Source organism: Mesorhizobium sp. M1D.F.Ca.ET.231.01.1.1, assembly GCF_003999155.2.
Lineage (GTDB): Bacteria > Pseudomonadota > Alphaproteobacteria > Rhizobiales > Rhizobiaceae > Mesorhizobium.
Genome location: NZ_RZOZ02000001.1, coordinates 376,494 through 431,449, shown reverse-complemented (window position 1 = coordinate 431,449; position 54,956 = coordinate 376,494). Strand labels below are relative to the sequence as shown.

The following is a 54,956-nucleotide window of genomic DNA, read 5'->3' as shown; positions in this document are numbered from 1 at the left end:
TTCGACGGCGTCGGCCAGGTGCGCCAGGGCAAGGTCTTCGACATCGAGCTTGACGGCACCGACAAGGCCAAGGCGGAAGCCGACCTCAAGGCCATGTGCGACAAGCTCCTGGCGAACACGGTGATCGAGAATTACGCGGTGGAGATCGCCTGACAATGAAATCAGCCGTCGTCCTTCTGCCTGGCCTCAACCGCGACCGCGACATGATCGCGGCGCTGACCAAGATTTCCGGACAGGCGCCGGCGACCGTCTGGCAGACCGACACGGAAATCCCCGATGTCGACCTGATCGCCATTCCCGGTGGCTTTTCCTTCGGCGACTATCTGCGCTGCGGCGCGATCGCGGCGCGCATGCCCGTCATGCGGGCTGTGGCGGAAAAGGCGGCCAAGGGCGTCATGGTCATCGGCGTCTGCAACGGCTTCCAGATCCTGGTCGAGGCGGGCCTGCTGCCCGGCGCCCTGATGCGCAATTCCTCGCTCAAATTCGTCTGCCGGCAGGTGAAGCTCGAGATCGCCAACGCCAACACCATGTTCACCCGCCGCTACCAGCCCGGACAGATCATCCGTTCGCCGGTCGCGCACCATGACGGCAACTATTTCGCCGATCCCGACACGCTTGCCCGCCTCGAGGGCGAAGGCCAGGTAGTGTTCCGCTACGCCGAAGGCACCAATCCCAACGGCTCGATCAACGACATCGCCGGCATTGTCAGCGAAAAGGGCAATGTGCTCGGCCTGATGCCGCATCCCGAGAACCTGATCGAGGCGGCGCATGGCGGCAGCGACGGCCGGGCGCTGTTCGAAGGCGCGCTCGGCATCGCCGCTTGATCCATTTCTAGACATTTCCTTTCAAAACGCGGGGCGGACTGTATGAGACTGACGATTGCTCGCCTTGCTCTCGTGGCTGCCGCCGGGCTTGCACTGACATCCTGCCAGTCCGGCTCGAAGACCACATCGGTGCCCGCAGGCAAGAGCGCCTCGCTGCTTGCCATGGAGCAAGTGGCGATCGCGGCGCATAAATGCTGGATCGCCAGCAAGGACCCGGCCTTCAAAGCCTACCAGATGGCGAACGAGCTCAACTCCTACAGCGGCACGCCGCGTTTCCTGCTGGTGCCGGCCAAGCACTATGGCGGCAAGCCGCTGCTGGTCGTGCAGGCGCAAGGCAATTCCAGCAAGGTGGACGTGTTCGGGCCGCTAATGGCCGAACCGCTCGGCGCGCGCATCGGCTCCGACATCGCCCGCTGGCAGGCCGGCAATCCGTCCTGCACCGCTGCCGCTTGAGCCTTTGATGGGCCGGTTCCTGCAAATCGCGGGACTGGTTGCCGGGCTGATAGGGCTCGTTTCTGCAGTTCGCGATCACCATCCCGGCGTCGATGGCGGCAGGCCGCGGCCTACTCGGCTCGATCGTGTTCTATTTCAGCTTCTTCACCATCCTGACCAACGTCGCAGCGGTACTGGTGCACGCATCGCTGGTCTCGCCCGCCGGCTACGCCTGGTTCCCGGCCTTTGCCGGGAAGCGCTTGCGGGCGGGAGTCGCGGTCGCCATGACGTTGGTCTTCATCGTGTATGCAACGGTGCTCGCGCGCCGTTGGGCGCCGGAAGGGCTGTTCTTCATCTGCGACGTGCTGTTGCACTATGTGGCGCCGCTGATCTTCGTGCTGTGGTGGCTGATCGCAAGCGTTGATGGCAGCACGCGCTGGCGCGACATTTCCTGGTGGATGATCTACCCGCTCGCCTATCTCGCCTATGCGCTGATACGGGCGCCATTCGCCGGCGAAGTGCCCTACCCGTTCCTCGACGTGGCGAAGAACGGCGCGGCCGGTGTCGCCGTTTCGGCGCTGGCCATCACCGCATTGTTTCTCGGCCTCTGCGTGCTCGCCGTGTTTGCCGACCACGGCATCGGCCGTCTGCGGAAGTAGCCCACATACCCCGATACAGCTAACCTGGATCGCACAGGAAAGGCTCAGTCCCAGAACGGCCTGATGCCTTCGCGATGGGCGTCGCAGCGCGAGATGCCGATGTCCTTGAGCTGCTCGTCGGTCATCTCCAAGAGCGCAAGGCGGCCACGCCGACGCTGCAGAATGCGGTCGATCTGCTTGGCGACGGAACGGATCACAAGCACCAGCCGACCCACGAAGCCACCACGGACCACAGAACCGGCCTGCGAGCGAAATTCCGGGCCGGCATAGCGAATTGCCTCAATTGTATCCATTTTCGTCCTACCTTGTTTCGATTGTACCTTAGCAATCGCGAGATCGATATGGATTGACTCATCGCGCGGTGCAATATAAAAAATTGTCACCATGACAAATTGGCTCCCCGATCTCTCCTCCGGCTCTGGACCCCTCTATCAGCGCCTTGCTGACAGCATTGAGTCAGATATCGACAACGGCGTCATCGATGCCGGTTCAAAACTGCCGCCGCAGCGCGATCTCGCCTACGACATCGGCACCACTGTCGGCACGATCGGCCGCGCCTATCAGCTCCTGCGTGAACGCGGTCTGGTGAGCGGCGAGGTCGGGCGCGGTACCTATGTGCTGGCGCAGCGCGCAGAGACCCCGAAAGCCGAAATAGAGCCCGCTGTCCAGGGAACGCGTCCCATCGACGTCCCGACGGGCAAGCTGCGCTTCGACAGCACCGCCGCGCCCGATGTCGGCCAGGGTGCCGTCATCGTGGACTTGCTGGCGCGCACCGCGCAGGAACATCCGCACGACATTTCGAGCTACACTCGCGATTTCCCCGAACGCTGGTACGAAGCCGGCAGCCGCTGGCTGTCGCGCAACTCCTTCCGTCCCTCATCCGATTCCATCGTGCCGACGCTGGGCACCCATGCGGCCGTCATAGCGGCGATCGCGGCGCTGACGACCCCCGGCGACTACGTCGTTTTCGAGCACCTCACTTATTCGCAGATTTCGCGCAGCGCCGGCCTGATCGGGCGTCGCACAGCGCTGGTCTCGTCGGACGATGAGGGCATCGACCCGGAGGATTTCGAGCGCGTCTGCGCGCAGAAGCACCCGAAGATGATGTTCGTGATGCCGACGGCGAAGAATCCGACTTTGGTGACCATGCCAGAGGCGCGGCGACAGGCGATCGCGCGCATCGCGCGCGAGTACAATGTCGTGCTGATCGAGGACGATCTTTACGGCGACCTGACGGACGACCCGACGCCGCTGCTTGCCGAATACGCGCCCGAAAGAACCATCGTCGCCGGCGGCCTGTCAAAGTCTGTCGCGGCGGGCGTGCGCGGCGGCTGGCTCGCCTGCCCGCCGGCCTATCGCCATCGTATCCGCGTCGCGCACAGGATGACAACCGGGGGTCTGCCCTTCTTGCTGGCGGAGGTCGGCACCAGGCTGGTGATGTCCGGTCAGGCCGGCGAAATCCGCAAGCGCTGCATCGCCGAAATCCAGGCGCGCACCGCCATAGTGCGGGATATGCTGGCGGGCTTCAACTTCAGGGCAAGGGACAATGTCCCCTTTGTCTGGCTGACCTTGCCGGATCCCTGGCTCTCCGGCACCTTCAAGAACGCCTGCCTCGAACACGGCGTGCTCATCGACGACGAGGACGAGTTCAAGGCCGGGCGTTCCGAGCAGGTCTTCCACGGCGTACGCTTCGGCGTGTCGCAGCCCAGGCAAAGCGAGGAGGTGGCCAGCGGCGTCGCGGTCATCCGCCGCCTACTCGACGAGGGCCGCGCCGGTTACGACAGTTTTTCCTGACCGCCCGGCTCGCCGCCGGCCGAGCAGGCGCCGCCACGGCAGTTTTCCGGCGCTTTTCGTCATCCGATGGGGTGTATCGCGCGAAAGCTTGCGATAAGAGGAGACTCGAAAAATCCCCTCTCCCACGGACACAAATCGCCGCTCATGACCATTTCCAATTCCGTGCCGATCACCCCCGAGCTCGTCGCCGCGCATGGGCTGAAGCCCGACGAATATCAGCGCATCCTCGACCTGGTCGGGCGCGAGCCGAGCTTCACCGAACTCGGCATCTTCTCGGCGATGTGGAACGAGCACTGCTCCTACAAGTCTTCCAAGAAATGGCTGCGCACGCTGCCCACCAGCGGCCCGCAGGTTATCCAGGGACCGGGCGAGAATGCCGGCGTGGTCGATATCGGTGACGGCGACTGCGTGGTCTTCAAGATGGAGAGCCACAACCACCCGTCCTACATCGAACCCTATCAGGGAGCCGCGACCGGCGTCGGCGGCATCCTGCGCGACGTCTTCACCATGGGCGCGCGGCCGGTCGCGGCGATGAACGCGCTCCGCTTCGGCGAGCCGGACCATCCGAAAACCCGGCATCTCGTCGCCGGCGTCGTTTCGGGCATCGGCGGCTACGGCAATTCCTTCGGCGTGCCGACCGTCGGCGGCGAGGTCAATTTCGATCCGCGTTACAACGGCAATATCCTTGTCAACGCCTTCGCGGCCGGCCTTGCCAAGACCAACGCCATCTTCCTGTCGCAGGCCAAGGGCGTCGGCCTGCCGGTCGTCTATCTCGGCGCCAAGACTGGGCGCGACGGCGTCGGCGGCGCCACCATGGCCTCGGCCGAATTCGACGACAAGATCGAGGAGAAGCGGCCGACCGTGCAGGTCGGCGATCCCTTCACCGAAAAATGCCTGCTGGAGGCCTGCCTCGAGCTCATGGCCTCGGGCGCCGTCATCGCCATCCAGGATATGGGCGCCGCCGGCCTCACCTGCTCGGCGGTCGAGATGGGCGCCAAGGGCGATCTCGGCATCGAGCTCGACCTCGACAGGGTGCCGGTGCGCGAGGAGCGCATGAGCGCCTATGAGATGATGCTGTCGGAAAGCCAGGAGCGCATGCTGATGGTGCTGCGCCCCGAGAAGGAGGAGGAGGCCGAGGCGATCTTCCGCAAATGGGGCCTCGACTTCGCCATCGTCGGCAAGACCACCGACGATCTGCGCTTCCGCGTCCTGCACCAGGGCGACGAGGTCGCCAATTTGCCGATCAAGGAACTCGGCGACCAGGCGCCGGAATATGACCGTCCGTGGGTCGAGGCGAAGAAGCCGGCGCCGCTCGCGCCCAGCCCGAAGGCCGATGTCGCGGATGCGCTGCTGAAGATGCTCGGCGGCCCGGACCTCTCCTCGCGCCGCTGGGTCTGGGAGCAGTACGACACGCTGATCCAGTCCAATTCGCTGCAGCTTCCGGGCGGCGATGCCGGCGTGGTGCGCATCGATGGCCATCCGACCAAGGCGCTCGCCTTCTCCTCCGACGTCACGCCGCGCTATTGCGAGGCCGACCCGTATGAGGGCGGCAAGCAGGCAGTGGCCGAATGCTGGCGCAACCTGACGGCGACGGGCGCCTTGCCGCTTGCCGCCACCGACAACCTCAATTTCGGCAATCCGGAACGGCCGGAAATCATGGGCCAATTTGTCGGTGCCGTAAAAGGCATCGGCGACGCCTGCCGTGCGCTCGGCTTCCCGATCGTCTCCGGCAACGTCTCGCTCTATAACGAAACCAACGGCCGCGGCATCCTGCCGACGCCGACCATCGGCGGCGTCGGCCTGATCGCCGACTGGTCGAAAATGGCCCGCATCGGCTTCGCCGCCGAGGGCCAGATGATCGTGCTGGTCGGCGCGCCGCCTAGCTGGGGCAGCCATCTCGGCCAGTCGATCTATATGCGCGACATCCATGGCCGCGCCGACGGCCCGCCGCCGCCCGTCGACCTCGACCATGAAAAGCGCGTCGGCGACCATGTGCGCTCGCTGATCGCTTCCGGCATCGTGACATCCGCGCATGACGTCTCCGACGGCGGTCTTGCCGTGGCGCTGGCCGAAATGGCGATGGCATCCGGCATCGGCGCCACCATTCCCGGCCTTACCGGCACCGATGCGATCCCGGTCTGGTTCGGCGAGGACCAGGGCCGCTACCTGCTGACGCTCTCGATCGATCCGCAAAGCGGCGAGTGGGACAGGATCCGCGAGGAGCAGGGCAGGCTCGGCATCTTCGCGCCGTGGATCGGCACCACCGGCGGCAATGCGCTGAAACTCGGCGAGACGAGGGCCATAGCGGTCAGTGAATTGACGGCAGCCCATGAGGGCTGGTTCCCGCGTTTCATGGATCAGGCCGTTTGACCAGGCTGGCGGTCCGGGCACTGCTCGCAGCTGTCTTCTGGCCATCGCTGTTCTTCTTCTGGTTTCTCGGGCCGTTCATCTTTCTGCTGCTGTCGACGACCTCGAGCGAGCTCTGTCCGCGGCTCGAAACACGGGGCGAATTCCTTGCCGCGGCCAACGCCGCCCTTCCGATGCTGGCCGCCCAGAGCGTCGTCTACGCGGTTCCGATCCTGTGCCTGGTCCTCTGGGAGCGGCTTTTGCCGGACCCGGCCCGGGCAAGGCGTATCGTCACCTGCGCCAAGCTCTTTGCCGTGACCATTGTCCTCGGAGCGCTGTGGGCTTATGGCTCCTCGCTTGTCTGCGACGGCTACGGCCAGTCGTTTTTCTCGCCGGCCTGGCAGATGACCAGCTATCTTCCCCTCATCAGTTTCGTGATCAACGTCCCGCTCTATGCGCTGACCTTCAGCCTCGGCCGCGCCTACTCGACGCGCGAGGACGCCGACGATGCGGTTCATCCGGATCAGAATGCCCCATGAGCCTTCGGCCAATGGACGGAACCGCTTCAATCCGCAGCGGAAAGGCACTACCCTTATCCCGACTCTCATCGCACGGGCTGCACCGCTCCCCCGCTCGAAACAGGATTTTTGTCATGGCAATGGACGCGCGCGAAATCGAACGGCTGATCAAGGAAGGCATTCCGGACGCCAAGGTGACGATTCGCGATCTGGCCGGCGACGGCGACCACTACGCGGCCGAAGTGGTGGCCGAGAGCTTCCGCGGCAAAAGCCGGGTGCAGCAGCACCAGATGGTCTACGACGCCCTGAAGGGCAATATGGGCGGCGTGCTGCATGCGCTTGCCCTGCAGACCAGCGTTCCGGACTGAGCCCTATCGCCACTCAGGCTTGGCCCAAAACGCACCATTCCTTGCGCCATCACGATGACGCCATGGCTAACGTCTTGTTTCAGCCAACCTATGGGTTTATTTGATGGACATGCTTCGAGCCTGACTCCCACAGGCGTGAAAGGATTCCCCATGAGTGGCATCAACGACTACATCGACAGCGAAGTGAAGAGCAACGACGTGGTGCTCTTCATGAAGGGCACGCCCGGTTTCCCGCAATGCGGGTTTTCCGGCCAGGTGGTGCAGATCCTCGACTATGTAGGGGTCGACTACAAAGGCGTGAACGTGCTGACCTCTGCCGAACTGCGCCAGGGCATCAAGGATTATTCCAACTGGCCGACCATCCCGCAGCTCTACGTCAAGGGCGAGTTCGTCGGCGGGTGCGACATCGTGCGTGAGATGTTCCAAGCTGGTGAGTTGCAGGATTTCCTGGTCGAAAAGGGCGTCAGCGTCAAAGGCGCCGCCTGATTTGAGTTCGCGCCGGCCGGTCCCGCCGGCTGCGCTATGAAATCCGGGGCCGCCCCCACCTCGGCATTTTGGTTCTCGAACTTGAGAACGGGACGAAGCGATGCGCCGGTCGGACCGGCGCATGTTCGTTTTGAATGATCGGATTTTTGCCGTGGACAAGCAGGTAGTGGCGCAGCAATCGGCAAAGAGCTTGCCTATTCCGCGCTGGGAATTCATTGCGCTCTGCGCGGCGCTGATGGCGCTCAATTCGCTCGCCATCGACATCATGCTGCCGGCGCTGCAGCAGATCGGCGCCTCGCTCGGCGTCGAGAGCGAAAACCATCGCCAGTACGTCATCACCGCCTACATTCTCGGCTTCGGCACCGGCCAGCTCTTCTTCGGGCCAGTCTCCGATCGTTTCGGCCGTCGTGCGCCGCTGGTCGTCGGCCTGATCATCTATGTCGCGGCAGTGGCTGCCGCTGCCGTGGCTCCAACCTTCGCAATCCTGCTCGCCTGCCGCGTCGTTCAAGGCATTGGCGCGGCGGCAACGCGAGTCATCGCCGTTTCGATCGTGCGCGACACCTTCGAGGGCCGCCGCATGGCCGAGGTTATGTCGCTGATCTTCATGGTGTTCATGGCGATCCCGGTCGTCGCGCCCGGCATCGGTCAGTTCATCATGCTGTTCGCGACCTGGCACTGGATCTTCGTCACCATGGCCGTCGGTGCGCTGATCGTGTCGACATGGTCGCTGCTGCGGCTGCCGGAAACGCTGCATCCGGAACACCGCCGGCCACTGACGGTCAACGCGGTCGTCGGCGGCTTCCGCATCGTGCTCACCAACCGCATCGCGCTTTGCTACGCTTTCGCCAGCACCTTCATCTTCGGCGCGATGTTCGGCTTCATCAATTCGGCGCAACAGATCTATCTCGAAGTCTTCCACGTCGGCGAGCTGTTCCCGCTGATCTTCGCCGGCGTCGCCGGCGTGCTCGCCTTCTCGAACTTCCTCAACGCGCGGCTCGTCGGCAAGATCGGCATGCGTCGCCTGTCGCAAAGCGCGCTGCTCCTGTTCCTCGGCATCAGCCTGATCTGGCTCGTCGTCTCACTCGAAATGCAGATGCCGCTCTGGCTGTTCATCGCCTTCTTCGCCGGCGCCATGGTGCCGTTCGGCTGCCTCGGCGCGAATTTCAACGCGCTCGCGATGGAGCCGCTGGGCGAGCTTGCCGGCACGGCGTCCTCCATACTCGGCTTCATGCAGACCTTTCTCGGCGGCCTCCTCGGCACGCTGATAGGCCAAGCCTACAATGGCACGGTCACGCCATTGGCCGCCGGCTTCTGCGGCGTCTCGGTCGCGGCCCTGCTGATGATCCTGATCGCCGAGCGCGGACGCCTGTTCCAACCGCACAATCCGCCTGTCTGACGCAAGGAAGGCCGGTCTACTCCGCCCAGAGTTCTCGCCGCAGCTCGTCCCAGCTGTTCTTGTCCGGCGCTACGAGCAGCCCGCCATCGACATGCGACGGCAGATAGGGATCGCCGTCGATGCGGGCGGCGTGGCCGCCGGGCTTCCTGATGGATCAGCACACCCGCGAGGTGATCCCACGGCATCAGCTTGTTGTAGACGACGAAATGCGCATGGCCATTGGCCAGGAGCCGGTATTCGTGCGCCGCGCAGCGGTAGCCGAACTGCGACAGCGCCTTGGTCTGGTTGCGCGCGAGCCGCGAGCGCTCCGGCTCCTTTAGATATTGCCACGAGACCGCGCCGGTCATCTCAGAGATCGGTACCGGCTCGGCGACCCGCACCTTCTCCAGCGCGCCATGCGCATGGCGGATATGGCTGCCGGCCCCTTTGGCGCCGATCAGCCAGTCCTTGCCGACCGGATCGTGGATGATGCCGGCAACCGTCTCGCCTTCGACGACGACGCCCAGCATGACGCCGAAGAGCGGCACGCCGGAAGCGAAGTTGAAGGTGCCGTCGACTGGATCGATGACGAAGGCGAGCTCGGCATCGCCGAGGCCGCCAAGCAGCGCCGGGTTGTCGGAGCAGGCCTCCTCGCCGACGATCATCGCCGAAGCGTAACGCTCGCGCAGCCTGGCGGTGATCAGTCTTTCGGCATTGACGTCCGCCTCGGTCACCAGATCGGCAGCGGAAGTCTTCTGGCGGACGTCGCCTTCGCCCAGCCGGCGGAAGCGCGGCATGATTTCGGCCCTGGCTGCATCAGCGAGAAGGTCGGCCAGCCAGTCGATCGCGCGGTCGTCAAATGTCATCGGAAATGTCTTGCCCTGAGGTGAGGCGCGCATCGAGCGCGGCGAAGTCGAACAGTTTTCGGTCAAGCAGATGCGAGGGCCGCACATTGGTCATGGCGCGGATCATCGTGTCCTTGCGGCCCGGCATGCGCTTCTCGATGTCGTCGAGCATCGCCTTCATGGCGTTGCGCTGCAGCCCTTCCTGGCTGCCGCAGAGGTCGCAGGGGATGATCGGAAACTTCATGGCGCCGGCGAACTTCTCGAGATCCACCTCGGCGCAATAGGCAAGCGGGCGCAGCACCATGACGTCGCCCTCGTCGTTGATCAGCTTGGGCGGCATGGCCGCGAGACGCCCGCCATGGAAGAGGTTCATGAAGAAGGTTTCGAGTATGTCCTCGCGGTGGTGGCCGAGCACCAGCGCCGAGCACCCCTCCTCGCGCGCGATGCGGTAGAGATGGCCGCGCCTCAGCCGCGAGCAGAGCGAGCAATAGGTGCTGCCCTCGGGCAGCTTTTCGGTGACCACCGAATAGGTGTCCTGGTATTCGATGCGGTGCGCAATGCCGTTGGCGCTGAGATAGTCAGGCAGGATATGCTTTGGAAAATTCGGCTGGCCCTGGTCGAGGTTGCAGGCGAGCAGGTCGACCGGCAGCAGCCCACGCCATTTGAGGTCAAGCAGCAAGGCGAGGAGGCCGTAGGAATCCTTGCCGCCAGAGAGCGCCACCAGCCAGCGCTCGCCGGGCTTCAGCATGGTGAAATCCTCGATCGCCTGGCGGGTGAGCCTCAAAAGCCGCTTGCGCAGCTTGTTGAACTCGACCGAGGACGGCACATCGCGAAACAGCGGATGAAACCCGCCCTCTTCTTCGTCGGCGATCGGTTCAGGCGATTTGACACCAAGTGATTTGGTATCTGGCAGCATATTCATGGCGCTGGCGCCCCACAGTCTCTGATGCCGTCCGGATTAGCGGACATGGGCAGCAAAGAAAAGGCCGCCTCGAGAGGCGGCCTTGACTGGTGTCGCCGATCGGCTTCGATCAGCGCGAATAGAATTCGACGACCAGGTTCGGTTCCATCTGGACGGCGAACGGCACGTCCGCCAGGCCGGGAACGCGGCTGTAGGTCGCGGTCATCTTGTTGTGATCGGCCTCGATGTAGTCCGGCACGTCGCGCTCGGCCAGACCAACCGATTCCAGCACGATGACGAGCTGCTTCGACTTCTCGCGCACCTCGATGACGTCGCCCGGCTTGCAGCGGTACGAGCCGATATTTGTGCGCTTGCCGTTGACGTTGACGTGGCCGTGGTTGACGAACTGGCGGGCCGCGAAGATGGTCGGCACGAACTTGGCGCGATAGACGATCGCGTCGAGGCGCGACTCCAGCAGGCCGATCAGGTTCTCGGAAGTGTCGCCCTTGCGGCGGTTGGCCTCTTCATAGACCTTGCGGAACTGCTTTTCCGAAACGTCGCCATAGTGGCCCTTCAGCTTCTGCTTGGCGCGCAGCTGCAAGCCGAAGTCGGAAAGCTTGCCCTTGCGGCGCTGGCCGTGCTGGCCCGGGCCGTATTCACGCTTGTTGACCGGGGACTTCGGGCGGCCCCAGATGTTTTCGCCAAGACGGCGGTCGATCTTGTATTTCGCGGATTCGCGCTTGCTCATCGCATTCCCTTTCAAAACGATATACCCGAAACCCCATGGCTCCGGGTGAAGGAAACGCGCCCTCCTCTGGCCTCCGTTTTCGAGGCCTGACAGGGTTTTCCACGCAACGCGACGGAAAACCCACGGGACACGTCAGTTCGAACAAGACCGCCGACAGACTGGCTTCCGGTGAGGTCTCGCCCATGCAAAAGAAACCACCGGGCGTCGCCACCCGGTGTTGGAGCGCCTGTTAAAGAGAGATTTAACCGGTGTCAAGCTTGGACTGGCGACGCACCGGGCGACTCTATACCATCCTGCGTTGCATGCGGTGCCGGATGTGGCGGACGCCGACGGCATCAGGGCGGGGTGCAACCAGTTTGGACGTGAGCTTGCCCTGACATTTGATGAAGGGACTGGAGCAGAGGAGTCCGAATTCCCATGAAGAAGTTCTTCCTTGACCGGAGCCGCGCTGTTGGCCGGGTCGATGGCGGTCATGACGCCGGAGCCGGCCATGGCGAGGCACTGGCACGGCCATACACAGCTCTGCCGCGTCGTGGTGAAGAAAAGTCGTCTGGCGGCACGGCCACCGGCACGTCATCCGTTACAAGGTGCGGCACTGCTGGTGGCGCCGGTAAGTCGGTTGATTGAGCCAAAAATGGCGAAGCCCGCGGTCAACCCGCGGGCTTTTTGTATCCGGTGCCGGCCCGCCCTGGCGCTCATGACTTCTTGTTGGGCAGGCCCTTGCGCTTGGTTTCGGCGAATTCCTCGAGTTGCGCCTCGCTCATCGATTCATACATTTCGCGCGATGCGCCCTTGAGTTCGCTTTTCTTGATCTCCCCGCGCTTGGCCGCAAGTGCCGCGCCTGCGGCCTTTTGCTGGGCTTGCGATGTGGCAGGCATGGTGGTTCCTCCTTTGCTCAAAGGAGAAACGCGGCTCTGGCGCGGGCAGTTCCAAGACTAGCCTGCGGTCAAGCCGAAGCCCTGAATAAGCCGCCGCGTGGCGAAATCCGCCTTGCCGGAGGTGAAGACGGCGATGTCTGGCTCGCTTTCGCCGCACGGCGCGCCGACAGGTTCGAGCAGCGACATCGCCCGGCGCGCAATCGCTTCCGCCGGATCGATCCAGTCGACCGGCCAAGGCGCCGTCTTGCGCATGCGGTTGGCCAGGAACGGATAGTGCGTGCAGGCAAGCACCACGATGTCGGTGCGCTGGCCGTCGCGCTCGATGAAGCAGGGCGCGATCTCGGCGCGCACGGCCTCCTCGTCGACGAAGCCCTCGCGCATGTAGATCTCGGCCAGTCCGGCAAGCCTGTCGCTGCCGACCAGGCGGACATGGCATTTCTGCGCCCATTTGCTGATCAGGTCGCGCGTGTACTGGCGCTTGACCGTGCCCGGCGTCGCCAGCACCGACACAAGGCCGGAACGTGTGCGCTCCGCCGCCGGTTTGATCGCCGGCACGGTGCCGACGAAGGGATGTCCGGGGAACTTTTCGCGCAGCGCATCGATCACCAGGGTCGAGGCGGTGTTGCAGGCGATCACCGAAATCGCCGGCTGGAGGCGGTCGAGCAATTTGCCGAACAAGGCCAGTATATGGTCGTTGAGCGCCGGTTCCTCCCAAGCGCCATAGGGGAAGGCCGCGTCGTCCGCGACATAGACGAAGCGGCGGTCGGGCATCAGCACGCGCGCCTCGCGCAGCACGGTCAGGCCGCCGACGCCGGAATCGAACATCAGGATCGGGCGCTGGCTTGATCGATCGTTCATTGTCATGCGACCACAGGAAGAAGCTGAGCCATGATTTGGCCAACGGCGCTTCTATCCTGAACGATCATGGTCTTGAAGTGGCAAACGCCAGCAGCTTTTGCGCAAGTCAGCTCAGAGCCCGCGCTTGCCGAAGCCGGCGGGCCGCGGCCGGCCAAACGGCTGTGGCGCCGGCCGCACGGCTGGCGCGGCGCTGCGAGGAGCCGATGCGCCTGCGGCGGTCCGATCAGCGCGCGTTGGCATCGGCGCCGGCAATGAACCTTCAAAGTCGAAAACCTCGGTCAACTCATTGATATTGCTGCCCGCGACAGGCTTCGCCCACAGGATCGTGCACCACAGGCCGAATATGGCAAGACCGAGCAGGTTCAGACCGCCGGGCGCGCTCTCGGGATTGCCGAAATCGATCACCAAAAGCGTGCCGGCCTGCAGGAAGCCATAGATGCCGGAAAAGACGATGTAGGACCAAAGGATCCAGCGCGAACCATTGGCGTCGCGGCTGCGGCGCCAGGCGATGTTGCCGCGCAGCGCGACTAAAATGAGCGACACAATAAGCGCGGCGCCGACCAGACCTTGCCGTGAAGGCCCCGGCATCGAATTGATCAATCCCGCGAAGCCGATCGTTGCGGCAATGCAGAGCACGATCGCCACCGCCTCCGCTATGAACAGTCCTAGCGAATAGAAGAAGAAACGCAGACGGCCAATATTGGACGTGAACATTTTCTACCCCACCGTTTCAATAACGATGGATCAAAATCGCATAATATTCGGTTACTTTGGAGGATCGGGTCTTACAGATTTCAACTTTCTTTGTCCGCCGGTCGTCCGCGCGCGGCCGGCGCCCGCCTTGGATCGTCTCCCGGTGAGCCATCGCCTCGCGGCATTGCCGGAGAAAACCTGTCGAGCGACGAGATGATGCCGCGCAGCACCTTGAGCTCCGGCTCGGCAAAACCCGCCCGCGTCAGCACGGCGCGCAGATTGTCGACCATCTTCGGCTTCTTCTCTTCCGGACGGAAATAGCCGCGCGCCTCGAGCGCCCCTTCGAGGTAGATGAACAGGCTGTGCAACTGTTCCTTGGTCGCCGGAACGAGCTCCGGTCCGGAAAAGTTGGTCGCGGTTTCTTCGGCGAGGCCCGACTTCATCCATTCATAGGACATCAACAGCACGGCCTGCGCGATGTTGAGCGAGGAGAAGCTGGGATCGACCGGAAAAGTGACGATCTCGTCGGCGAGGCCGACCTCTTCATTGTAGAGGCCGAAACGCTCGCGGCCGAAAAGAATCCCCGTGCGCAGCCCCGCCTCAACGCGGGCCCGGAGCGCCCTGCCCGCCTCCACCGGGCCGCGCACCGGCTTGAAGCCGTCGCGCTCGCGCGCCGTGGTGGCGAAGACGAAATTGAGGTCGGCGACCGCAGAAGGCAGGTCGTCGAACACCCTTGTCGCATCGATGACATGGTCGGCGCGGCTGGCGGCCGCGCGCGCCTTCTCGCTCGGCCAGCCGTCGCGCGGATTGACAAGGCGCAGCTGTGAAAGGCCGAAATTCGCCATGGCGCGCGCGACCATGCCGATATTCTCGCCGAGCTGTGGCTCGACGAGGATGATCGCAGGTCCGGCGGGATTGGCGGGTTCGTTTGCGGTTGGCATGAGTTCTCGGTAAGCTGGGTTTGCGGCGTTTCGGCGTCCCCTGCCACATCCGGCCCGGAAAATGAAGCATTCACAGGCACAGCACCTGTCCGCGATGCGCCTATCGCGGTTTGCGCGCTCAAAAAGGCTTTGATATACGCTGCCCAACCCCGGCCGAAACCATGCGGGCAAGGCCGTATAGATCCCCAGCAACGAGGCATTCTTTCCATGGCGAAGATCAAGGTGGCGAACCCGGTCGTCGAGCTCGACGGCGACGAGATGACCCGCATCATCTGGCAGTTCATCAAGGACAAGCTGATCCATCCTTATCTCGACATCAAGCTGGACTATTTCGACCTCGGCATCGAGAACCGCGACGCCACCAACGACCAGGTGACCATCGACTCGGCCAACGCCATCAAGAAGTACGGCGTCGGCGTGAAATGCGCGACGATCACGCCCGACGAGCAGCGCGTCGAGGAATTCAAGCTGAAGAAGATGTGGAAGTCGCCGAACGGCACCATCCGCAACATCCTCGGCGGCACCATCTTTCGCGAGCCGATTATCATGAAGAACGTGCCGCGCCTGGTGCCGGGCTGGACCAAGCCGATCATCGTCGGCCGTCACGCCTTCGGCGATCAATACCGCGCCACCGATTTCCGCTTCCCCGGCAAGGGCAAGCTGACGATCAAGTTCGTCGGCGAGGACGGCCAGGTCATCGAGCACGACGTGTTCGACGCGCCCTCCTCCGGCGTCGCCATGGCCATGTACAATCTGGATGAATCGATCCGCGAATTCGCCCGCGCCTCGCTGAACTACGGCCTGCTGCGCAACTATCCGGTCTACCTGTCGACCAAGAACACCATCCTCAAGGCCTATGACGGCCGCTTCAAGGACATCTTCCAGGAGGTCTACGAGAAGGAGTTCGAGGCCGAGTTCAAGGCAAAGAAACTCTGGTACGAGCACCGCCTGATCGACGACATGGTGGCCTCCAGCCTGAAGTGGTCGGGCGGTTACGTCTGGGCCTGCAAGAACTATGACGGCGACGTGCAGTCCGACACGGTGGCGCAAGGCTTCGGCTCGCTCGGCCTGATGACCTCGGTGCTGATGACGCCGGACGGCAAGACGGTGGAAGCGGAAGCCGCGCACGGCACCGTCACCCGCCACTACCGCCAGCACCAGAAGGGCGAGGAAACCTCGACCAACTCGATCGCCTCGATCTTCGCCTGGACGCGCGGCCTCGCCCACCGCGCCAAGCTCGACGACAATGCCGAGCTCAAGCGCTTCGCCGAAACGCTGGAAAGGGTCTGCATCCAGACCGTCGAGGCCGGCTTCATGACCAAGGACCTGTCGCTGCTGATCGGTCCCGACCAGCCCTGGCTGTCGACCACCGGCTTCCTCGACAAGATCGACGAGAACCTGCAGAAGGCGATGGGGTGAGGAGCGGTGCGCGAAGCGCATGAAAAGCCCCCAAATGGGCTTTTCAAGCGACGAACGCCCGGAGCCATAGCGGAGGGCCGGGCCCGATGACGAAGCCGATCCTCTACGGCGCCGACTACAGCGTCTATGTCCGCATCGCCCGGATGACGCTGGAGGAAAAGGGCGTCGACTACGAGCTCGCCCCTGTCGACATATTCGCCGCCGACGGCATTCCGGCCTGGTATCTCGAGCGCCACCCGTTCGGCCGCATCCCGGCCTTCGAGCATGACGGTTTTCGGCTGTTCGAGACCAGCGCCATCGCGCGCTATGTCGACGAAGCTTTCGACGGTCCGCCCCTGCAGCCTACCGATCCGTGCGGCCGCGCCAGGATGGGGCAGATTGCCGGCATGCTCGACGCCTATGGCTACCGCGCCATGGTCTGGGACGTTGCCGTGGAGCGGCTGGAGAAAGAAGCGCCCGACGAGGCGCTGATCGCCGGCGGCCTAAGCCAGGCTGAGACCGTGCTCAAGGTGCTGGCGTCGCTCAAGGCAAACGGCCCCTGGCTGCTCGGCGACCAGCTGACGCTGGCCGACCTGCACGCGGCGCCGGTCATCGCCTATTTCGTCAAGGTCGCGGAAGGGCGCGATACGCTGGCACGGTTTGCGGACATCGAGAGCTGGTATTCGCGCATCGCCGCACGCCCGAGCTTTGCCCGGACGAAGAAGGCAGGCTGAAGCACCCCACGGCAACCTGCAGCGGGACCGCCGGCTCTAAAACCCGATTTCGGGGCGAGTCACCATCAGCCAGAGGATCGCAAGCACTGCGCCGAAGGCCGGAAAGCCGAAGGCGAACCAGACGCGAGAGAGGCGCTTCTCCTCTTCCGGCAGAGGGGCGTCTTTCAATACGGCTTGCCGCGCCAGATCGCGCAGGCGCATCTGGATCCAGACCACCGGCAGCCAGAAGGCGCCGGCAACCGCATAAAGCAGCAACGAAAGCACGATCCAGCCTTGGCTGAGCGGCCATCCCATCTCGCGCGCCAGCAGCGCGCCGGTGATCGGCTGAAACACGACAGCCGTTGCCGTGAAGATGGCGTCGGCAATCACGACCGTACCGGCGACATGAGCGACGATCTCGGGCTTGCCGGTCCGCTGCGCCATCAGCATGAAGAACGCTATGCCGGCGCCGGTGCCGAACAGCACAGTGGCGCCGATCACGTGCAGCCACCGCAATATGTCCGCCCAAAGGCTCATCGCTCTTCCAAAATCGCCAGAGCCGCCAGGACGAGGCAAAGTACGGGCACGGCCTTGACGATGGCCCCGAGCGGATCGAGCCACAGATCGGGAGCAAGCGCAGCCGCGGCGGCAAGGTAGAGCAAGGTGATGGCTATCATCGCCATCAGCGCCGATCGTGCGAAGGGCCGTGCGACAACCGCGACGCCGACGACGATGTCGGCGATACTTCCGGCAACAACCATCCCGAACGCCAGCGTTCCTGGCAGGCCGCGCGAGATGAGAATGTCGGCGGCCGCATCATGCCGGACAAGCCCGACAACGCCCGAGAACAGCCAGAACAAGGACAAGACGGCCAACACCACAGGCTTCAGCAGCCACAGGCGCGCGAACCACCGCTCCTGAGCATGCGCCGGCATGGCTGCCAGCGTTGCTTCCAGAGCTTGCGGTGGGCGATCCGCGATATCGGCCCAGGGTTTCGAGTTGCCGGTGACGCCCTCCTCCAGCGCGGCAAGGGCCGCACTGCGCAAGGGAGATCGCCATCCGAGAAGGCCGAGCCCATCGGCGACCATGCCGGCGAGCCGCCCGACAATTGCCGGCACCGTCACGACCCGCGCCTTGGGCAGGCCGAGCCAGGCTCGAAATTCAAGCAGGACCGCGCCAAGCGGTCTGGCCCGTTCCTCGACGAGGTCGATGATCTGCCCACGCGCCAGACGGCCCCCGACGGCACGCGATACCGCCTCCGCGACTTCCGCAACAGGTACTGTTTGGATCGGCCGGTCCGCAAGGACGGCTGGCACGAACCATGGAAACGCGGCCAGCGCGCGCAACAAAGCTGTCCCGCCATAAGCGCCCGGCGCGATGACCAGGCCGGGCCGCAGGATCGTCCATTCCAGCGAGGATGACGCCACCGCGCGGTCGCCTTCGGCCTTGGTTCGAAAGAACGCGTTGTCGGAAGCGGGATCTGCGCCGATCGCGGAGACCTGAACCAGCCGGCGTACACCGGCCTGTTCGCAAGCAGTGACGAGAGCGGCGATCGACAGCCGGTGTATCGCGTCCAGATGGTCGCGCGGGCCATCCTGCAAAGCGCCAGCGGCGTTCACCACGGCCCCCACGCCGGCAAGCAAGGGCATCCAATCTGCCGCCGCGAGCAGTCGCGACATATCCGCCGCGATCCATCGTACGCCCGGTTTGCGGCGCCGCGCATCGTGGACGTCACGACCGAGCCCGACAAGGTCGTGACCGTCCTCGACCAAGCGTCCGAGGACGGCTTCTCCGATGAGTCCATAGCCGCCAAGGACAAGGACCTTCATCCGCTCGCTCAGGCGGCTTCGAGCGCCGCCCGCACCGCCGCGATCGCGTCGTCGGCTCTGGAGGCATCGGGGCCGCCGGCTTGCGCCATGTCGGGACGCCCGCCGCCGCCCTGCCCGCCAAGCGCGGCGGACGCGACGCGCACCAGATCGATGGCGCTGAAACGGCCGGTGAGGTCTTCGGTGACGCCGACCACCACGCTCGCCTTGTTGTCCTCGCCGGCGCCGACGAAGACGACCACGCCGGAGCCGAGCGTCTTCTTGCCGGCATCGGCCAGCGGCTTCAGATCCTTCGGCGCCACACCGCTCACCGCCTTGCCGAGGAAGCCGACGCCGGCGACGGTCTCGTTGGCGGCCGGAGCATCGGAGACGGCGGTGCCGGCGCCCAGCGCCAGTTTCTTGCGCGCTTCGCTCAATTCCTTTTCGAGCTTCTTGCGCTCATCGAGCAGCGCCTCGACGCGCGCCGGCACATCGCCCGGCGAGATCTTCAACGCCACCGCCGCTGCCTTCAGGCGCTTGTCCTGTTCGTCGAGGTGCCTGCGCGCCGCCTCGCCGGTCAGCGCCTCGATGCGGCGCACGCCGGCCGCGACCGCGCTGTCCGACAGGATGCGCACCAGCCCGATATCGCCGGTCGACCTGACATGCGTGCCGCCGCAAAGCTCGACCGAATAGGGACGGTTGGCCTTTGCGCCATGCAGGCCCGTGCCCATCGACACGACGCGCACCTCGTCGCCATACTTCTCGCCGAACAGCGCCATGGCGCCCTCGGCGATGGCATCGTCGACCGACATCAGCCGCGTCGTCACCGGGCTGTTCTGCACCACGATCTCGTTCGCCATGCGCTCGACATCCTCGAGATCGTCCGGCGAGATCGGCTTGTTGTGCGAAATGTCGAAGCGCAGCCGGTCGGGCGCGACCAGCGAGCCCTTCTGCGCGACATGGGTGCCAAGCACCTCGCGCAGCGCCTCGTGGATGAGATGCGTCGCGGAATGGTTGGCGCGCAGCTTCGAGCGGCGCGCATGGTCGACCTTGAGCTCGACGGTAGCACCTGTTTTGACGGTGCCGCTCGTCACCTTGCCCAGATGCACGAACAGCCCGTCGGCCTTCTTCTGCGTGTCGGAGATCTCGACCGAGAAGCCCTCGCCGGAAATCACGCCGGTGTCGCCCATCTGGCCGCCGGATTCGCCATAGAACGGCGTCTGGTTGACGACCACGGCCACCGCGTCGCCCTGGCTTGCGCTGTCGATGGTCTTGCCGTCCTTGACCAGCGCCTGGATCAGGCCTTCCGCCTCCTCCGTTTCGTAGCCGAGGAAGTCGGTCGCGCCCACCGTCTCGCGGATAGGGAACCAGACCGTCTCGGTCGCGGCCTCGCCGGAGCCCGCCCAATGCGCCCGCGCCTCCGCCTTCTGCCGCTCCATCGCATCGGTGAAGCCGGCAAGATCGACCGAGATGCTGCGCTGGCGCAGCGCATCCTGCGTCAGGTCGAGCGGGAAGCCATAGGTGTCGTAGAGCCTGAAGGCCGTCTCGCCGTCCAGCATGTCGCCCGCGTGGAGTTGTTCCGTCGCTTCGGAAAGCAGGCCGAGGCCCCGCACCAGCGTCTTGCGGAAACGCGTCTCCTCGAGCTTCAGCGTCTCGGTGATCAGCGCTTCGCCGCGCGCCAGTTCCGGATAGGCCTGACCCATCTCGCGCACCAGCGCCGGCACCAGCTGCCACATCAGCGGCTCTTTCGCGCCGAGCAGCTGCGCATGACGCATGCCGCGGCGCATGATGCGGCGCAGCACATAGCCGCGGCCCTCGTTGGACGGCAGCACACCATCAGCCACCAGGAAGGAACATGAACGCAGGTGGTCCGCGATCACGCGGTAGGACGCGACGTTCTCCTGATTGGGACCCTGCCCGAGCGCGGAGGACGCGGCGTCGATGAGATGCTTGAACAGGTCCGTCTCGAAGACGCTCTCCACCCCTTGCAGGATGGACGCCATACGCTCCAGGCCCATGCCGGTGTCGATCGACGGCCGCGGCAGGTCGATACGCTCGTCCTTCGTCACCTGCTCATACTGCATGAACACCAGGTTCCAGAATTCGAGGAACCGGTCGCCATCCTCTTCCGGGCTGCCGGGCGGGCCGCCCCAGATATGCTCGCCGCGGTCGATGAAGATTTCCGAGCACGGTCCGCAAGGTCCGGTGTCGCCCATCGCCCAGAAATTGTCCGACGTCGGGATGCGGATGATGCGATCGTCGGAGAAGCCGGCGATCTTCTTCCAGTAGCCGGCCGCCTCGTCATCGGTGTGATAGACGGTGACCAGGAGCTTGTCCTTCGGCAGGCCGAATTCCCTGGTGATCAGGTTCCAGGCAAGCTCAATCGCGCGTTCCTTGAAATAGTCGCCGAACGAGAAATTGCCGAGCATCTCGAAGAAGGTCAGATGGCGCGCGGTATAGCCGACATTGTCGAGGTCGTTGTGCTTGCCGCCGGCGCGCACGCTCTTCTGCGCTGTCGAGGCGCGCGAATAGGGCCGCTTCTCCAGGCCGGTAAAGACGTTCTTGAACTGCACCATGCCGGCGTTGGTGAACATCAGCGTCGGATCGTTGCGCGGCACCAGCGGGCTGGAGGCGACGATCTCGTGACCCTCCTTGCGGAAGTAGTCGAGGAATGTCGACCGGATGTCGTTCACGCCACTCATGGATACTGCCTTTTCGTAGGAACCGCCGGCTTGGCCGGCGGCAAAATGGGCTTCGTGTTTCAGAAGGTAGATTGGCCTTTTAGCCGTAGCTCTTGACCCTGTCCAGAAACACGGAATTGGACCAATCCGCCGGCTGGACAGGGTGTGTATCCCCGCCCCAAACGCAAACCGCCGGCACGAAGGCCGGCGGTTCGGGACGCATTACCAAGAACTCGATTACATAAGCATATGCAAATATAACAGGATTATGGCCAAACTCCGGCCGATCCAGCCGCTCTACGCAATTCCGGACGGAAAACCGCTGCGCAGTTTTCCCGGAATTGCCTGGCTTCACATCGCGCCGGCTTCGCCCTCAAAACCGTCGTCGCCGCCTTCAGAGCCGCCATTCTCGAGGAATTTTTCCGCGATAAGCCCGGCATTCTGCCTGAGCGCCAGCTCGATCTCGCGCGCCGTATCGGGATTGTCGCGCAGGAACAGCTTGGCGTTCTCGCGGCCCTGGCCGAGACGCTGCGAATTGTAGGAGAACCAGGCGCCCGACTTTTCGACCACACCGGCCTTGACCCCGAGATCGACGAGCTCGCCGGTCTTCGACACGCCCTCGCCATACATGATGTCGAACTCAACCACCTTGAAGGGCGGGGCCAGCTTGTTCTTCACCACCTTGACGCGGGTCTGGTTGCCGACCACCTCGTCGCGGTCCTTGACCGAGCCGATGCGGCGGATGTCGAGACGCACCGAGGCGTAGAATTTCAGCGCGTTGCCGCCGGTGGTGGTTTCCGGCGAGCCGAACATGACGCCGATCTTCATGCGGATCTGGTTGATGAAGATGACCATGGTGTTGGAGCGCGAGATCGAGGCGGTGAGCTTGCGCAGCGCCTGGCTCATCAGGCGGGCCTGCAGGCCGGGAAGCGCATCGCCCATCTCGCCCTCGATTTCGGCGCGCGGCGTCAGCGCCGCGACCGAATCGACCACCAGCACGTCGATGGCGCCGGAACGCACCAGCGTGTCGCAGATCTCCAGCGCCTGCTCGCCGGTGTCGGGCTGCGAGATCAGGAGGTTTTCGAGATCGACGCCGAGCTTGCGGGCATAGACCGGATCGAGCGCGTGCTCGGCATCGACGAAGGCGCAGATGCCGCCCTTCTTCTGGGCTTCCGCAACCGTGTGCAGCGCCAGCGTCGTCTTGCCCGAGCTTTCCGGCCCGTAGATTTCGATGATGCGGCCGCGCGGCAGGCCGCCGACGCCGAGCGCGATGTCGAGGCCCAGCGATCCCGTCGGCACGGTTTCGATCTCGACCACCTGCTCGTTGGCGCCGAGCCGCATGATCGAGCCCTTGCCGAAAGCGCGCTCGATTTGCGACAGCGCCGCATCCAGAGCCTTTGATTTGTCCACTGCCTTATCCTCTACAAGCCGCAAAGAATTCTGAGCCATGATACATCACCCCTTGGTCGTCAATGAAGGCCGGACAATCCGTGATCCCTGCCGTTTTGTACCTTTTTTGTTCTCATTTGGCAAGGGTCAACAAATGACTGAAAAACAATCAATATCTCGATTTGTTCTAGTTTTGTCTCACTAGAACTAGAGCGGATCAGCGCCGCTGGTCCAAAAGAGACTTCGCTCTCCAGCCGGCGCGAATCGCGCTCCCGGATTGCGGGGCGATGCGCGCAAACCTAGTGTGCGCACGCGAACAATCAACGAAAGTCATCTCATCCGCATGCCGACTTCCCCCAAAATTCTGGCCCTAGGCGGCGCCCATATCGACCGGCGCGGTCAGGTCTCCGGCACCTATGTGCCCGCAGCCTCCAACCCCGGCATCATGCGTGAGGACGTCGGCGGCGGCGTCTTCAACGCGCTGCGCAGCCTGGTGAAGCGCGGCGTGTCGGCCTCGCTGCTTTCGGTGCGCGGCGGCGATGCGGCGGCTGAGACGGTCGCAGCGGCGATCGCCGGCGCCGGCATCGACGATCTTTCGGTGGTGTTCCTCGACCGCACGACGCCGAGCTACACGGCACTGATCGACGGCGAGGGCGAGCTGATCGTCGGCTTTGCCGATATGGGCCTCTACGACCTCGCCTTCCCCAAGCAGCTCCGCCGCGCCAAGGTGCGCGAGGCGATCGCCGGAGTTGACGCGATCCTTTGCGACGCGAACCTGCCGACGGCGGCGCTCGAGCGTCTCGTCGCGCAGGCCGGCGGCATGCCGGTCTTCGCCATCGCCATCTCGCCGGCCAAGGTCGTGCGGCTGGCGCCGCTGCTCGGCGATCTATCGCTGCTGTTCATGAACCGCCGCGAGGCGGCAGCGCTCGCCGGCGCCGACATGTCCGGCCGGGATCTTGTCGACGCGCTGAAGCGATTGGGGCTGGCGGCGGGAGTGATAACCGCCGGCAGCGCGCCGGTGCTGGGCTTCGACCAATCCGGCGTCTTTGCCATCGATCCGCCGGCGCCGCGACAGGTCGCCGACGTGACCGGCGCAGGCGATGCCCTGACCGGGGCCACGGTTGCCGCGCTGCTGCGCGGCCTGCCCTTGCGGGCAGCGCTGCGCGAAGGTGTTGCCGCGGCGATGCTCGCCATCGAGAGCGCGGAGGCGGTCCCGTCCTTCACGGCCGCCAGTTTCGCGCAGGCGCTTGCCCTTGTGCCGGAGGCACGGGAGGTGGCATAGCGCCACCAAACCATCTTGCCGGAGTGTTTTCTCCGGATTGGAGAACAGCCATGACGCCGGAAACCGCCCGTCCCTTCATCGACATCCACCTGCCGGTGGCGGAGGCGCTTGCCGCCGGGCGGCCGGTGGTGGCGCTGGAAAGCACCATCATCACCCATGGCATGCCCTACCCCGACAATGGCGCGATGGCGGCCAAGGTCGAGCAGATCATCGTTGAGGGCGGCGCGGTGCCGGCGACGATCGCCGTGATCGATGGCCGCATCAAGATCGGCCTTTCCGACGGCGAGCGCGAATCGCTCGCCATGACCGGCGACGCCATGAAGCTGTCGCGCGCCGATATCGGCTTTGCCGTCGCTCAAAGGCGCACCGGCGGCACCACAGTTGCGGCCACCATGATCGCCGCGCATATGGCCGGGATAAAGGTTTTCGCCACCGGCGGCATCGGCGGCGTCCACAAGGGCGCGGAAAAGAGCTTCGATATCTCGGCCGACCTCGACGAACTGGCGCGCACCCCGGTCATCGTCGTCTCAGCCGGCGCCAAGGCGATCCTCGACATCGAGAAGACACTGGAAGTACTGGAAACGCGCGGCGTGCCGGTCATCGGCCATGGCTGCGAGACCATGCCCGCCTTCTGGTCGAGGCAATCGCCCTTCCGCGCGCCGCTGACGCTGAATGCGCCGCAGGACATCGCGCATTTCTACCATACGCGGCAAGCGCTCGGCCTTGGCGGCGGCATTCTGGTCGCCAATCCGGTGCCGCGGAATGACGAGATCCCCGCCGCCGAGATGGACGGCTATATCCAGGCCGCGCAGAAGGCCGCCGAGGCGCAGAACGTCACCGGCAAGGCGGTGACGCCGTTCCTGCTGTCGAAGATCCTGGAACTCACCGGCGGCCGCAGCCTCAAGACCAACATCGCGCTGGTCGAGAACAATGCGCGGCTGGCAGCGGAGATCGCGAAGGCGCTGTAGACCTTATCTGCCCGCCCTTCGCCCGGCCTCGTACGCCCGCCGCGCCCAGATCGCCATTTCGTCGGGATCGTCGAAGGCGTCATCGGGAACGCTCCAATAGGGCATCGCCACCTCCTTGCCATGGCGCGAGCCGGTATAGGTCCACCGGCTGCAGCCGGCGGCCTCGAACTCTGGAATGCTCTCCTGGTCGGCCTTCAGCATCAGCTCGCCGCGCACGACGACCGCGACGATGACGCCGTCGCAATAGATGCCCTTGCCGCCGAACATCTTTCGGATGCTGATCGGCCCCAGGCTTTCGAACAGTTCTTCAAGGCGCGCATTATCCATGCCGGATCATCTCATCCGGCATGGGCCTTGTCATCGCCGCAACCAAAGGCATGCTGACAGGTTGAGACACGAAAACGGAGCTCCCGCCATGCCTGTCCTGCTCAAAGGCTCCTGCCGCTGCGGCGCCGTCGCCTTCGAGGTCGAAAGCCACACGCCGGTGCCGTTCATGCTCTGCTACTGCTCGATCTGCCGCAAGCAGCAGGGCGGCGGCGGTTTTGCCATCAATCTCGGCGCCGACTACGAGACTATGAACATCAGAGGCAAGCGCAGCCTCGGCGTCTATCGCGCCGAGATCGAGGACGACGAGCATCCGCATTGCGAGGTCTCAACCGGGGAGCGCAATTTCTGCAGGAAGTGCGGCGCCGCGCTCTGGCTCTACGATCCGACCTGGCCGGACCTCGTCCACCCCTTCGCGTCGGCGATCGACAGCGACCTGCCGAAACCGCCGGAAAAGGTGCATCTGATGCTGAAATACAAGGCGAACTGGGTCGAGCCGGTAATCGGACCCAAAGACAAGGTGTTCGACGTCTATCCGGAGGAATCGATCGCCGACTGGCACAAGCGCACGGGCATGTGGGTGGATTAATCTAGGCTTCAGGGCGATGCGTAAGCGCAACCCAGCGCTCGATCTGCGTCACATCCACCCCTTCGCGCTGCGCTGCAACCAACGGATGGTCTGCATCATGCAGAAACACCCTCGGGCGCTGATTGCCAGGCTGAAACACGACATTGGCATGCAGGTGCATCGAGCTTGGATACTCGGGAATGTCGTGCATCAAATAACCGAAGCAGAGTTCATCCTCATATTGGCCGCTGTCATATCCGTCCCGATAGACATTCCAGCTTCTTTCCGAGACCGACATCCAAACGCCGAAGCAGAACTCGTCGGACAACTGAGGCACGGGCAAAGCCAGCAGGCACCGAATGAACCGGTCTGTTTGCCCTGTTGCGTAGCTCACCATGCAAAAATCGTCGTTCTTGCGGAAGGTCGACCGAGCCACATCGTCAAGCGCATCGGGATTCACCGGCGTGCTGAAGGCCATGTCAGTGGGAAGCCCGGTATGCTCCTGATCACAGCAGGCACATCGCCAGCGATATGCCTCAGCGCTCACCTAAGCGGCGCTTGAGGAGCGTGCCTCGGCAAGCGCCTTGAGATCGGCGGGCTTCAGCTCGACGGATTCGCCGCAGCCGCAAGCCGAGCTCTGGTTCGGATTTCTGAAGGTGAAGCCGGTGCGCAGCGTCGTCTGCTCGAAATCCATCTCGGTGCCGAGCAGGAACAGCGCCGCTTCGGGCGCGACATAGACATGCGCGCCGTCGCGCTCGACATGATCGTCCTTCGAGTTCGGCTCGGTGACCAGGTCGATCGTATATTCCATGCCGGCGCAGCCGCCCTTCCGGATGCCGAGGCGGATGCCGTGCGCGTTGTCGCGCGTGGCGACGATCTCGCGCACGCGGTCGGCGGCCCTGTCGGTCATCGTGATGACGGCGAAGCGTCCCATTTCATTCTCCACGTTCGCGCGGGTTCAAGGCCCGCGGAATGAGTCTGCCCTTAAAATGGTGAAGTTTCACCTTTGCTGCAAGTCAGCCAATCATGTCGGGCAGTTGGTCAATACCACCCGACCGCGACCTGCGCCTCTTCCGACATGCGGTCCGGGGTCCACGGCGGGTCGAACACCATGTTGACCTCGACGCCGGAAACGCCTTCGACGGCGCCGACCGCGTTCTCGACCCAGCCGGGCATCTCGCCGGCCACCGGGCAGCCCGGCGCGGTCAGCGTCATGTCGATCTTGACGGTGCGGTCGTCCTCGATGTCGATCCTGTAGACCAGGCCAAGCTCGTAGATGTCGGCCGGGATTTCCGGGTCGTAGACCGTCTTCAGCGCCGAGACGATGTCGTCGGTCAGCCGCGCCAACTCCTCGGCGGGGATCGCCGAGGCCGAGACGATACCGTTCGCGGCCTGGGCAGTCTCAGCGGTGGTGCTCACATCGTCCATGGTCTCACCCGAAGAACTTTCGCGCCTTTTCCAGCGCATCGGCCAAAGCGTCGACTTCGGCCCTGGTATTATACATGCCGAATGATGCCCTGCATGTGGAGGTCACGCCGAAGCGTTTCAACAGTGGCTGGGCGCAATGGGTGCCCGCGCGGACAGCCACGCCTTGCCGATCAATCACCATCGACACGTCATGGGCATGGATGCCCTGCAATTCGAACGAGATGATGGCGCCCTTGCCCGGCGCGTCGCCGAAGATGCGCAGCGAGTTGATGGCCCTGAGCCGCTCATGCGCATAGTCCTTGAGGTCCGCCTCATGTGCGGCAATGCGCTCGCGGCCAACCTTTTCCATGTACTCCAACGCCGCGCCCAGCCCGATCGCCTGCACAATCGGCGGCGTGCCGGCCTCGAAACGGTGCGGCGGCTCGTTGTAGGTGACGATCTCCTCCGTCACCTCCTCGATCATCTCGCCGCCGCCCATGAAGGGGCGCATCTCTTCCAGCATCTGCTTCTTGCCATAGAGCACGCCGATGCCGGATGGGCCATAGACCTTGTGACCGGTGAAGACGAAGAAATCGCAATCGAGGTCCTGCACATCGATCGGCATATGCACCGCGCTCTGGCTGCCGTCGACCAGCACCGGAATGCCGCGCGAATGGGCGATGCGCACGATCTCCTTGATCGGCGTCAAGGTGCCCAGCGCGTTGGACATCTGGGTGATGGCGACGAGCCTGGTGCGGCTGGTCAGGCGCTTCTCGAATTCCTCGATGTGGAAGGCGCCGAGGTCGTCGACCGGCACCCAGACGAGCTTGGCGCCCTGCCGCTCGCGGATGAAATGCCAGGGCACGATGTTGGAGTGGTGCTCCATGATCGAGAGCACGATCTCGTCGCCCTCGCCGATCCTCGGCATGCCCCAGCCATAGGCGACCGTGTTGATCGCCGAAGTGGTGTTGGAGGTGAAAACGATGTTGTCGGTGCTGGGCGCATTGAGGAAGCGGCGCACCGTCTCACGCGCCTTCTCGTAGGCATCCGTCGCGGCGTTCGACAGGAAATGCAGGCCGCGATGGACGTTGGCATATTCTTGACTGTAAGCGTGCTGGATGGTGTCGAGCACCACCTGCGGCTTTTGCGCCGAAGCGCCGTTGTCGAGATAGACCAGCGGCTTGCCATAGACCTGGCGCGACAGGATCGGGAAGTCGCGGCGGATCGCCTCGACGTCATAAGGAGCGGTTTCGATCTTCTGATCCATCACAAGCTCTTCCGAGGCACCGCCTCACTCCGTCGAGCACCCCTCATCCGTCTTGGCGCTTCGCGCCAATCCACCTTCTCCCGCAAGGGGAGAAGGGAAAGCGCTACCCGTGCGTCAAAAACCAGCCGTCGAGCCGCGCTTCCAGCGCCTCGACGATGCTCTCGTCGTCCAGTTCCTCGATCACTTCGGCCACGAAAGCCTTCACCAGCAGGCCCCGCGCGGTCTTCTCGTCGATGCCGCGCGCCATCAGGTAGAACAGATGGTCGTGATCGATCTCGGTGACGGTAGCGCCATGACCGCAGACGACGTCGTCTGCGAAGATCTCCAGCTCCGGCTTGGTCGAGAACTCGCCGTCGTCCGACAACAGCAGCGTGTTGCAGGCCATCTTGGCGTTGGTCTTCTGCGCGTATTGATGCACGTTGATGCGCCCCTGGAAGACGCCGCGCGCCTTGCCGGTCACCACGTTGCGCATCACTTCGGTCGAGGTCGTGTGCGGCACGGCGTGGTCGAGCACCATGGTGGTGTCGGTATGCGTGTCGCCGGCCAGAAGGTTGATGCCGCGCAGCTTGAAGTCGGCGCCCTCACCCGTTGTCCTGACCACCACTTCCTGGCGCACCAGCCTGCCGCCGGCGTTCATGACGAACAGCGTCAGCTTCGCATCCTTGCCGATATGCGCCTTGAACTGGGCGAGATGGGTGGCCGTGGCCGACTGCTCCTGCACGATCAGCCAGGTCACTTCGGAGCCATCGCCGACCACGAGCTGGCTCACCGAGCTGACCAGAGCATCGCTGCCCTCGCCCGCCTGGCGCTCGACGATGACCGCCTTGACGCCAGCGCCGACGCGCGTCAGCAGCCGCACATGCGTCTGGCCGCCGGACTGCAGGTTCTGCAATTCGATCGGCTTTTCCAGTTCAGCGCCGTCGGCGATATCGACGAAATAGCCGTCGGCGACGAAGGCGGTGTTCAGCGCGCCAATCGCGTCATCGGCGCCATAGGGATCCAGCCCCGGCGCCACGCTGCCGTCGGTGAGTTTTTCCGACAGGCGCTGCACCGTGACGCCCTCGATCTCGGGCAGCTTGGCGTTCGAGACGCCGTTCAGCACCGGCAGCACGGCGGAACCGTCGAGAACCGGATCGAGCGCCTTTGCGATGCCGTCTGCCTCGAAGGCCGGCACCGAGGTCAGCAGCCGGCGCAAATCCGTATAGTGCCAGGATTCGATGCGCCGCGTCGGCAGGCCGTGCTTGATCGCCTCGATCGCGCCGTCGCGCTTGACCATCACCGCGCCGTCGCCGGGCAGCAGCGACAGCCGCTCGCCGAAGGCATCGATCAGCGCCGTCTCGGCCAAGGTCCGCTGGGGCTGTGCGTGCATGTTCATTGCTCTCGCCTCACCTGGCCCCATCTCACGCGGCTTGCCCGATAACGCCGGCATATCCGTTGGTTTCGAGGTCGAGCGCCAGCGACTTGTCGCCCGACTTGATGACCTGGCCCTTGTAGAGCACGTGCACGCTGTCCGGCACGATGTGTTCGAGCAGGCGCTGATAGTGGGTGATGACGACGATCGCGCGCTCCGGCGAGCGCAGCGCGTTGACGCCATCGGCGACGATCTTGAGCGCGTCAATATCGAGACCGGAATCGGTTTCGTCGAGCACGCAGAGCTTCGGCTCGAGCAGCTTCATCTGCAGGATCTCGGCGCGCTTCTTCTCGCCGCCGGAGAAGCCGACATTGAGCGGCCGCTTCAGCATGTTCATGTCCATGTTGAGCGAGGCCGCCGCCTCCTTCACGCGCTTCAGGAACTCCGGAACCTTCAGCGGTTCCTCGCCGCGCGCCTTGCGCTGCTCGTTCATCGCCACCTTCAGGAACTCCATGGTGGCGACGCCCGGTATCTCCATCGGATACTGGAAGGCGAGGAAGATGCCGGCGCTTGCGCGCTCGGCCGGATCCATTTCAAGGATCGACTGGCCGTTATAGAGGATGTCGCCCTCGGTGACCTCATAGTCCTCGCGGCCGGCGAGGATGTAAGAGAGCGTCGACTTACCCGAGCCGTTCGGGCCCATGATGGCGGCGACCTCTCCGGCTTTCACCGTCAGGTCCAGGCCGCGGATGATTTCGGTGCCGTCATCGACGATGCGGGCATGCAGGTTTCTGATTTCAAGCATGATTTCTTCCTGAATATGTTTCGCGGTCAGCCGACCGAACCCTCTAGGCTGATGCCGATCAGCTTCTGCGCCTCGACGGCGAACTCCATCGGCAGCTGCTGGATGACGTCCTTGACGAAGCCGTTGACGATCAGCGCGATCGCTTCTTCCTCGGGGATGCCGCGCTGCATGACGTAGAACTTCTGGTCCTCGGATATCTTCGACGTCGTCGCCTCGTGCTCGAACTTCGCCGTCGCGTTCTTGGCCTCCATGTAGGGCACGGTGTGCGCGCCGCACTGGTCGCCGATCAGCAGCGAGTCGCAATTGGTGAAGTTGCGGGCATTCGCCGCCTTGCGGTGCGCCGAGACCTGGCCGCGGTAGGTGTTTTGCGAGAAGCCGGCGGCGATGCCCTTGGAGATGATGCGGCTCGACGTGTTCTTGCCGAGATGGATCATCTTGGTGCCGCTGTCGACCTGCTGGTAGCCGTTCGACACCGCGATCGAATAGAACTCGCCGCTGGAATCGTCGCCGCGCAGGATGCAGCTCGGATATTTCCAGGTGATGGCCGAACCGGTCTCGACCTGCGTCCACGAGATCTTCGAGCGGTCGCCACGGCAGTCGCCGCGCTTGGTGACGAAATTATAGACGCCGCCCTTGCCCTCGGCATCGCCCGGGTACCAGTTCTGCACCGTCGAATATTTGATCTCGGCATCGTCGAGCGCGATCAGTTCGACCACCGCCGCATGCAGCTGGTTCTCGTCGCGCTGCGGCGCCGTGCAGCCCTCGAGATAGGAGACATAGGCTCCCTCCTCGGCGATGATCAGCGTGCGCTCGAACTGGCCGGTGTTCTTCTCGTTGATGCGGAAATAGGTCGACAGCTCCATCGGGCAGCGCACGCCCTTCGGCACGAAAACGAAGGAGCCGTCGGTGAACACGGCCGAGTTCAGCGTGGCGTAGAAATTGTCGGTGGTCGGCACGACCGAGCCGAGATATTTCTGCACCAGTTCCGGATGCTCGCGGATCGCTTCCGAGATCGAGCAGAAGATGACGCCGGCCTGAGCCAGCTCCTTCTTGAAGGTGGTGACGACCGAGACCGAATCGAACACGGCGTCGACCGCGACGCGGCCCGACTTGTAGACGTTGTCGTTGGCTTCCTCGAATTCCGAGTCATCGGTCTTCTGGACGCCGGCAAGGATCTCCTGCTCCTTCAGCGGGATGCCGAGCTTCTCATAGACCTTGAGCAGTTCGGGATCGACCTCTTCCAGCGACTTCGGGCCGGGCGTGCTCTTTGGCGCGGCGTAGTAGTGGATGTCCTGGAAGTCGATCTTCGGATAGTGGACGCGCGCCCAGGTCGGCTCTTCCAGCGTCAGCCATCGCCGAAAGGCCCCGAGACGCCATTCCAGCATCCAGTCCGGCTCGCCCTTCTTCTCGGAGATCAAGCGAATGATGTCTTCGCTCAGGCCCTTGGGGGCCTTGTCCATCTCGATCTCTGTCTGGAATCCATATTTATACTGGTCGACGTCGATCTTTCGGACTCGATCGATCGTCTCCTGCACAGCAGGCATAAGCGTTCTCCATCCACGCCGGGGTCAAGGCCCGGCAGTTTTCAAACTATGGCACCGCTTGGGACCGGGCACCTGCGAGGCGCCCGAAGCGGCGTAAGCTCCATATAGTGCGTTTCGACCGAGAATTCACCCGGCCAAGACAAAACGCACGGCTCTACCAGGCCACATGGCCTGAATTCGTTTTCGAGAACCGGATTTCGAGAACCGCCGGGGTCTCTTGTCCGATGCCTTGCCGCGGTTAGGCGGCCTGTTCCTTTCCGGCGCGGCGCGCAACGATCCGCGCCATGGCAGTTCGAAACGCCTCGACCTCGCCGTCGCCGGTGGCGCGGCCGATCGAGACGCGCAGGGCGCCAAGACTGTCACCGCGACCCATCGCCTTCAGCACATGGCTTGGCCCGACCTTTCCCGACGAGCAGGCTGAACCGGCTGACAGCGCAACGCCGGCGAGATCGAAGCCGATCTGCGCCGTTTCGGGCTTGACGCCTGGAATAGCGAAGAATGTCGTGTTGGCAAGCCGTGGCGCCGCCGCTCCAAAGATTTCCGCGTCGGGGGCGAGCTCCTTCAGGATCGCCTCGATCTCGTCGCGACAATACGCGACCGCATCCATCGCATCCAGGCCGGCGAGTGCTGCCCGCGCCGCGGCGCCGAAACCGGCAATGCCGGGAAGGTTCTCGGTGCCGGCGCGATGGCCCTTTTCCTGGCCGCCGCCATTGATCAGCGGCTTCGGCATCATCAGGTCAGCCTGAGCGACGATGGCGCCAACGCCCATCGGCCCGCCGAGCTTGTGCGAGGACAGGATCAGGTAGTCGGCATAACCGGCTGATATGTCGATCGGAATCCGCCCGGCAGCTTGCACGGCGTCGACCACCACCACACCGCCCTCCCGCTTGACGATCTCCGCGATCCGGCCGACCGGCTGAATGACGCCCGTCTCGTTGTTGGCGGCATGGATCGCCACCAGCGGCAGGCCGTCGGCCCTGTCGTGCGCGGCCAGCGCCTTGGCCAGCGCGTCAAGGTCGGCAACGCCGTTCCGATCGACGCCGATCCGCGTCACCTGCGCGGCCGGAAAACGTCCACCACCGAGCACGCAGGGATGGTCGGCCTCGGAGACGTAAAGGCGGCTCATGCGGATGGCGCCGCGCCCCATCTGCCAGTCGGGGGTGAGCAGCGTCGACGCGGCTTCCGTCGCGCCCGAGGTGAACACGACATGTTCGGGCCTGGCGTTGACCAGCCTTGCCACGTCGCGCCTGGCGTCCTCGATCAGCCGGCGCGCCGCGCGGCCCTCCGAGTGCACCGACGACGGATTGGCGGCATCGAGCGCGGCGACCATCGCCGACCGCGCCTCTGCAATGAGAGGTGCGCTGGCGTTGTAGTCGAGATAGGCGCGAGTTGCGGCCATTTTCCTTCCGTCGGTCCCGTCAGCAGCCATTCCGCGAGGATAGCGCGTTATTTCCTTGAAATTGCAAGGCAAGCCGTCCTATTTACCCGGCTTGCGGCGCGGGCGACCGGACCATTGCGTTTTCGGCCACCCAGTTTTGAACAATTCTAAACTAGCTTCTAGGAAGACGCTTGCCCGGCGTCAAGGCCACAGAATGGGCCAAGGGAAGAGTCCGGGCCAAGGGAAAGCGCCTTCGTATGCCACGTGGAGTATTTTATGCCTGAGGTCATTTTCGCCGGTCCGGCTGGTCGCCTGGAGGGACGCTACCAGCCTTCCAAGGAAAAGAGCGCGCCCATCGCCATCGTGCTGCACCCGCACCCGCAATTCGGCGGCACGATGAACAACAAGATCGTCTACGACCTCTTCTACATGTTCCAGAAGCGCGATTTCACCACGCTTCGCTTCAATTTCCGCGGCATCGGCCGCAGCCAGGGCGAGTTCGACCACGGCACCGGCGAACTGTCGGACGCTGCCGCCGCGCTAGACTGGGTGCAGTCGCTGCATCCCGATTCCAAGAGCTGCTGGGTCGCCGGCTATTCCTTCGGCTCGTGGATCGGCATGCAGCTTCTGATGCGCCGGCCGGAGATCGAGGGCTTCATCTCGGTCGCGCCGCAGCCCAACACCTACGACTTCTCGTTCCTGGCGCCCTGCCCGTCGTCCGGCCTCATCATCCACGGCGATGCCGACAAGGTGGCGCCGCCGAAGGACGTGCAGACGCTGGTCGACAAGCTGCACACGCAAAAGGGCATCACCATCACGCAGAAGACGATCTCCGGCGCGAACCATTTCTTTGCCAATCACGCCGAACTGCTGATCGACGAGTGCGCCGACTACCTCGACCGGCGACTGGCGGGCGAGCTCGCCGATCCGCGGCCGAAGCGGCTGAGATAGGCTGCAGGCGGTCTCGGCGGCAAATAGCCATGAAACGCTGAACCGCTCTAAGGGTGATCGGCTGACAGGTTTTCGCGGCTCTGCCGAGCTGACGCTATTCTGTCTTTGGGCCCACTCGACCATCCCAGCCGGAACGTGCGCTTGGGCACCGGTCTGGTCGAGGATGGCCGCCGGAAGATGAAGCCGAGCCGCGCGAAGACGAGTCCCGAGACAATCGCGAAGGCAAGACCAAGCCCGAAGCCGGCCAGGGTGTCGCTCGGATAATGCGCGCCGACGAAGACGCGCGTCGAGGCAATGCAGGCCGTGACCGCCAGCGCGATGTGCCAGCGCTTCGGGAACAAGAGCAGCAGGATGCCGAATACCGCTCCCATCGTCGTGGCGTGACCGGACGGAAAGCCGGCGAAGCGCGCATCCATGGCGAAGGGATGCAGCGACAGCACGCCGAAGTCGTTGAAATAGAGCGGCCGCGCGCGGCCGATGCCATACTTCAGCAAATTGACCGCCAGCCCGGAAAGGCCGACCGCGCAAAGCACCAGGAAGGCAAGGCAGGTCCAGTTGTAGACGAGCAGCCGCGTTTCCCTGGAGAGACGCCGCCAGTCCGTCAGATTGGCCGCGACGAGACAAAGAGCCGCGGGGATGAGGTACCAGCCGCCCAGGCCGAAATCGGTGAAGAAATCGGTGAAATGGACGAAGCCGGGCGTCCACTCTGCGCGCATCCTGCCGGCGGCGCTGTCGAGGCTGAGGAAAGCGGCCGCGGCAAGCAGCACCCAGGCGAGCGCCCAAACCGGCCATGCAATTTGCGGGTAGCGCGCCGGGCGCACGGCAAAGCGTCGCCTCACGATCGCAATCGTGTCGAGGAAATTGGCGAGCGAGCGGCGGTAGAGGGCGACGGCGGACATGGTTGAATCTACAGGGGTGTTTGGGACCCGACATTATTCCTCACGGGGCCACCCGATATAGGCCGAGCGCCAGCTTGTCTCCTGACGAATAGTTGAGCCCGTCGATCTCGGTAAGCCGCTTCGCCGACTTGCCCTGCCCGGCAAGCAGTTCGTTGAGCTTCTGCTCGTCCTTGATTGGGGCAAGTCCCAGCGCGCAGGCAGGATCGGCAGCCAGGTGTTTTGCGACGCCGTCGACATCGGTCAGCACGGTGTTGGTGCCGACCAGGAACACCAGGCTTGGTTCGTGATAGGGAGACGAGGCGAGGACAGTGGTATCGCAAGGACGGTTGGCATCGACCAATGACTTGATCGCGGGGCTCAGCCAGATCGGCTTCAGCGATGGTGCAATGGCCCCGAACAGCAGGCTGAAGGTGATGCCGGCGCCGACGGCGATCGCCGCGATGCGTCCGAGCGGCACCTGCAATTGGCGCGGGAAGGCGAGATAGCCGGTAACTAAAGCCGCGATCGCCGCCAGGATGCTCCACCAGCAGAAGGCCTTGGCGAAATAGATCGGCGCCGCGATGCACACTGCGGCCAGCCCGATCGACACGACGACGACGCCGAAGGCGGTCGACCACCACAGCCAGCTCTGCCAGCGCTTCAGCGGCGCGTTGGCCTTCTCTGCCGGCAGGGTGAGCAGCCAGCCGATGAGCAGCGCCATGCCGGGATAGGCGGGCATCACATAATGCGGCAGCTTGGTCGGAATCGCCTCGAAGACCAGCCAGAACGGGATGTACCAGGCGAGACAGAAGCGCAGGCGCGGATCGTCCCGGAAGCGGTTGATGGCCTGCAGCCCGGCGCCGACCGCGATCAGACCGAAGGGCCACATGAACAGCGAGTAGGTGAGCATGTAGAAGCCGGGCGGCAAGCCGTGCGATTCCTCGCCTTGCGCCACCTTGTTCAGCATGTCCTTGCCGACCGCCTCCTGGAAGAAGGCGCCGCCGCTCTTCCAGCTGATGAGGATGAGCCAGGGCAGCACGATGACGAGCACGATTGCGACGCCGCGCACCAGCTTCAGTTTCAAAAGCCAGCGCCAGTCGCGGTCGAAGGCGAACAGCGCCGCGGCCGTGAGCAGCGACAAGAGCGGGGCAACAGGCCCTTTGATGAGGATGCCCAGCCCCTGCGCGATCCAGAAGATCCAGGGCAGATGGCCGGCCACCGGCTCTTTGCTGCGCGCGGCCAGATAGACCTGCGCCAGCGCGCCTTGCGCCGCCACGCAGCAGGCCAGAAGCATCGCGTCGGTCTTGGCGTCGCGGCCCTCGAAGGCGGTGGCGAAGATCGCCGCCATCATCAGCCCGGCGGCAAGGCCGGCATTGGCGCCGAAGAGCTTTGTTCCCGTCCAGCCGACACCGACGACGGCGAGCGCAATGCCGAGCATGGAAACCAGGCGATAGACCCAGATCGGGGCTTGCGCCCCCTCGCCGCTCAGCGCGACCGCCGTCGATTGCAGCCAGTAGATGCCGATCGGTTTCTTGTAGCGCGTCACATCCTGCAGACGGATGTCGATATAGTCGCCTGTCTCGACCATCTGCTTGGTCGACTGGACAAAACGGGATTCGTCGCGGTCGACCGGCGGCAGGCTTGCCAGCCCGCTGACGGTCATAAGGATGCTGAACAGAAAGAGGATGAGGATGTTCCTGTTCATCGCGGGAGCTTGTCCGATCTGAGATTGCGGGATGGCCCCGTCGCGGCGCTTGGGGAGCGTGCTGCCCTTGCGCGGGCGCCTCATTACGCCAGCAGAACGGGCGAAGCAAGGATGCGCGGCATTGCGGGCGATCAAACGCAAGGCCGGAACCACTTTTGCTGATCGCGCAATTTCAGTGGCGGGCGATCGGACGCAAAACCGGAAACCACTTTTGCTGATCGCCCGCTGATGCTAAACGCGCCCCTTCACGTCACGCTCGGCCGGGTTCCGGGCGAACTCCGGGAAGAAAAGATGTCTGCCTTCAAGTCCGATTTCCTGCGCGTCATGAGCGAGCGCGGCTTCATCCACCAGATTTCGGATGAGGCTGGCCTCGACCAGCTTTTCGCCAAGGAAACGGTGAGCGCCTATATCGGCTTCGACGCGACCGCCAAAAGCCTGCATGCCGGATCGCTGATCCAAATCATGATGCTCCACTGGCTGCAGCAGACCGGCCACCGGCCGATCGCGCTGATGGGCGGCGGCACCTCGATGATCGGCGATCCTTCCTTCAAGGACGAGGCGCGCAAGCTGCTGACGCCGCAGGACATCGACGACAATCTCGCCGGCATCCGCCGCAATTTCGCGCCCTATCTCAAATTCGGCGAAGGCGCCGGCGACGCCATCATGGTCAACAACGCCGACTGGCTGATGGAGATCAACTACGTCAATTTCCTGCGCGATGTCGGCCGGCATTTCTCCGTCAACCGCATGCTGGCCTTCGATTCCGTGAAGCTCAGGCTCGACCGCGAGCAGTCGTTGTCCTTCCTCGAGTTCAACTACATGATCCTGCAGGCCTACGATTTCGTCGAGCTCTACAAGCGCGTCGGCTGCAGGCTGCAGATGGGCGGCTCCGACCAGTGGGGCAATATCGTCAACGGCATCGATCTCGGCCATCGCATGGAGGGCGTGCAGCTCTTCGCCATGACCACGCCGCTGCTCACCACGTCGTCCGGCGCCAAGATGGGCAAGTCGGCCTCGGGCGCGATCTGGCTCGATGGCGACATGCTGTCGCCCTACGAGTTCTGGCAGTACTGGCGCAACACCGAGGACGCCGATGTCGGCCGCTTCCTGAAGCTCTACACGACGCTGCCGCTGGACGAGGTGGCGCGGCTCGAAAAGCTCGGCGGCTCGGAGATCAACGAGGCGAAGAAGATCCTCGCTACTGAGATCACCGCCATGCTGCACGGCCGGGCCGCCGCCGAGACGGCGAGCGAGACCGCCCGCAAGACCTTCGAGGAAGGCGCGCTCGCCGACACGCTGCCGAGCGTCGAGGTGGCCAGGGCCGATCTCGAGGCCGGCATCGGCATCCTGTTGCTGTTCGTGACCGCCGGGCTCGCGGCCTCCAACGGCGAGGCGCGCCGGCACATCCAGGGCGGCGCGGTGCGTCTCAACGACCAGCCGGTGACGGACGACCGCCGTGTGGTGACGTTTGAGGATCTGGGTGCCGAAGGTGTCGTAAAACTCTCGCTCGGCAGGAAGAAGCACGTGTTGGTGCGGCCGACCTGACATAAGGCTGCCGCAGCAACCGGCTGAAACATAAGCGCGGCCGCAACGACATTCGGTAGAAACACGCCTCCTCAAACTTCCTGCTGCCGGAATACGACCGGATCGCGGTGCGGGAGGCGTTGGCATGGATCGGCTGGCCGCTGTCGTTCGTCGCGCGACGGAGCGCGATCAACAGGCGATTTGCGCGTTGGTTCATTCGGAGCGTCTGAACCCAAGCGGCATCGACTGGCCGAACTTCCTGGTTGCGGCAATGGAAGGCCGTATCATCGGCGCGGTGCAGATACGCAAACATGCCGATGGCTCACGCGAGCTCGGATCGCTGGTCGTTGCCAAAGAGGCGCGGGGCCAAGGGGTCGCTTCGCGCATGATCGACGCGCTGCTCGCCAGCGATCCGAATCCCGTTTGGCTGATCACGGCTGCGCCCAATGCCGGCGCCTATTCAAGGTGGGGCTTCAAGCAAATCGAGACGCGGGCGGCGCCGGCGAAGGTGCGACGCAACCATCTGTTGGGAAGCCTGGCTCGCATCATCTCCTTTGTGATGCGGCGGCCAATGCGGCGACTGGTGATTCTGGAGCGTCGCCCCAGGGGCGAATGAGGACTTCGCGAACATCCATATCTGTCTTCGGCGTAAAGCGGGACAGGGCATCCGCCCACATCGAACCTGGGCGCCCAAGTGATCGGGCTTGACATCACCTATATTCGAAGATCGACCTGAATATCCCGGGCGCCACCACGGACAGCGGATTGATGTTGAGCGTCGGTTTGTTGGCGTTGCCGCGCAGCCGGTAGGTCACGCCGATCAGGCCGCGGTCGCGGCCGTTGCCGAGCAGCGGGCCGAACAGAGGCAATTCGCCAAAAATGCGGTTAAGCCCATAGACCGGCATGAAGGTGCCGGTCATGTCCATATTGTTGTCCTGATCATAGAGCGTGCCCTGGAAGGTGGTGCCGATGCGCGGACCGCGCAGCACGCCGTTGGCCAGCCTGAGATAGCCGGCCCCCTTGTCGATCTCCGCGAAGCCGCGCTCGAACTGCACTCTTGAGGTGTCGATATCGGCCTTCACCGCCTGATTGAGGCTGCGCGTGTCGCCGGCGGGCTTGGTCGACACAATCGACGCAAGCTTCGGCTCATTGACGACGTAGAAGTTGCTGGCGTCGACCTGCCCCTTCATCGGCCCGTCGCCGGCGCCCGAGAGCGACAGCGTGATTGCCCCGCCCTCCATGTGCTCGTAGATGTTGAGAAAGCGCAGGATGGCGCCGGCGTCGGCCGATTTCATCCTGAGCGAGCGGCTGCCGTCGCCAGCCATGTTCTTGACGGTGATTGCAGCACCCGAACTTGCCGTCGCGCTGACGTCGAGGCCGTTCACCCGCGAGCCGGCACCGCTGTAATCCAGCTTAAGGTTCGACAGCACCTCGTCGTGGAAGCCTGTAAGCGACTTCACGTCGGCGCTGACCGAGATCGCGTCGGCGCCTGCGCCCTTTGTCGCAGTGTCGACATCGGAGGTGAACTGCTTGATGAGCGAGCGGGCGTCGAGGGATTCGCCGCTGACATCCACCGCATAGTTCTTGCCCGACCGTTTGACTGAGACCGCGACGTCGTCGCCCCGGTTGAGCGCGACCTTGCTGAAGCGTGCCGAGGACAGCGCCCCATTGACCAGCGTCACATCGCCGTCGACCGAAAAGCTTTTGCCCTCGAGATCGAAGTCGGACAGCGTGGTCGTGCTGCCGGACTTCGCCATCGTGAAGGTGACCTTGGCCGGGATGCCTGGCCCCTTGCTCCACCCGGCCCATGGGATGTCGACCCTTGCGTTGGTCAGGTCGGCCGACACGTCCTGACCGTCCTGCCCGCTTTTGTCGATCGCCACCTTGATAGTTCCCGAAAGCAGTGGCGACAGGCCGGGCATCGTCGCGTCGCGCGTCTTGTCGTCGAGTACCAGCGCCACCTTGCGGCTGCGCGGCGGACCGTTGTCCTCGAGCGGTTCGACCAGATCGAGCTCTGCCGGAATGCCGTTCAGCTTCGCCTTGGCCGATATCACCGCTCGATCGGGGCTGACGGTGATCGACCCGTCGGCCTCGGTCACCGTCTGGTCCTCGAACGGCTTTGCTAAAGACAGGTCCTGGTAGTCCAGCGCCACCAGCCAGTCGAGCCTCGAGGTGTCGACGCCGGAGGTCAGCGGAATGTCGGCCCGCACATGCCCGGTGACCGTGCCGCCCAAATCCTCCGGCGCGAGACCGATATGGCGCATGGCATTGATCGGCTCGTAGGAGGCGAGTTCGGCGATTGCCGGCGCTTCGCCGGCGACGTCGATGTCGAGCGCGCCGATAACCGGCGAATGGTTCGCCTCCTTCACCGTCAGAGTGCCGCCGCTTGCCGAAACGGTGCGGCCACTCGGCATATAGACGCTGCCCGAAGAGAGGCCGATGTCGACGTCGTTGCCATGGAACGCGACCACGCCGATGGCGTCGCGGATCGGCGGAATGCGGCCGGCCGTATCGAAGCGCGAGCCCTCGACCTGGAAGCGGCCGAACACCTCGTCGCCGGAAAGCGGAACGCCGTTGCCGAGTCTCCCCGGCACGACTTGGAACTGCAGGTTGGCATCGACCACGCGGCCGCCGAAGAGATTGTCCAGCACCCAAAGCCGCGCGTTGCGGGCGGAGAACCAGGGCCACAACTGCTTCACATGCGAGACCGGCATGTCGTGGACATTGAGCGAAAGCGACACACCCGGCGGGCCATTGTCTATGAAGGCGAGCGAAGCGGTGCCCAACACCTCGCTCGGACCACCGGACCGGACGCCGATCTGCTCGGCGACGAGCTTGCGGCTCTTGGTCTGGTAGACGCCGGCGATGCGGGCGAGGAACCGAAGCGCCGGCTCCGGCGACTCCGACGGCGCGAGTGTCGAGCCGTCGCTGACGAGGTCGTAGCGGTAGGACGGCTCCTCGCCCGCGGCGGCGGGCTTCGGTCCGATCGAGCCGGAGAAATCGAAGGTCGAGCGGCCGGTCTTGATCAGCAGACTGTCGATCGAGATCTTGTTCGATCCCGCGACGAGCGTGGCATTGGCATCGATGTCGCCCGGTAGCAGCCCGCGCGAGCCGAGATCGAGCACCGAGCCGCCGAGCGACAGCGAGGCCGTCAGCCGCGACGGCGTTTCGCCGGACGCTTCGGCGCCCGAGAGCTTCAGCGCGATCGAACCAAGCTTCCCGCCCTGGCCAGCGGCGGCGTTCCCGCCGCTGGGGCTTCCCTGAACCGGAGTTCCGCTCGCGTCCGCCACCTCGAGGCTGGCATCCAGCGATGCGATCCGCCCCGCGCCCGGATCGCGCGCCGTGGAGGCGGTCAGGCTGACATGCCGTCCGTCGACGCTGGCATCGGACGACAGTTCCATGCTGCCCGTGCCGGTCTGCGCGACCGTCGCCTCGGCGACGGTCACACGCTTGACCGGTCCGCCTGCCGGCAATTCGAATTCGACATTGCGCAGATCGACCTGGCGCATCGAATCCTCGCGGATCGCGTCCAGCGCCTCGTTGGCGCCGGAAAACACCGCCGCCGACACCTTCTCCGGATCGACGAGACCATCCTGGTTGCGCAGCGCCGCTGTCCAGTCGCCGCCGCCGGACGGCATGGCGGCGACCATGATGTGGGCATCGGAAAACCTGGCGCTGGTCAGCCGGACCTCGCCGGACAAGAGCGGCAGCAGGCGCATGCCGAAGCGGACGTGCCCGACCTCGGCCATCGGCTTGCCGTCGGCCGTCTTCAGGCTGACGTCGCTCACCTGCAGCGCGACGAAGCTCGACCCGTCGAGCGTCAGCCGCGCCGGTCCGACGGTGACGTTGACATCGACGCCGGCGAGTTTTTCGATGGCCGTCTCGGCTTCGGCGCGAAGCCGCTCCGTGCCGATGCCCGACGTGCCGAGCGCATAGACGCCGCCTGCGGCCAGAAGCACCAGCGCGCACAGTCCCGCGAACACCCGGCCGATGATGCGGAAGCGGCGGCGCACCGAAGCACGGCCGAGCGGCGGCACGCCGCACGCTGACGGAAATGCTCCCAGGTCAGTGATCTCGTCACGCCTGAACCTGATCTTCTCGTGCTGCGGTTGCTCCTGATCCAAGCAATATTCCGTTGTAAACGAACTCGTCGTGGACGAATCCCCGCCTCCCGTTATATCGATGCTCGATCCGCGCGTAACCTCGGACAAGGGCATCGATATGGCTGATCTCGACGTGGGCGACGTTGCGCCGCAATTCGATCTTCCGCGCGATGGCGGCGGCTCCCTCAGCCTTGCCTCATTCCGGGGAAAGCCTGTCGTACTCTACTTCTATCCGCAGGACGACACCACAAGCTGCACCAATGAGGCGATCGGCTTCTCGCAGCTGAAGCCGGAATTCGAGAAGGCCGGCGCCGTGGTCATCGGGCTGTCTCCCGATAGCGTGAAGAAACACGACAAATTCAAGGCGAAATACGATCTCACCGTCGATCTCGTCGCCGATGACGAGCGCAAGGTGATCGAGGCCTATCGTCTGTGGGTCGAGAAGACGATGTATGGCCGTAAATACATGGGCGTCGAGCGCGCCACCTTCCTGATCGGCAAGGACGGTCGGATCGCCCGCATCTGGCGCCAGGTGCGCGTGAAGGGCCATGCCGAAGAGGTGCTGGCGGCGGTGCGCGATCTCTAAAGCGGGGTGAATGCCTTGGGTTTGCGGTATCGCGAAGGGTTTTTGCCGGCCTTTCCCGCTGCAACCCGCCACCCGCAATGCGTGAAATGGTTACCGGAGCATTGCGGCCAGCAAAGCTTTGTTAACCCTAATAATGTGTAATGCCGGCTGTCGTTGGAGTCGTAACGAAAGCTCGGTCCCGTGAAACCAAACGGTCAGTCAGCGGTCTTCGGCAGGCGTAAGGAGCCCCATACGGTCATTATCGCCAGGGGCAACGAGATCAGGCATTTCACCATCCGTCCCTGGCTTGCCGCGTTCATCGGATCGGCGCTTGCGGCGATCGCCATCGGCTATCTGCTCGCCACGTCCTACCTGGTGCTGCGCGACGACCTGATCGGCGCCACGACCGCCAGGCAGGCGCGCATGCAGCAGGCCTATGAGGATCGCATCTCCGCGCTTCGCGCCCAGGTCGACCGCATCACCAGCCGCCAGCTTCTCGACCAGCAGCTCATGGAAACCAAGGTCAGCGAGCTGCTGGCCAGGCAGACCCAGCTCAGCCAGCGCCATGGGCGGCTCGGACCGATCCTCGAACGCGCCGAAAGCGAGGTCGGCGATGTGCCTGCCGCGGCCGATACCGCGACAAAACCCGATGAGCATGCCGACGCAACCAGCAATCTTTCGCAGGCTCCGACCTACTCGGTGGCATCCTTGAGCGCCGGCGATACAAGACCCTTCTCGCTGTGGTCGACCCGGTCCGATCCGCTCGATAGCGAAACGGCCGCGGATCGCGCCGACAAGCTGTTCGTGTCGATCAACGCCTCGCTCAAGGCCATCGAGAACCAGCAGCTTTCCCGCATCACCACGCTTGCGGACAATGCCTACAAGAACGCCGATGCGATCAGTCAGGCGCTCGAAGCCGCCGGCCTGCCGGTCGACGCCGAGCTCGACAAGAACGATGTCGGCGGGCCGCTGGTCCCGCTCGATTCCTCGATGATCTTTGACAGCAAGGTCAAGGAGCTGGACGAAGCTCTTGATGCGCTTGACCAAGTCAAGAAGGAAGCGCGCAAACTGCCGCTCACCAATCCGGCCCCCGGCCATGCGGTGACCAGTCCGTTCGGCGTACGCACCGATCCGATCCTCGGCTTGGCGGCGTTGCATACGGGAATGGATTTCAGGGCGCCGATCGGCATGCCGGCCAAGGTCACGGCCGCCGGCGTCGTCACCAAGGCGGGCTGGAACGGCGGCTATGGCCGCATGGTCGAGGTCGACCACGGCAATGGTTTCGCCACGCGCTATGGGCACTTGAGCGAAATCGACGTCACCGTCGGCCAGAAGCTCGCGGCCGGCGACGTGATCGGCAAGGCCGGCAGCAGCGGCCGCTCGACCGGCCCGCATCTCCACTACGAGGTGCGCCACAACGGCGAGGCGGTTGACCCGCTGCGCTTCCTCGCCGTCGGCAAGAAGGTCGCGCAGTACCTGTAGCGCGTCACGCGCCGCGCAACGGCGAGCTTCGCCAATCCACCCGCATTTGACACGGCAGGCAGCACGGCTGATTGACTCACCATTGGGCGGCTGCAGCAAGGCAGTCCGCCAAGAGCGGCACGCGGACAGGTCCTACCGCTCCTCCCCTTCCCGAGCCTCAGAATCCCGTCGGCAAATTATTTTTGAATTCCATTTGACTGAATAAATCTTCTCTGCGAACCTTGCGTCAACTGGGAGCGCAAGCCATGGCGTTGCGGGGAACAAATCAGGAGTTCGGGCGGCCGTACAACCGGCGCATCGTGCTCGAATCCATCCGCCGCTTCGGCCCCATCGCCCGCGGCGAGATCGCCCGGCATGTCGGGCTCACCGTCCAGACGGTGTCGACCATCGTTCGAGAATTGGAGGAGCAAGGCTATATCCTGTCGGTTCGCGAGGAGCCGAAGGGTCGCGGCCTGCCGCCGGCGACGCTCCGCATCAACCCTGAAGGCGGTTATGCGGTCGGTATCCACCTCACCCCGCTCGGCATCGACGCGGCCCTCATCAACCTCAGCGGCGACGTGATCGAAAGCGCGCATCGCGAGGCGCCCCATGCGGCGCCCGACGAAGCGTTCGAGGCGATCGGCGCCATGGTTGCCGAATTGACCGGTCGCCGCTCGGGCGGACGCGTCATCGGCATCGGCATGGCGCTGCCGGGACCTTTCGGCGTCGAACCGATGAGCTTCGTCGGCCCGACGACCATGGCCGGCTGGCAGGACGTTCCGCTGCGCGAGCGGTTGACTGCGGTCACCGGCCTGCCGGCTTTCTTCGAGAACGACATGGCTGCCGCGGCGATGGGCGAACGCTTCTACGGCCTCGGCGCAAAACATTCCGAATATTATTATCTCTACTTCGGCGTCGGGCTCGGCGGCACCATGCTGTATGACGGCAGCGCGTTGCGCGGCGCCTGGGGCAACGCCGGCGAGATCGGCCACATCCCGGTGGTTCCTGGCGGCGAGCTTTGTCCCTGCGGCAATCGCGGCTGCCTCGAACGCTACGTCTCGCTGGACGCGCGCGGGCGCTGGAACGGCAACGATGCCGACTGGGTGAGCGAGATCACGCCGGTTTTCCGCAACGCGATCGCCATCATAGAAAACCTCTTCGATCCCGAGACGATCGTTCTCGGCGGACTTGCCTCGCCCGCCCTGCTCGAACGGCTGGCGGCATCGGTGGAGCCGCTGCACAATTCGGTCTCGGCTCGCAAGGACCGCGTGGCGCCGAGAATCGTCGTTGCGCAGGGCGGCCAGCACGCGGTGCTGCGAGGGGCGGCGGCACTCGCCGTTTCCGGCGTGCTTTCGCCGCGCTTCGGCCAGATCTTCACCGCCAAGCGGCAGCGCGAGGGCGACCCTCTGAAAGGCGGAGACATCGCGGCATGAGCGAACCCCTGCTGGTCCTCGACAACGTCGCCAAGAACTACGGCGCCATCCAGGCGCTGAAGGGCATCAGCTTTTCGATCGCGCGCGGCGAGGTGGTGGCGCTTCTGGGCGACAACGGCGCCGGCAAGTCGACGCTGGTCAAGATCATCGCCGGCGGGCTGGAACCGACCTCCGGCCGCATGCTGTTCGAAGGCAAGGACTTCCTCGCCAAATCTCCGGCCGAGGCCAAGGCGGCCGGTATCGAGACGGTTTACCAGGACCTCTCGCTCTGCACCAATGTCGACGTGGTGGCGAATTTCTTCATGGGCCGCGAGATCACCCGCAAGGTGCTCGGCGTTCCCGTGCTCGACGAACGCGCCATGGAGGCCGTGGTGGCCAAGGCGCTGGCCAATGCGGGCACGCGCATTCCCTCGCTGCGCACCAAGGTCGAGCATCTCTCGGGCGGCCAGCGGCAGGCGATCGAGCTCAACCGCTTCGTCCATTGGGGCGGCAAGCTGGTGCTTTTGGACGAGCCGTTCGCCGCGCTCGGCGTCGAGCAGACGCGCCGCGGCCTCGACATGATCCGCCAGGTGGCGAGCCAGGGCATCGGCGTCGTCATCATCACTCACATCATGCAGCAGGCCTTCCAGGTCGCCGACCGGATCGTGGTGATCCGGCAAGGCGTCGTGGCGGGCGACGTCGCACGCAACAGGACAAGTCCCGACGCGGTGATCAACATGATCACCGGAGAGACGCTCGCCGGTGCCGGACCGGCGAACTGAGGGACAAATGAGGGGTCCGGCGCAAGAGGAGCGAACGACATGAAAAGAGTACTTCTTTCCGTCTTCGGTTTCCTGGCACTGGCCTTTGCCACGCTCACGCCGGCATTCGCCCAGTCCAAGGGCACCGTCTATTACCTGGTGCCGACATTGCTCGATGAGTTCCAGACCGGTTCGGTGACCGCGCTGGAGCTATTCCTGAAGCAGGTCGGCTACGACTTCAAATCGCTGAACGCCGACAACAAGACCGACGCCCAGCAATCGCAGATGAACGACGTCATCGCGCTGAAGCCCGCCGCGATCGTCCTTGCGGCGGTCGATTTCAACGCGCTGAAGCCGTCCGTCGAAGCCGCCCGCGCCGCCGGCATTCCTGTGGTCGAATTCGACCGCCAGATCACCTCCACCCCGTCCGACTTCACCTCGGTCGCCGGCACAGTCGAGATCGGCTACGTCGCCGCCGATCAGGCCGAGAAGCTGCTGAAAGCGAAGAACGGCGCGGTGAAGGGCAAGATCCTGCAGGTGCTGGGCGATCCCGGCGATCCCTACACGCTCGACATCCAGAAGGGTTTCGAGGAAAAGATGAAGGCGTTCCCGGACGTCAAGATCATCTCGCTGCCGGCCATGCAGTGGGAAGCGAGCAACGCCGGCACCATCGTCGCCGACCAGATGCTCGCCAATCCCGACATCGACCTGATCTTCAGCCATGCCGCGCATCTCTCGGTCGCCGGCGTCGCCTCGCTCGAGGCTGCCGGCAAGAAGCCCGGCGACGTCATGATGATGAGCTCGAACGGCGCACCGGTCGGTCTCGACCTGATCCGCAAGGGCTGGCTCAACGTCGAAGTCGAGCAGCCGCTCTACGCCCAGGCCGCGGCCGTCGCCATGTTCATGGACAAGGTCGTCAAGAAGGAAGAGATCAAGCCCGGCGAGTATGAGGTGCTTGGCCTGAAGTCGACGGTGACCAAGGAAGCCTGGGGCCCGAACATCAAGATCCCGGGTGCCGCCATCACCAAGGAGAACGTCGACAACCCGGCCTTCTGGGGCAACCAGAAGCCGCCGACGGAAACCGTGAAACCGGTCGAGTAACCACGAGGACCGCTCCGGGCTACCCGGCCCGGAGCGCCCTTCAAAAGCGCCGCGCGCATCGAAGCGCGTGAGGCCGCAACATTGTCAAACACGCGCGCCAACCGGATCAGCTCATGAACCCCCGCACCCGCCATGCTCTCGAGCTCATTCTCGACAATCTCGTCTGGTTCATGCTGGTCTTCGTGCTGGTGGTGTTTTCCCTGGTCATTCCCAACTACTTCCAGCTCGGCATCTTCGCCAACATCATCGAAGCCTCCAGCGTGCTGGGCGTGATGTCGATCGGCCTCGCGCTGGTCATCATCGCCGGACACATGGACCTGTCGGTCGAGTCGGTCGCCGCGCTCAGCGCCATGGCGGTCGGCATACTGTTCTGCTCGTCGGGCATCGGCCTTGGCGTGCAGTTGCACCCGGAATGGCTGATGGTTCCGGTTTCGCTGCTGCTGGCCGTCCTCGTCGGCGGCATCATCGGCGCCTTCAACGGCGTTTTGATCGTCAGGCTGAAGATGAGCGCCTTCATCATCACGCTCGCCTCCTACATCTGGGTGCGCGGCCTGGTGCTTGTGGTTTCCGGCGGCCGCTCGGCGCAGGACCTGACGCCGGCGATCCGCTGGTTCGGCATCCAGCGCCTGATCGGCCTGCCGCTTACCGCCTGGATCGCCATTGCCTGCTTCGTCGTCTTCTCGCTGATCATGGCCAAGACGCCGTTCGGCCGGCACCTGGTGATGATCGGCGGCAACGAGACCGCGACCTTTCGCGCCGGCATCCGCGTCAACCGCAACCTGATCATCGCCTTCGTGCTCGCCGGCGCCATCGCCGGGCTGGCCGGCTGGCTGCTGGCCATCCGCACCTCCGGCGCCACCGCCAATCTCGGCGTCGGCCTGCTGTTCAACGCCTTCGCCGCCGTCGTCATCGGCGGTGTCAGCCTGAAGGGCGGCGTCGGCACGCTGCCCGGCGTCTATGCCGGCGTGCTGCTCCTGTCGGCCATCAACACCGCCATCAACCTCATGGGCCTGCCGGCCAACTTCACCCAGGTCATCCACGGCCTCTTGGTGTTGGCGGCCGTGCTGCTCGACGCTTTCAAGCAGACCATTCGCCAAAAACTCGCATGAAAGGGCGGCTCCTATGACCGGACGCTTGGAGGGCAAGGTGGCGGCGATCGTCGGCGCCGCGCGCGGCATCGGCAGGGGCATAGCTGAGCGTTTTACCGAGGAAGGCGCGAAACTCGTGCTTGCCGACAGCGAAACCGAAGCCGGCCAGGCGAGCGCCGACGAGTTGGGTGCCGCCTTCATCCACACCGACATTTCGAAGATGGCCGACGCGGAAGCGGTGGTGGCCTTAGCGCTGCAGCGCCACGGCCGCCTCGACATCATCGTCCAGAACGCCGGCATCTATCCCTGGCAGTTGATCGAGAACACCAGCCCGGAAGATTGGGACCGCGTCATGGCGGTCAACCTGCGCGGCAGCTTCAACGCCGCGCGCGCCGCGTTGCCGTCGATGAAGGCGCAGGGCAGCGGCCGCATGCTCTTCACCTCCTCCATCACCGGCCCGCAGGTGAGCAGCCCCGGCCACGGCCACTATTCGGCAAGCAAAGCCGGCATCAACGGCTTCATCCGCGCCGCCGCACTTGAGTTCTCCGGCTACGGCATCACCGTAAACGGCGTCGAGCCGGGCAACATCCTGACCGAAGGCATGAGGCTGCATCGTGACGCCGCCTTCATCAAGAGCATGGAGGACGCCGTGCCGCTCGGGCGCCTCGGCACGCCGCGCGATGTCGCCAACGCCTTCCTGTTCCTTGCCTCGGACGACGCCGGCTACATCACCGGCACGACCATCGTCGTCGACGGCGGCCAGCTCCTGCCCGAAGGCCAGGATTTTAGGCTGACGCCGCCGTGATGCTTAATTTTGTGCCGAAAAGCTGGGGACGAAACTGGTGGGCGATGACGGGCTCGAACCGCCGACATCTTCGGTGTAAACGAAGCGCTCTACCAACTGAGCTAATCGCCCGCTCCGGGCCGGACCTTTAAGCAGTTAGGGCTCCATTCGCAAGGCCCAATGAACAGCCGGCGCACCCGCTGTCAGGCGGATTTCCCCAATGGCGGCGCAGTTGTCAAAAAACCTTCTCCAGTTTGCTGTTATGCTCACATGCCGCGCTTGACACCCGCAAACGAACCCCTTATCCAGCGCCCCAACGACGAACACGCCTGACACGTGCTCGTCAGTGCGCGGGTGTAGCTCAGTCGGTTAGAGTGCCGGCCTGTCACGCCGGAGGTCGCGGGTTCGAGCCCCGTCACTCGCGCCATTTCATCTCGGAAATCGTTGAATTTATTATCCTGCCGATCCGGCGAGGAAATTATTCGATTTCTCGTTTCTGCACCGTGGCGGCAGGACGAGGCAGGCGAACAACGTGGATGCTCTCTGCCGCGCCCTCGAACTGGCCTCGCCCCGCGGGCTTGCCTTTACATTAGCAGTTGCTTGTAAACGGAACCAGGAACATAATTGCCTGGCGAGGAGCTTTGAGGGAGGTTCCTATGCGATGGCCCTTGGTCGTGATCGCGCTGGTTATTGGCCTGATCCTCTGGGACCACTTTGCCAATGACAGCGCCTATACCGCCGATGTCGAGCGCAGCTTTGCATCTCTGAATATGCCGGGGGGCTGGCGCGCGCCCCCCGCCATCACCTTCCACAATCCAGACGACCAATGAACGATCCAAAGCAATTCCAGGAAAAGTACACAGCGGTTTTCCGTCCGGAATTCGCGTAAAAACAAAGAGATAGAGCGCTTCGCCGTTCCATGAAACGATGAAACGCTCTGGCCGATCCGCCCGTGCGTTTGTTCGTCAGCCGTTCGGATAGTAGCCGCCGTCGGCACCGTCACCCATATAGGTTCCCTGGCCGGTCGCATTCTGAAGCCGCTGATCCAGCGCATTGATCTGCCCCAGCGCCGAACGGTCTCCGGAAGTCAGCGCGGCACGCTGGATGGTATCCGCCTGGTGCATCAGGTCGCGGCCCTGGTCCTGCGTGATCTTGCCGGCCTCCCTGGCCTGACGGATTCCTTGCTTCAAGTTGAGCAGCTGCTCTACCGCCGCTCGCCCTGCCGGATCCGTCGGCACCGACGCCGTGGTTGTGGTGTCGACCTGTGCCCTATGGTGACGGTGCACCGCATTGGCGCTCGAAAGCGGTATGGCGGCGAAGATCGATGCGGCCGCAACGAGTTTTGGCGTGAAAGAGCTCATGATGGCATCTCCCTATGATGGAGGAAGCGGCAAAACCGCTCTCGAATGGGCCGTCTGGTCGCGTCGTGTCACGGTGTGGGGCATGCATCGCCGGCGGTTCTCGGCCCCCGACGACATATAGAGGCCGCCTCGGCCTTGAAACGGAGGTGGAACGCGAACGTTATCAGATGTGATCGAGCGTTGAATCGTGGCTGGACATCCGCTGGCTACCCGTCTGTTTTGGGCGAATACCGGGCGCTCGTTAGGCAGCCTGTGCTCCACCTTCCCTTGAACTGCCTCAAGAAAAGATGGCGGCCGGTGGGCCATAGCTGTCGTCGTCTTTTTCAGGATGCTCCACTTGCCTCATTTCCCGTTCTCCGAAGCGAGCCCGATTCAATATCCCGGTCCCCCGCCGGAACGTTCGGACGTGGTGATCATCGGCGGCGGCATTATCGGCGTGACGACAGCGCTTTTTCTTGCCCGGCGAAACATCTCGGTGACGCTGGTCGAAAAGGGACGGATCGCTGCCGAACAGTCATCCCGCAATTGGGGATGGATCCGCAAGCAGGGACGCGATGCGGATGAGCTGCCGATCGTGATCGAGGCGTCCCGTCACTGGCGGCAGCTGGCCGAGGAATGCGGTGAAGACATCGGCCTGAAGCAGACAGGCGTGACCTATCTGGCAAGCTCCGACCGCCAAATGGCCGGCTTCGAAAAATTCATCAAGATCGCCGCCGCCCATGAGATCGACACCCGGCTCCTGAACGCGCGGGAAACCGCCGGTCTCATCAAAGGCATGTCGCGCAGTTTCAATGGCGCGATGACGACACCTTCCGACATGCGGGCGGAGCCTTGGCTGGCCGTGCCCGCTCTCGCTCGGCTTGCGGCCCGCAACGGCGTCAAGATCGTAGAGAATTGCGCGGCGCGAACCCTGGAAATCGCGGCCGGCAGGGTCAGCGGCGTGTGGACCGAGGCGGGTCGCATCGAAACGTCCAGCGTTCTGCTCGCCGGCGGCGCGTGGTCTTCCCTGTTCCTGAGAAGACACGGCGTCTCCATTCCCCAGCTCAGCGTAAGATCGACCGCTGCGGCAACGGAACCGATGCCTGAAATCCATGCCGGTGCCGCGGCGGGAGAGCATATCGCTTTCAGGCGCAGGCAGGATGGCGGATACACGCTCGCTCCGGGAGGCAGTCATTTGCTCTACCTGGGACCCGACGCGTTCCGGCACGCAACGAAATACCTTCCCGCCCTCATGGCCAGCCCGTTCGGGTCACGCTATTCGCCGGCCGCGCCGACGGGTTACCCGGATGGCTGGTCGACGCCGCGTCACTGGACGCCGGATTCCCCAAGTCCCTTCGAAAGGGTGCGGGTGCTCAATCCGGCTCCCGAACGTTCCAGTCTCCGCTCGGTCGAACGCAATTTCAGGCGCCTGTTCCCGCAGCTCGAGTCGGTCCGCCTGAAGGCAAGCTGGGCCGGCATGATAGACGCAATGCCGGATGTCGTCCCCATAGTGGATCGCGTGCAGGCGATCACCGGCCTTGTCGTCGCAACGGGCATGAGCGGTCACGGCTTCGGCATCGGGCCGGGAATCGGCCGGATCGTCTCCGACATGATCCAGGGAAACGAGCCCGGCCACGATCTGACCCGCTTCCGCCTGTCGCGCTTTTCAGATGGAAGCGCCATTCGGCCGGGCCCTGCCCTTTGAGCATTTTGCCGCCAGGCGGTATCGCTTGGCGCCACAGAAATGCGGGCAAACAAGGAGATAGAGCACGGCGCTGAAGCTCCGCTCCGGGTTGATTGCGCCGAATATCGTGCCGGCTCTGGAAGTCCCTGCGCCGGAACCATTCCGCCATTGCCTCGTTCCGCCCGAGGGCAAAAGCACGGGAGAGACAAATGGCTGTGAGATGTCGCATTTCGATTGACGATTCCAGGGATGTGGACGAGCTCGCCTTCCAGGAACTGCCGCGGGTAGGTGAAAGCGTATCGATTCCGGTCGAAGGGTCGAATATGGACCCTCGCGTCCTGCGTGTCGTGCATATGCCCGGCAGCGAGCAGGGCGCAACGACGATGCTGGAACTGACAAGTAAGATCCTCTGAGGGCCGCGATTGGCATTTTGCGAGAACTGATCTTTGAGCTGAAGTCGCTTTGTTCGGCGCAGAGGTGGTATCGCTGCTTCTGCGCACGACGCTTCAAGTTTACAGGCGGTGTCTAAGCCTTTTGGAGAGCTATTGTCTTTGCTCAGAAGGATTAATGTAATCTTCTGAAATAACGGGGTGCCAACATGGCAACTGAAAGCGCGAAGTGTAGGCATCTTGTGCCAGAGAATCTGGTTTCAGAGGCCGAAGCGCGCCGTGATTTTCTCAAGAAAGCTGGCCGGTTTGCAGCGGTGACTCCGCCGGCCATAACGCTTCTGCTAGGCACAAGCCTGACCTCCAAGGCTATCGCGAAATCTGGCGGATTACCTCCAGTCAATTCGGGCGGATCAACTTCAAGCAATGGAGGGGGAGGCAACCACTTTCACCCCCGCCCTCGCGTCCAAGGTTTCAAGTCCGGTGGAGGCCGCTCGGGGGGCGACAACTATGGTGGCGGATCTCACGGCGGCTCAAGGGGCGGCGATCCGAACTAAGCAATTCCAGGAAAAGTGTGAGCGGTTTTCAGTCCGGAATTGCGTAAAAACAAGGAGATAGGGCGTTTCGCCGTTTCCGTACGGTGAAACGCACTAGGCGCCCCCCGCCAGATCTCGCTTGCGCCGGCCCTCGGTTGCCCCGCTTCTGGCTCACTCACCCAATATGACACCCGACGCGACAATCTGGGCGGTTCGGGCGGTGAGCTTCTCGCGCTTTACGAGCGTCGGCTTCTCATAGGGCTTTTTCATCGCGCCGTTCCGGAATCAGGCTGCCTTGTGTCGGACAAGACAGTGAACGCGCGCGCACCGGTTGCGTTCCGAACGGTGGGTGGCGAGTGGTTTGGCGCCTTGCGGTCGCGAAAATCTACGACCTCGGAGGCTGAGATCTCTTGATGTCTGGAAGCAGGCGGCGCTGCCGGAAATTGCCCACGTCTCCGGGGACCGGCAGCGGGGAGTCTTTCGGTGCTAGGTCGATTCCTGAACCTTTCGAGCCCTGTCGATAGATCAGGCGAACGACCAGACCGACGTATCCAACCTGAAGAATGATCAGTGCCAGAATGGCCCAGCCAAGCGCCTGCCAGCCAGAACCGGTTTGAAAATCAGCCCAGATCGCCACGATGAGCGAGGTCGCGAACATGCCCATGAGGAATTGAGAAAAATACATCGGCACGGCACCCCAAGGCTTTAGCGTTTCAGGCGGCCCTCAACTCAACTGTGAAAAGCGCCCGCCGCCCCATTCGCGGAGCGGCGGGCTCCCCCAAATTTGCCCCCCGGCTACCGGGGCACGGTCCACCCCGGCAATGCTGACAGTGCAATTGCGGTGCCAGACACGATGACCCATTACGGGACACCTATGCGGTCGACGCAAGGCGTCGGCGCCGAATAACATTAACCGTGGCTAATATGTCACCGTGTGATCGCAAGTGACCGAATTGTGAGGATTGCGGGCAGGAGCCCGTCGGGCGCGATGCCGGGAGCGCCGGTGCGAGGCTGGCGACTGCGCGTCAATCCTTCAGCAGCGCCTCGACTTCCCGGAGCGTCGGCATGGAAGGTGCAGTGCCCGCACGGGTCACCGAAATGCCGGCGACGGCGCAGGCAAAGCGCACCGCC

General features: G+C 64.0%; 56 protein-coding genes, 2 tRNA genes and 1 pseudogene (2 of these 59 cut by a window edge). 30 read left to right on the top strand and 29 right to left on the bottom strand.

Annotated elements, in window-relative coordinates; genetic code table 11:
* The 4 genes from purS to EN874_RS02145 all read left to right on the top strand — a co-directional run.
* Window positions 1-153: the 3' portion of a phosphoribosylformylglycinamidine synthase subunit PurS gene (purS, locus tag EN874_RS02160; RefSeq protein ID WP_126089007.1), read on the top strand. It extends 87 nt beyond the left edge of the window; only the last 153 of its 240 coding nucleotides appear in the window; the start codon falls outside the window, past its left edge; its stop codon occupies window positions 151-153.
* Window positions 154-155: 2 nt separating this feature from the next.
* A complete protein-coding gene (gene purQ / locus EN874_RS02155) occupies window positions 156-824 on the top strand; it encodes a phosphoribosylformylglycinamidine synthase subunit PurQ (RefSeq protein ID WP_126089006.1) in 669 nt (222 codons plus the stop codon).
* A 42-nt stretch (window positions 825-866) separates the two neighbouring features.
* Window positions 867-1,277 carry a hypothetical protein gene (locus tag EN874_RS02150; protein ID WP_127423872.1) on the top strand — a complete coding sequence of 137 codons (411 nt, stop codon included), beginning with the start codon at window positions 867-869 and terminating at the stop codon, window positions 1,275-1,277.
* Between the two features lie 92 nt (window positions 1,278-1,369).
* Window positions 1,370-1,915, top strand: coding sequence for a Pr6Pr family membrane protein (locus EN874_RS02145; RefSeq protein ID WP_348631705.1), 546 nt, complete (start codon window positions 1,370-1,372; stop codon window positions 1,913-1,915).
* A 44-nt stretch (window positions 1,916-1,959) separates the two neighbouring features.
* Here the strand turns inward: EN874_RS02145 and EN874_RS02140 are convergent, their stop codons facing one another.
* Window positions 1,960-2,208, bottom strand: a complete 249-nt coding sequence (locus tag EN874_RS02140; RefSeq protein ID WP_127424497.1) for a DUF1127 domain-containing protein — start codon at window positions 2,206-2,208, stop codon at window positions 1,960-1,962.
* 91 nt (window positions 2,209-2,299) lie between these two features.
* Here EN874_RS02140 and EN874_RS02135 point away from each other — a divergent pair, with 91 nt between their 5' ends.
* The 6 genes from EN874_RS02135 to EN874_RS02110 all read left to right on the top strand — a co-directional run bounded on the left by EN874_RS02135 (window position 2,300) and on the right by EN874_RS02110 (window position 8,823).
* The gene (locus tag EN874_RS02135) at window positions 2,300-3,709 is read left to right on the top strand and encodes a PLP-dependent aminotransferase family protein (RefSeq protein ID WP_127423871.1); all 1,410 of its coding nucleotides are present in this window, start codon (window positions 2,300-2,302) and stop codon (window positions 3,707-3,709) included.
* 144 nt (window positions 3,710-3,853) lie between these two features.
* Window positions 3,854-6,079 carry a phosphoribosylformylglycinamidine synthase subunit PurL gene (gene purL, locus EN874_RS02130; RefSeq protein WP_127423870.1) on the top strand — a complete coding sequence of 742 codons (2,226 nt, stop codon included), beginning with the start codon at window positions 3,854-3,856 and terminating at the stop codon, window positions 6,077-6,079.
* Entirely contained in the window at window positions 6,076-6,594 is a 519-nt protein-coding gene (locus tag EN874_RS02125; protein WP_127423869.1) for a hypothetical protein, read from the top strand. The genes purL and EN874_RS02125 overlap by 4 nt, the downstream gene beginning before the upstream one ends.
* A 113-nt stretch (window positions 6,595-6,707) precedes the next feature.
* Entirely contained in the window at window positions 6,708-6,941 is a 234-nt protein-coding gene (locus EN874_RS02120; protein ID WP_126089000.1) for a BolA family transcriptional regulator, read from the top strand.
* A gap of 150 nt (window positions 6,942-7,091) precedes the next feature.
* Window positions 7,092-7,427 (top strand): Grx4 family monothiol glutaredoxin, encoded by a 336-nt coding sequence (gene grxD / locus EN874_RS02115; protein ID WP_066995148.1) that lies wholly within the window; start codon window positions 7,092-7,094, stop codon window positions 7,425-7,427.
* A 196-nt stretch (window positions 7,428-7,623) separates the two neighbouring features.
* Window positions 7,624-8,823, top strand: coding sequence for a multidrug effflux MFS transporter (locus EN874_RS02110; RefSeq protein ID WP_168247380.1), 1,200 nt, complete (start codon window positions 7,624-7,626; stop codon window positions 8,821-8,823).
* Between the two features lie 16 nt (window positions 8,824-8,839).
* On the opposite strand, the pseudogene EN874_RS02105 reads toward EN874_RS02110, so the two are convergent.
* The 7 genes and pseudogenes from EN874_RS02105 to EN874_RS02070 all read right to left on the bottom strand — a co-directional run bounded on the left by EN874_RS02105 (window position 8,840) and on the right by EN874_RS02070 (window position 14,666).
* Window positions 8,840-9,668 (bottom strand): annotated as a pseudogene (locus EN874_RS02105) (inositol monophosphatase family protein).
* Window positions 9,658-10,569, bottom strand: a complete 912-nt coding sequence (gene ttcA, locus EN874_RS02100) for a tRNA 2-thiocytidine(32) synthetase TtcA (protein WP_127423867.1) — start codon at window positions 10,567-10,569, stop codon at window positions 9,658-9,660. Before ttcA ends, EN874_RS02105 begins: the two are co-directional and overlap by 11 nt.
* Before the next feature lie 109 nt (window positions 10,570-10,678).
* The gene (gene rpsD, locus EN874_RS02095) at window positions 10,679-11,296 is read right to left on the bottom strand and encodes a 30S ribosomal protein S4 (RefSeq protein ID WP_095811030.1); all 618 of its coding nucleotides are present in this window, start codon (window positions 11,294-11,296) and stop codon (window positions 10,679-10,681) included.
* Window positions 11,297-11,991: 695 nt separating this feature from the next.
* Entirely contained in the window at window positions 11,992-12,174 is a 183-nt protein-coding gene (locus EN874_RS02085; protein WP_126088996.1) for a DUF3008 family protein, read from the bottom strand.
* Window positions 12,175-12,231: 57 nt separating this feature from the next.
* A complete protein-coding gene (gene murI / locus EN874_RS02080; protein WP_127423866.1) occupies window positions 12,232-13,032 on the bottom strand; it encodes a glutamate racemase in 801 nt (266 codons plus the stop codon).
* A gap of 111 nt (window positions 13,033-13,143) precedes the next feature.
* Complete coding sequence (locus EN874_RS02075) at window positions 13,144-13,746, bottom strand: hypothetical protein (RefSeq protein ID WP_127423865.1); 603 nt, start codon at window positions 13,744-13,746, stop codon at window positions 13,144-13,146.
* Between the two features lie 80 nt (window positions 13,747-13,826).
* Window positions 13,827-14,666: an RNA methyltransferase gene (locus EN874_RS02070; RefSeq protein ID WP_127423864.1), complete on the bottom strand. Its 840-nt coding sequence runs from the start codon at window positions 14,664-14,666 to the stop codon at window positions 13,827-13,829.
* 207 nt (window positions 14,667-14,873) lie between these two features.
* On the opposite strand from EN874_RS02070, the gene EN874_RS02065 reads away from it, so the two are divergent.
* Together EN874_RS02065 and EN874_RS02060 are read left to right on the top strand one after the other, a co-directional pair.
* Window positions 14,874-16,085, top strand: coding sequence for an NADP-dependent isocitrate dehydrogenase (locus tag EN874_RS02065; RefSeq protein ID WP_127423863.1), 1,212 nt, complete (start codon window positions 14,874-14,876; stop codon window positions 16,083-16,085).
* An 86-nt stretch (window positions 16,086-16,171) separates the two neighbouring features.
* On the top strand, window positions 16,172-16,798 hold the full coding sequence (locus EN874_RS02060; protein WP_127423862.1) for a glutathione S-transferase family protein: 627 nt from the start codon (window positions 16,172-16,174) through the stop codon (window positions 16,796-16,798).
* 36 nt (window positions 16,799-16,834) lie between these two features.
* Here the strand turns inward: EN874_RS02060 and EN874_RS02055 are convergent, their stop codons facing one another.
* The 4 genes from EN874_RS02055 to recA form a co-directional block, all read right to left on the bottom strand.
* The gene (locus EN874_RS02055) at window positions 16,835-17,314 is read right to left on the bottom strand and encodes a DUF2269 domain-containing protein (RefSeq protein ID WP_127423861.1); all 480 of its coding nucleotides are present in this window, start codon (window positions 17,312-17,314) and stop codon (window positions 16,835-16,837) included.
* A complete protein-coding gene (locus EN874_RS02050) occupies window positions 17,311-18,606 on the bottom strand; it encodes an SDR family oxidoreductase (RefSeq protein ID WP_127423860.1) in 1,296 nt (431 codons plus the stop codon). Before EN874_RS02050 ends, EN874_RS02055 begins: the two co-directional genes overlap by 4 nt.
* A gap of 8 nt (window positions 18,607-18,614) precedes the next feature.
* Window positions 18,615-21,284 carry an alanine--tRNA ligase gene (alaS, locus tag EN874_RS02045; RefSeq protein WP_127423859.1) on the bottom strand — a complete coding sequence of 890 codons (2,670 nt, stop codon included), beginning with the start codon at window positions 21,282-21,284 and terminating at the stop codon, window positions 18,615-18,617.
* Window positions 21,285-21,614: 330 nt separating this feature from the next.
* Window positions 21,615-22,712, bottom strand: coding sequence for a recombinase RecA (recA, locus tag EN874_RS02040; RefSeq protein WP_126088987.1), 1,098 nt, complete (start codon window positions 22,710-22,712; stop codon window positions 21,615-21,617).
* A gap of 283 nt (window positions 22,713-22,995) precedes the next feature.
* Between recA and EN874_RS02035 the strand changes: the two genes are divergently transcribed.
* Together EN874_RS02035 and EN874_RS02030 are read left to right on the top strand one after the other, a co-directional pair.
* Window positions 22,996-23,934 carry a carbohydrate kinase family protein gene (locus EN874_RS02035; RefSeq protein ID WP_127423858.1) on the top strand — a complete coding sequence of 313 codons (939 nt, stop codon included), beginning with the start codon at window positions 22,996-22,998 and terminating at the stop codon, window positions 23,932-23,934.
* Between the two features lie 50 nt (window positions 23,935-23,984).
* Window positions 23,985-24,902, top strand: a complete 918-nt coding sequence (locus EN874_RS02030) for a pseudouridine-5'-phosphate glycosidase (RefSeq protein WP_127423857.1) — start codon at window positions 23,985-23,987, stop codon at window positions 24,900-24,902.
* 3 nt (window positions 24,903-24,905) lie between these two features.
* On the opposite strand, the gene EN874_RS02025 is transcribed toward EN874_RS02030, so the two are convergent.
* Complete coding sequence (locus tag EN874_RS02025) at window positions 24,906-25,229, bottom strand: TfoX/Sxy family protein (RefSeq protein ID WP_127423856.1); 324 nt, start codon at window positions 25,227-25,229, stop codon at window positions 24,906-24,908.
* An 88-nt stretch (window positions 25,230-25,317) separates the two neighbouring features.
* On the opposite strand from EN874_RS02025, the gene EN874_RS02020 reads away from it, so the two are divergent.
* A complete protein-coding gene (locus EN874_RS02020; RefSeq protein WP_127423855.1) occupies window positions 25,318-25,815 on the top strand; it encodes a GFA family protein in 498 nt (165 codons plus the stop codon).
* A 1-nt stretch (window position 25,816) separates the two neighbouring features.
* On the opposite strand, the gene EN874_RS02015 is transcribed toward EN874_RS02020, so the two are convergent.
* From EN874_RS02015 to EN874_RS01980, 8 genes are all read right to left on the bottom strand, one after another.
* On the bottom strand, window positions 25,817-26,341 hold the full coding sequence (locus tag EN874_RS02015) for a DUF2199 domain-containing protein (RefSeq protein ID WP_168247340.1): 525 nt from the start codon (window positions 26,339-26,341) through the stop codon (window positions 25,817-25,819).
* Window positions 26,342-26,728, bottom strand: coding sequence for a Fe-S cluster assembly scaffold SufA (gene sufA, locus EN874_RS02010; protein ID WP_127423854.1), 387 nt, complete (start codon window positions 26,726-26,728; stop codon window positions 26,342-26,344).
* Window positions 26,729-26,835: 107 nt separating this feature from the next.
* Window positions 26,836-27,222, bottom strand: coding sequence for an SUF system Fe-S cluster assembly protein (locus EN874_RS02005; protein ID WP_126088981.1), 387 nt, complete (start codon window positions 27,220-27,222; stop codon window positions 26,836-26,838).
* Window positions 27,223-27,226: 4 nt separating this feature from the next.
* Window positions 27,227-28,468, bottom strand: coding sequence for a cysteine desulfurase (locus EN874_RS02000; RefSeq protein ID WP_127423853.1), 1,242 nt, complete (start codon window positions 28,466-28,468; stop codon window positions 27,227-27,229).
* 103 nt (window positions 28,469-28,571) lie between these two features.
* Window positions 28,572-29,843, bottom strand: a complete 1,272-nt coding sequence (sufD, locus tag EN874_RS01995) for a Fe-S cluster assembly protein SufD (protein ID WP_127423852.1) — start codon at window positions 29,841-29,843, stop codon at window positions 28,572-28,574.
* Between the two features lie 25 nt (window positions 29,844-29,868).
* Window positions 29,869-30,624, bottom strand: a complete 756-nt coding sequence (sufC, locus tag EN874_RS01990) for a Fe-S cluster assembly ATPase SufC (RefSeq protein ID WP_127423851.1) — start codon at window positions 30,622-30,624, stop codon at window positions 29,869-29,871.
* Window positions 30,625-30,650: 26 nt separating this feature from the next.
* Window positions 30,651-32,168, bottom strand: coding sequence for a Fe-S cluster assembly protein SufB (gene sufB / locus EN874_RS01985; RefSeq protein ID WP_127423850.1), 1,518 nt, complete (start codon window positions 32,166-32,168; stop codon window positions 30,651-30,653).
* Between the two features lie 238 nt (window positions 32,169-32,406).
* Window positions 32,407-33,567 carry a cysteine desulfurase family protein gene (locus tag EN874_RS01980; RefSeq protein ID WP_127423849.1) on the bottom strand — a complete coding sequence of 387 codons (1,161 nt, stop codon included), beginning with the start codon at window positions 33,565-33,567 and terminating at the stop codon, window positions 32,407-32,409.
* Window positions 33,568-33,822: 255 nt separating this feature from the next.
* Here EN874_RS01980 and EN874_RS01975 point away from each other — a divergent pair, with 255 nt between their 5' ends.
* A complete protein-coding gene (locus tag EN874_RS01975) occupies window positions 33,823-34,497 on the top strand; it encodes an alpha/beta hydrolase (protein WP_066995082.1) in 675 nt (224 codons plus the stop codon).
* 47 nt (window positions 34,498-34,544) lie between these two features.
* On the opposite strand, the gene EN874_RS01970 is transcribed toward EN874_RS01975, so the two are convergent.
* Window positions 34,545-35,396 carry a phosphatase PAP2 family protein gene (locus tag EN874_RS01970; RefSeq protein WP_127423848.1) on the bottom strand — a complete coding sequence of 284 codons (852 nt, stop codon included), beginning with the start codon at window positions 35,394-35,396 and terminating at the stop codon, window positions 34,545-34,547.
* A 40-nt stretch (window positions 35,397-35,436) separates the two neighbouring features.
* Complete coding sequence (locus EN874_RS01965; RefSeq protein ID WP_127423847.1) at window positions 35,437-37,080, bottom strand: glycosyltransferase family 39 protein; 1,644 nt, start codon at window positions 37,078-37,080, stop codon at window positions 35,437-35,439.
* Between the two features lie 291 nt (window positions 37,081-37,371).
* On the opposite strand from EN874_RS01965, the gene tyrS reads away from it, so the two are divergent.
* Both tyrS and EN874_RS01955 read left to right on the top strand, forming a co-directional pair.
* Complete coding sequence (gene tyrS, locus EN874_RS01960) at window positions 37,372-38,625, top strand: tyrosine--tRNA ligase (RefSeq protein WP_127423846.1); 1,254 nt, start codon at window positions 37,372-37,374, stop codon at window positions 38,623-38,625.
* Between the two features lie 124 nt (window positions 38,626-38,749).
* Window positions 38,750-39,220, top strand: coding sequence for a GNAT family N-acetyltransferase (locus EN874_RS01955; protein WP_127423845.1), 471 nt, complete (start codon window positions 38,750-38,752; stop codon window positions 39,218-39,220).
* A 94-nt stretch (window positions 39,221-39,314) separates the two neighbouring features.
* Here EN874_RS01955 and EN874_RS01950 read toward each other — a convergent pair whose 3' ends face one another.
* Window positions 39,315-42,728, bottom strand: a complete 3,414-nt coding sequence (locus EN874_RS01950) for a DUF3971 domain-containing protein (protein WP_127423844.1) — start codon at window positions 42,726-42,728, stop codon at window positions 39,315-39,317.
* 97 nt (window positions 42,729-42,825) lie between these two features.
* On the opposite strand from EN874_RS01950, the gene EN874_RS01945 reads away from it, so the two are divergent.
* From EN874_RS01945 to EN874_RS01915, 7 genes are all read left to right on the top strand, one after another.
* Window positions 42,826-43,293 carry a peroxiredoxin gene (locus EN874_RS01945; protein ID WP_127423843.1) on the top strand — a complete coding sequence of 156 codons (468 nt, stop codon included), beginning with the start codon at window positions 42,826-42,828 and terminating at the stop codon, window positions 43,291-43,293.
* A gap of 180 nt (window positions 43,294-43,473) precedes the next feature.
* A complete protein-coding gene (locus EN874_RS01940) occupies window positions 43,474-44,754 on the top strand; it encodes a M23 family metallopeptidase (protein ID WP_127423842.1) in 1,281 nt (426 codons plus the stop codon).
* A gap of 245 nt (window positions 44,755-44,999) precedes the next feature.
* Entirely contained in the window at window positions 45,000-46,166 is a 1,167-nt protein-coding gene (locus EN874_RS01935; protein ID WP_127423841.1) for an ROK family transcriptional regulator, read from the top strand.
* Window positions 46,163-46,927: an ATP-binding cassette domain-containing protein gene (locus EN874_RS01930; protein WP_127423840.1), complete on the top strand. Its 765-nt coding sequence runs from the start codon at window positions 46,163-46,165 to the stop codon at window positions 46,925-46,927. Before EN874_RS01935 ends, EN874_RS01930 begins: the two co-directional genes overlap by 4 nt.
* A gap of 39 nt (window positions 46,928-46,966) precedes the next feature.
* Window positions 46,967-48,007, top strand: coding sequence for a sugar ABC transporter substrate-binding protein (locus tag EN874_RS01925; protein ID WP_127423839.1), 1,041 nt, complete (start codon window positions 46,967-46,969; stop codon window positions 48,005-48,007).
* A gap of 113 nt (window positions 48,008-48,120) precedes the next feature.
* On the top strand, window positions 48,121-49,116 hold the full coding sequence (locus tag EN874_RS01920; RefSeq protein WP_126088965.1) for an ABC transporter permease: 996 nt from the start codon (window positions 48,121-48,123) through the stop codon (window positions 49,114-49,116).
* Window positions 49,117-49,129: 13 nt separating this feature from the next.
* On the top strand, window positions 49,130-49,900 hold the full coding sequence (locus EN874_RS01915) for an SDR family oxidoreductase (protein ID WP_127423838.1): 771 nt from the start codon (window positions 49,130-49,132) through the stop codon (window positions 49,898-49,900).
* Window positions 49,901-49,935: 35 nt separating this feature from the next.
* On the opposite strand, the gene EN874_RS01910 is transcribed toward EN874_RS01915, so the two are convergent.
* Window positions 49,936-50,011 (bottom strand) — tRNA-Val (locus EN874_RS01910).
* Window positions 50,012-50,229: 218 nt separating this feature from the next.
* Between EN874_RS01910 and EN874_RS01905 the strand changes: the two genes are divergently transcribed.
* A tRNA-Asp gene (locus tag EN874_RS01905) sits at window positions 50,230-50,306 on the top strand.
* A gap of 241 nt (window positions 50,307-50,547) precedes the next feature.
* Window positions 50,548-50,709: a hypothetical protein gene (locus tag EN874_RS33560; protein ID WP_168247339.1), complete on the top strand. Its 162-nt coding sequence runs from the start codon at window positions 50,548-50,550 to the stop codon at window positions 50,707-50,709.
* A 135-nt stretch (window positions 50,710-50,844) separates the two neighbouring features.
* Here the strand turns inward: EN874_RS33560 and EN874_RS01895 are convergent, their stop codons facing one another.
* A complete protein-coding gene (locus EN874_RS01895) occupies window positions 50,845-51,240 on the bottom strand; it encodes a hypothetical protein (RefSeq protein WP_127423836.1) in 396 nt (131 codons plus the stop codon).
* Window positions 51,241-51,577: 337 nt separating this feature from the next.
* On the opposite strand from EN874_RS01895, the gene EN874_RS01890 reads away from it, so the two are divergent.
* From EN874_RS01890 to EN874_RS34215, 3 genes are all read left to right on the top strand, one after another.
* Window positions 51,578-52,924, top strand: a complete 1,347-nt coding sequence (locus EN874_RS01890) for an FAD-binding oxidoreductase (protein ID WP_127423835.1) — start codon at window positions 51,578-51,580, stop codon at window positions 52,922-52,924.
* A 188-nt stretch (window positions 52,925-53,112) separates the two neighbouring features.
* Window positions 53,113-53,316, top strand: a complete 204-nt coding sequence (locus EN874_RS01885) for a hypothetical protein (RefSeq protein ID WP_127423834.1) — start codon at window positions 53,113-53,115, stop codon at window positions 53,314-53,316.
* Window positions 53,317-53,501: 185 nt separating this feature from the next.
* A complete protein-coding gene (locus EN874_RS34215; protein ID WP_127423833.1) occupies window positions 53,502-53,846 on the top strand; it encodes a hypothetical protein in 345 nt (114 codons plus the stop codon).
* Window positions 53,847-53,996: 150 nt separating this feature from the next.
* Here the strand turns inward: EN874_RS34215 and EN874_RS33555 are convergent, their stop codons facing one another.
* From EN874_RS33555 to rbsK, 3 genes are all read right to left on the bottom strand, one after another.
* Window positions 53,997-54,095: a putative RiPP precursor gene (locus EN874_RS33555; protein ID WP_189394066.1), complete on the bottom strand. Its 99-nt coding sequence runs from the start codon at window positions 54,093-54,095 to the stop codon at window positions 53,997-53,999.
* Window positions 54,096-54,210: 115 nt separating this feature from the next.
* The gene (locus EN874_RS01875) at window positions 54,211-54,510 is read right to left on the bottom strand and encodes a hypothetical protein (RefSeq protein ID WP_127423832.1); all 300 of its coding nucleotides are present in this window, start codon (window positions 54,508-54,510) and stop codon (window positions 54,211-54,213) included.
* Window positions 54,511-54,850: 340 nt separating this feature from the next.
* Window positions 54,851-54,956, bottom strand: partial view of a ribokinase gene (rbsK, locus tag EN874_RS01870; protein ID WP_127423831.1) — the 3' end only. Its footprint extends 821 nt past the window's final position; only the last 106 of its 927 coding nucleotides appear in the window; its start codon lies off the right edge, out of view; its stop codon occupies window positions 54,851-54,853.

Bases quoted from the DNA above. Each gene is read 5' to 3' on its own strand.
- EN874_RS02065 (WP_127423863.1), top strand. From the start codon at position 14,874: ATGGCGAAGATCAAGGTGGCGAACCCGGTCGTCGAGCTCGACGGCGAC.
- sufA (WP_127423854.1), bottom strand. From the start codon at position 26,728: ATGGGACGCTTCGCCGTCATCACGATGACCGACAGGGCCGCCGACCGC.
- EN874_RS01970 (WP_127423848.1), bottom strand. From the start codon at position 35,396: ATGTCCGCCGTCGCCCTCTACCGCCGCTCGCTCGCCAATTTCCTCGAC.
- EN874_RS02055 (WP_127423861.1), bottom strand. From the start codon at position 17,314: ATGAGCCTTTGGGCGGACATATTGCGGTGGCTGCACGTGATCGGCGCC.
- EN874_RS02005 (WP_126088981.1), bottom strand. From the start codon at position 27,222: ATGGACGATGTGAGCACCACCGCTGAGACTGCCCAGGCCGCGAACGGT.
- EN874_RS02025 (WP_127423856.1), bottom strand. From the start codon at position 25,229: ATGGATAATGCGCGCCTTGAAGAACTGTTCGAAAGCCTGGGGCCGATC.
- rpsD (WP_095811030.1), bottom strand. From the start codon at position 11,296: ATGAGCAAGCGCGAATCCGCGAAATACAAGATCGACCGCCGTCTTGGC.
- EN874_RS33555 (WP_189394066.1), bottom strand. From the start codon at position 54,095: ATGAAAAAGCCCTATGAGAAGCCGACGCTCGTAAAGCGCGAGAAGCTC.
- EN874_RS02075 (WP_127423865.1), bottom strand. From the start codon at position 13,746: ATGTTCACGTCCAATATTGGCCGTCTGCGTTTCTTCTTCTATTCGCTA.
- EN874_RS01895 (WP_127423836.1), bottom strand. From the start codon at position 51,240: ATGAGCTCTTTCACGCCAAAACTCGTTGCGGCCGCATCGATCTTCGCC.
- EN874_RS01955 (WP_127423845.1), top strand. From the start codon at position 38,750: ATGGATCGGCTGGCCGCTGTCGTTCGTCGCGCGACGGAGCGCGATCAA.
- recA (WP_126088987.1), bottom strand. From the start codon at position 22,712: ATGGCTCAGAATTCTTTGCGGCTTGTAGAGGATAAGGCAGTGGACAAA.
- EN874_RS02150 (WP_127423872.1), top strand. From the start codon at position 867: ATGAGACTGACGATTGCTCGCCTTGCTCTCGTGGCTGCCGCCGGGCTT.
- EN874_RS02070 (WP_127423864.1), bottom strand. From the start codon at position 14,666: ATGCCAACCGCAAACGAACCCGCCAATCCCGCCGGACCTGCGATCATC.
- EN874_RS02000 (WP_127423853.1), bottom strand. From the start codon at position 28,468: ATGGATCAGAAGATCGAAACCGCTCCTTATGACGTCGAGGCGATCCGC.
- alaS (WP_127423859.1), bottom strand. From the start codon at position 21,284: ATGAGTGGCGTGAACGACATCCGGTCGACATTCCTCGACTACTTCCGC.
- EN874_RS02020 (WP_127423855.1), top strand. From the start codon at position 25,318: ATGCCTGTCCTGCTCAAAGGCTCCTGCCGCTGCGGCGCCGTCGCCTTC.
- EN874_RS02060 (WP_127423862.1), top strand. From the start codon at position 16,172: ATGACGAAGCCGATCCTCTACGGCGCCGACTACAGCGTCTATGTCCGC.
- EN874_RS01875 (WP_127423832.1), bottom strand. From the start codon at position 54,510: ATGTATTTTTCTCAATTCCTCATGGGCATGTTCGCGACCTCGCTCATC.
- EN874_RS02120 (WP_126089000.1), top strand. From the start codon at position 6,708: ATGGCAATGGACGCGCGCGAAATCGAACGGCTGATCAAGGAAGGCATT.
- sufB (WP_127423850.1), bottom strand. From the start codon at position 32,168: ATGCCTGCTGTGCAGGAGACGATCGATCGAGTCCGAAAGATCGACGTC.
- EN874_RS01925 (WP_127423839.1), top strand. From the start codon at position 46,967: ATGAAAAGAGTACTTCTTTCCGTCTTCGGTTTCCTGGCACTGGCCTTT.
- EN874_RS01915 (WP_127423838.1), top strand. From the start codon at position 49,130: ATGACCGGACGCTTGGAGGGCAAGGTGGCGGCGATCGTCGGCGCCGCG.
- EN874_RS02050 (WP_127423860.1), bottom strand. From the start codon at position 18,606: ATGAAGGTCCTTGTCCTTGGCGGCTATGGACTCATCGGAGAAGCCGTC.
- EN874_RS01945 (WP_127423843.1), top strand. From the start codon at position 42,826: ATGGCTGATCTCGACGTGGGCGACGTTGCGCCGCAATTCGATCTTCCG.
- EN874_RS02085 (WP_126088996.1), bottom strand. From the start codon at position 12,174: ATGCCTGCCACATCGCAAGCCCAGCAAAAGGCCGCAGGCGCGGCACTT.
- EN874_RS02035 (WP_127423858.1), top strand. From the start codon at position 22,996: ATGCCGACTTCCCCCAAAATTCTGGCCCTAGGCGGCGCCCATATCGAC.
- sufC (WP_127423851.1), bottom strand. From the start codon at position 30,624: ATGCTTGAAATCAGAAACCTGCATGCCCGCATCGTCGATGACGGCACC.
- EN874_RS01930 (WP_127423840.1), top strand. From the start codon at position 46,163: ATGAGCGAACCCCTGCTGGTCCTCGACAACGTCGCCAAGAACTACGGC.
- sufD (WP_127423852.1), bottom strand. From the start codon at position 29,843: ATGAACATGCACGCACAGCCCCAGCGGACCTTGGCCGAGACGGCGCTG.
- EN874_RS02140 (WP_127424497.1), bottom strand. From the start codon at position 2,208: ATGGATACAATTGAGGCAATTCGCTATGCCGGCCCGGAATTTCGCTCG.
- EN874_RS01980 (WP_127423849.1), bottom strand. From the start codon at position 33,567: ATGGCCGCAACTCGCGCCTATCTCGACTACAACGCCAGCGCACCTCTC.
- EN874_RS02145 (WP_348631705.1), top strand. From the start codon at position 1,370: ATGGCGGCAGGCCGCGGCCTACTCGGCTCGATCGTGTTCTATTTCAGC.
- EN874_RS02030 (WP_127423857.1), top strand. From the start codon at position 23,985: ATGACGCCGGAAACCGCCCGTCCCTTCATCGACATCCACCTGCCGGTG.
- EN874_RS01975 (WP_066995082.1), top strand. From the start codon at position 33,823: ATGCCTGAGGTCATTTTCGCCGGTCCGGCTGGTCGCCTGGAGGGACGC.
- EN874_RS01935 (WP_127423841.1), top strand. From the start codon at position 45,000: ATGGCGTTGCGGGGAACAAATCAGGAGTTCGGGCGGCCGTACAACCGG.
- grxD (WP_066995148.1), top strand. From the start codon at position 7,092: ATGAGTGGCATCAACGACTACATCGACAGCGAAGTGAAGAGCAACGAC.
- purL (WP_127423870.1), top strand. From the start codon at position 3,854: ATGACCATTTCCAATTCCGTGCCGATCACCCCCGAGCTCGTCGCCGCG.
- purQ (WP_126089006.1), top strand. From the start codon at position 156: ATGAAATCAGCCGTCGTCCTTCTGCCTGGCCTCAACCGCGACCGCGAC.
- EN874_RS01965 (WP_127423847.1), bottom strand. From the start codon at position 37,080: ATGAACAGGAACATCCTCATCCTCTTTCTGTTCAGCATCCTTATGACC.
- murI (WP_127423866.1), bottom strand. From the start codon at position 13,032: ATGAACGATCGATCAAGCCAGCGCCCGATCCTGATGTTCGATTCCGGC.
- EN874_RS02135 (WP_127423871.1), top strand. From the start codon at position 2,300: ATGACAAATTGGCTCCCCGATCTCTCCTCCGGCTCTGGACCCCTCTAT.
- tyrS (WP_127423846.1), top strand. From the start codon at position 37,372: ATGTCTGCCTTCAAGTCCGATTTCCTGCGCGTCATGAGCGAGCGCGGC.
- EN874_RS01885 (WP_127423834.1), top strand. From the start codon at position 53,113: ATGGCTGTGAGATGTCGCATTTCGATTGACGATTCCAGGGATGTGGAC.
- ttcA (WP_127423867.1), bottom strand. From the start codon at position 10,569: ATGAATATGCTGCCAGATACCAAATCACTTGGTGTCAAATCGCCTGAA.
- EN874_RS34215 (WP_127423833.1), top strand. From the start codon at position 53,502: ATGGCAACTGAAAGCGCGAAGTGTAGGCATCTTGTGCCAGAGAATCTG.
- EN874_RS01920 (WP_126088965.1), top strand. From the start codon at position 48,121: ATGAACCCCCGCACCCGCCATGCTCTCGAGCTCATTCTCGACAATCTC.